The organism is Bradyrhizobium sp. WSM2793, assembly GCF_000379585.1.
Taxonomy (GTDB): domain Bacteria; phylum Pseudomonadota; class Alphaproteobacteria; order Rhizobiales; family Xanthobacteraceae; genus Bradyrhizobium.
In genome coordinates, this window is sequence record NZ_KB902813.1 from 165,484 (window position 1) to 223,154 (window position 57,671).

48 protein-coding genes, 1 tRNA gene and 1 pseudogene (2 of these 50 only partly in view) are annotated in these 57,671 nt (G+C 63.5%); 25 read left to right on the top strand and 25 right to left on the bottom strand.

Annotated features, from left to right (window positions below):
• Positions 1 to 240, bottom strand: the beginning of a protein-coding gene (locus A3AS_RS0135465; protein ID WP_018322219.1) for a TetR/AcrR family transcriptional regulator. The gene continues 423 nt to the left of window position 1, outside the view; 240 of the gene's 663 nt are visible here — the first part of the coding sequence; it begins with the start codon at positions 238 to 240; the stop codon falls past the left edge of the window.
• Positions 241 to 548: 308 nt separating this feature from the next.
• On the opposite strand from A3AS_RS0135465, the gene A3AS_RS0135470 reads away from it, so the two are divergent.
• The gene (locus A3AS_RS0135470) at positions 549 to 1,784 is read left to right on the top strand and encodes an acyl-CoA dehydrogenase family protein (RefSeq protein WP_018322220.1); all 1,236 of its coding nucleotides are present in this window, start codon (positions 549 to 551) and stop codon (positions 1,782 to 1,784) included.
• 140 nt (positions 1,785 to 1,924) lie between these two features.
• Positions 1,925 to 2,983: a phosphotransferase family protein gene (locus A3AS_RS0135475; RefSeq protein WP_018322221.1), complete on the top strand. Its 1,059-nt coding sequence runs from the start codon at positions 1,925 to 1,927 to the stop codon at positions 2,981 to 2,983.
• Positions 2,984 to 3,260: 277 nt separating this feature from the next.
• Here A3AS_RS0135475 and argE read toward each other — a convergent pair whose 3' ends face one another.
• Entirely contained in the window at positions 3,261 to 4,439 is a 1,179-nt protein-coding gene (gene argE, locus A3AS_RS0135480) for an acetylornithine deacetylase (protein WP_018322222.1), read from the bottom strand.
• Positions 4,440 to 4,571: 132 nt separating this feature from the next.
• On the opposite strand from argE, the gene A3AS_RS49530 reads away from it, so the two are divergent.
• Complete coding sequence (locus A3AS_RS49530; RefSeq protein WP_245283351.1) at positions 4,572 to 4,901, top strand: hypothetical protein; 330 nt, start codon at positions 4,572 to 4,574, stop codon at positions 4,899 to 4,901.
• Positions 4,902 to 5,465: 564 nt separating this feature from the next.
• Here A3AS_RS49530 and A3AS_RS0135485 read toward each other — a convergent pair.
• Positions 5,466 to 6,251, bottom strand: coding sequence for an SDR family NAD(P)-dependent oxidoreductase (locus tag A3AS_RS0135485; RefSeq protein ID WP_018322223.1), 786 nt, complete (start codon positions 6,249 to 6,251; stop codon positions 5,466 to 5,468).
• A 135-nt stretch (positions 6,252 to 6,386) separates the two neighbouring features.
• Between A3AS_RS0135485 and A3AS_RS0135490 the strand changes: the two genes are divergently transcribed.
• Together A3AS_RS0135490 and A3AS_RS0135495 are read left to right on the top strand one after the other, a co-directional pair.
• On the top strand, positions 6,387 to 7,085 hold the full coding sequence (locus tag A3AS_RS0135490) for a histidine phosphatase family protein (protein ID WP_018322224.1): 699 nt from the start codon (positions 6,387 to 6,389) through the stop codon (positions 7,083 to 7,085).
• Positions 7,086 to 7,166: 81 nt separating this feature from the next.
• Entirely contained in the window at positions 7,167 to 7,934 is a 768-nt protein-coding gene (locus tag A3AS_RS0135495) for an SDR family NAD(P)-dependent oxidoreductase (protein ID WP_018322225.1), read from the top strand.
• Between the two features lie 200 nt (positions 7,935 to 8,134).
• Here the strand turns inward: A3AS_RS0135495 and A3AS_RS0135500 are convergent, their stop codons facing one another.
• Entirely contained in the window at positions 8,135 to 9,370 is a 1,236-nt protein-coding gene (locus A3AS_RS0135500; protein WP_018322226.1) for a serine hydrolase, read from the bottom strand.
• Between the two features lie 151 nt (positions 9,371 to 9,521).
• Here A3AS_RS0135500 and A3AS_RS0135505 point away from each other — a divergent pair.
• A tRNA-Trp gene (locus tag A3AS_RS0135505) sits at positions 9,522 to 9,597 on the top strand.
• A gap of 136 nt (positions 9,598 to 9,733) precedes the next feature.
• On the opposite strand, the gene A3AS_RS0135510 is transcribed toward A3AS_RS0135505, so the two are convergent.
• From A3AS_RS0135510 to A3AS_RS0135520, 3 genes are all read right to left on the bottom strand, one after another.
• A complete protein-coding gene (locus tag A3AS_RS0135510; protein WP_049815083.1) occupies positions 9,734 to 10,495 on the bottom strand; it encodes a glycosyltransferase family 2 protein in 762 nt (253 codons plus the stop codon).
• Positions 10,496 to 10,638: 143 nt separating this feature from the next.
• A complete protein-coding gene (locus A3AS_RS0135515) occupies positions 10,639 to 11,145 on the bottom strand; it encodes a hypothetical protein (protein ID WP_018322228.1) in 507 nt (168 codons plus the stop codon).
• Between the two features lie 9 nt (positions 11,146 to 11,154).
• Positions 11,155 to 11,661: a hypothetical protein gene (locus A3AS_RS0135520; protein ID WP_018322229.1), complete on the bottom strand. Its 507-nt coding sequence runs from the start codon at positions 11,659 to 11,661 to the stop codon at positions 11,155 to 11,157.
• Here A3AS_RS0135520 and A3AS_RS0135525 point away from each other — a divergent pair.
• The gene (locus A3AS_RS0135525; RefSeq protein WP_245283352.1) at positions 11,661 to 13,484 is read left to right on the top strand and encodes a hypothetical protein; all 1,824 of its coding nucleotides are present in this window, start codon (positions 11,661 to 11,663) and stop codon (positions 13,482 to 13,484) included. The genes A3AS_RS0135520 and A3AS_RS0135525 overlap by 1 nt on opposite strands.
• Here A3AS_RS0135525 and A3AS_RS0135530 read toward each other — a convergent pair.
• The 18 genes from A3AS_RS0135530 to A3AS_RS0135615 all read right to left on the bottom strand — a co-directional run bounded on the left by A3AS_RS0135530 (position 13,474) and on the right by A3AS_RS0135615 (position 32,293).
• Complete coding sequence (locus tag A3AS_RS0135530) at positions 13,474 to 14,508, bottom strand: Gfo/Idh/MocA family protein (RefSeq protein WP_018322231.1); 1,035 nt, start codon at positions 14,506 to 14,508, stop codon at positions 13,474 to 13,476. The two genes, A3AS_RS0135525 and A3AS_RS0135530, sit on opposite strands and share 11 nt — an antisense overlap.
• Positions 14,509 to 14,521: 13 nt before the next feature.
• On the bottom strand, positions 14,522 to 15,715 hold the full coding sequence (locus A3AS_RS0135535; RefSeq protein ID WP_018322232.1) for a class I SAM-dependent methyltransferase: 1,194 nt from the start codon (positions 15,713 to 15,715) through the stop codon (positions 14,522 to 14,524).
• Positions 15,708 to 16,925, bottom strand: a complete 1,218-nt coding sequence (locus A3AS_RS0135540; protein WP_018322233.1) for a class I SAM-dependent methyltransferase — start codon at positions 16,923 to 16,925, stop codon at positions 15,708 to 15,710. Before A3AS_RS0135540 ends, A3AS_RS0135535 begins: the two co-directional genes overlap by 8 nt.
• A 215-nt stretch (positions 16,926 to 17,140) precedes the next feature.
• Positions 17,141 to 19,432, bottom strand: coding sequence for a hypothetical protein (locus A3AS_RS0135545; protein ID WP_157644477.1), 2,292 nt, complete (start codon positions 19,430 to 19,432; stop codon positions 17,141 to 17,143).
• Positions 19,433 to 19,455: 23 nt separating this feature from the next.
• A complete protein-coding gene (locus tag A3AS_RS0135550; protein ID WP_245283353.1) occupies positions 19,456 to 20,580 on the bottom strand; it encodes a lysylphosphatidylglycerol synthase transmembrane domain-containing protein in 1,125 nt (374 codons plus the stop codon).
• Positions 20,501 to 21,076 (bottom strand): WbuC family cupin fold metalloprotein, encoded by a 576-nt coding sequence (locus A3AS_RS0135555; RefSeq protein WP_018322236.1) that lies wholly within the window; start codon positions 21,074 to 21,076, stop codon positions 20,501 to 20,503. The genes A3AS_RS0135550 and A3AS_RS0135555 overlap by 80 nt, the downstream gene beginning before the upstream one ends.
• Complete coding sequence (locus A3AS_RS0135560) at positions 21,054 to 21,719, bottom strand: class I SAM-dependent methyltransferase (protein ID WP_018322237.1); 666 nt, start codon at positions 21,717 to 21,719, stop codon at positions 21,054 to 21,056. Before A3AS_RS0135560 ends, A3AS_RS0135555 begins: the two co-directional genes overlap by 23 nt.
• Before the next feature lie 25 nt (positions 21,720 to 21,744).
• Positions 21,745 to 22,137 (bottom strand): LIC12192 family sporadic carbohydrate cluster protein, encoded by a 393-nt coding sequence (locus tag A3AS_RS0135565; protein ID WP_018322238.1) that lies wholly within the window; start codon positions 22,135 to 22,137, stop codon positions 21,745 to 21,747.
• Positions 22,130 to 22,936: a sporadic carbohydrate cluster 2OG-Fe(II) oxygenase gene (locus A3AS_RS0135570; protein WP_018322239.1), complete on the bottom strand. Its 807-nt coding sequence runs from the start codon at positions 22,934 to 22,936 to the stop codon at positions 22,130 to 22,132. The genes A3AS_RS0135565 and A3AS_RS0135570 overlap by 8 nt, the downstream gene beginning before the upstream one ends.
• Positions 22,933 to 24,051, bottom strand: coding sequence for a DegT/DnrJ/EryC1/StrS aminotransferase family protein (locus A3AS_RS0135575; RefSeq protein WP_018322240.1), 1,119 nt, complete (start codon positions 24,049 to 24,051; stop codon positions 22,933 to 22,935). Before A3AS_RS0135575 ends, A3AS_RS0135570 begins: the two co-directional genes overlap by 4 nt.
• Positions 24,041 to 25,147: a DegT/DnrJ/EryC1/StrS aminotransferase family protein gene (locus A3AS_RS0135580; protein WP_018322241.1), complete on the bottom strand. Its 1,107-nt coding sequence runs from the start codon at positions 25,145 to 25,147 to the stop codon at positions 24,041 to 24,043. Before A3AS_RS0135580 ends, A3AS_RS0135575 begins: the two co-directional genes overlap by 11 nt.
• An 8-nt stretch (positions 25,148 to 25,155) precedes the next feature.
• A complete protein-coding gene (locus A3AS_RS0135585) occupies positions 25,156 to 26,115 on the bottom strand; it encodes a transketolase family protein (protein ID WP_018322242.1) in 960 nt (319 codons plus the stop codon).
• Between the two features lie 10 nt (positions 26,116 to 26,125).
• Positions 26,126 to 26,974 (bottom strand): transketolase, encoded by an 849-nt coding sequence (locus A3AS_RS0135590; protein ID WP_018322243.1) that lies wholly within the window; start codon positions 26,972 to 26,974, stop codon positions 26,126 to 26,128.
• Positions 26,949 to 27,986: an aminoglycoside phosphotransferase family protein gene (locus A3AS_RS0135595; protein ID WP_049815077.1), complete on the bottom strand. Its 1,038-nt coding sequence runs from the start codon at positions 27,984 to 27,986 to the stop codon at positions 26,949 to 26,951. Before A3AS_RS0135595 ends, A3AS_RS0135590 begins: the two co-directional genes overlap by 26 nt.
• Positions 27,983 to 28,594 carry a hypothetical protein gene (locus tag A3AS_RS0135600; RefSeq protein WP_245283354.1) on the bottom strand — a complete coding sequence of 204 codons (612 nt, stop codon included), beginning with the start codon at positions 28,592 to 28,594 and terminating at the stop codon, positions 27,983 to 27,985. The genes A3AS_RS0135595 and A3AS_RS0135600 overlap by 4 nt, the downstream gene beginning before the upstream one ends.
• Before the next feature lie 5 nt (positions 28,595 to 28,599).
• Positions 28,600 to 29,601: an NAD(P)-dependent oxidoreductase gene (locus A3AS_RS0135605; RefSeq protein WP_018322246.1), complete on the bottom strand. Its 1,002-nt coding sequence runs from the start codon at positions 29,599 to 29,601 to the stop codon at positions 28,600 to 28,602.
• A gap of 27 nt (positions 29,602 to 29,628) precedes the next feature.
• Entirely contained in the window at positions 29,629 to 31,194 is a 1,566-nt protein-coding gene (locus A3AS_RS0135610) for a PfkB family carbohydrate kinase (RefSeq protein ID WP_018322247.1), read from the bottom strand.
• An 82-nt stretch (positions 31,195 to 31,276) separates the two neighbouring features.
• A complete protein-coding gene (locus tag A3AS_RS0135615; RefSeq protein ID WP_026202710.1) occupies positions 31,277 to 32,293 on the bottom strand; it encodes an SDR family oxidoreductase in 1,017 nt (338 codons plus the stop codon).
• Positions 32,294 to 32,458: 165 nt separating this feature from the next.
• Here A3AS_RS0135615 and A3AS_RS0135620 point away from each other — a divergent pair, with 165 nt between their 5' ends.
• The 18 genes and pseudogenes from A3AS_RS0135620 to tuf form a co-directional block, all read left to right on the top strand.
• Positions 32,459 to 33,046 (top strand): SIS domain-containing protein, encoded by a 588-nt coding sequence (locus A3AS_RS0135620; protein ID WP_244550731.1) that lies wholly within the window; start codon positions 32,459 to 32,461, stop codon positions 33,044 to 33,046.
• Between the two features lie 12 nt (positions 33,047 to 33,058).
• Entirely contained in the window at positions 33,059 to 34,078 is a 1,020-nt protein-coding gene (locus A3AS_RS0135625) for a lysylphosphatidylglycerol synthase transmembrane domain-containing protein (RefSeq protein ID WP_018322250.1), read from the top strand.
• Between the two features lie 85 nt (positions 34,079 to 34,163).
• Positions 34,164 to 35,432 (top strand): class I SAM-dependent methyltransferase, encoded by a 1,269-nt coding sequence (locus A3AS_RS0135630; RefSeq protein ID WP_018322251.1) that lies wholly within the window; start codon positions 34,164 to 34,166, stop codon positions 35,430 to 35,432.
• Positions 35,433 to 35,797: 365 nt separating this feature from the next.
• Positions 35,798 to 35,989, top strand: coding sequence for a preprotein translocase subunit SecE (secE, locus tag A3AS_RS0135635; RefSeq protein WP_026202711.1), 192 nt, complete (start codon positions 35,798 to 35,800; stop codon positions 35,987 to 35,989).
• A complete protein-coding gene (gene nusG / locus A3AS_RS0135640) occupies positions 35,989 to 36,543 on the top strand; it encodes a transcription termination/antitermination protein NusG (protein WP_008136441.1) in 555 nt (184 codons plus the stop codon). Before secE ends, nusG begins: the two co-directional genes overlap by 1 nt.
• 133 nt (positions 36,544 to 36,676) lie before the next feature.
• Complete coding sequence (rplK, locus tag A3AS_RS0135645; protein WP_006611824.1) at positions 36,677 to 37,105, top strand: 50S ribosomal protein L11; 429 nt, start codon at positions 36,677 to 36,679, stop codon at positions 37,103 to 37,105.
• 6 nt (positions 37,106 to 37,111) lie between these two features.
• Positions 37,112 to 37,804, top strand: a complete 693-nt coding sequence (rplA, locus tag A3AS_RS0135650) for a 50S ribosomal protein L1 (protein WP_018322253.1) — start codon at positions 37,112 to 37,114, stop codon at positions 37,802 to 37,804.
• An 89-nt stretch (positions 37,805 to 37,893) separates the two neighbouring features.
• Positions 37,894 to 38,846: pseudogene (locus tag A3AS_RS0135655) on the top strand (2-hydroxyacid dehydrogenase).
• A gap of 573 nt (positions 38,847 to 39,419) precedes the next feature.
• A complete protein-coding gene (rplJ, locus tag A3AS_RS0135660; RefSeq protein WP_018322254.1) occupies positions 39,420 to 39,938 on the top strand; it encodes a 50S ribosomal protein L10 in 519 nt (172 codons plus the stop codon).
• Positions 39,939 to 39,992: 54 nt separating this feature from the next.
• On the top strand, positions 39,993 to 40,370 hold the full coding sequence (gene rplL / locus A3AS_RS0135665; RefSeq protein ID WP_018322255.1) for a 50S ribosomal protein L7/L12: 378 nt from the start codon (positions 39,993 to 39,995) through the stop codon (positions 40,368 to 40,370).
• 483 nt (positions 40,371 to 40,853) lie between these two features.
• On the top strand, positions 40,854 to 44,972 hold the full coding sequence (gene rpoB, locus A3AS_RS0135670) for a DNA-directed RNA polymerase subunit beta (protein ID WP_018322256.1): 4,119 nt from the start codon (positions 40,854 to 40,856) through the stop codon (positions 44,970 to 44,972).
• A 129-nt stretch (positions 44,973 to 45,101) separates the two neighbouring features.
• Positions 45,102 to 49,298: a DNA-directed RNA polymerase subunit beta' gene (rpoC, locus tag A3AS_RS0135675; protein ID WP_018322257.1), complete on the top strand. Its 4,197-nt coding sequence runs from the start codon at positions 45,102 to 45,104 to the stop codon at positions 49,296 to 49,298.
• Positions 49,299 to 49,489: 191 nt separating this feature from the next.
• Positions 49,490 to 51,550: an FAD-dependent oxidoreductase gene (locus A3AS_RS0135680; protein ID WP_018322258.1), complete on the top strand. Its 2,061-nt coding sequence runs from the start codon at positions 49,490 to 49,492 to the stop codon at positions 51,548 to 51,550.
• A gap of 134 nt (positions 51,551 to 51,684) precedes the next feature.
• Positions 51,685 to 53,712 (top strand): ABC transporter ATP-binding protein, encoded by a 2,028-nt coding sequence (locus A3AS_RS0135685; RefSeq protein WP_018322259.1) that lies wholly within the window; start codon positions 51,685 to 51,687, stop codon positions 53,710 to 53,712.
• Between the two features lie 878 nt (positions 53,713 to 54,590).
• Entirely contained in the window at positions 54,591 to 54,962 is a 372-nt protein-coding gene (gene rpsL, locus A3AS_RS0135695) for a 30S ribosomal protein S12 (protein ID WP_007603006.1), read from the top strand.
• A 15-nt stretch (positions 54,963 to 54,977) separates the two neighbouring features.
• Positions 54,978 to 55,448, top strand: a complete 471-nt coding sequence (gene rpsG / locus A3AS_RS0135700; protein WP_018322260.1) for a 30S ribosomal protein S7 — start codon at positions 54,978 to 54,980, stop codon at positions 55,446 to 55,448.
• A gap of 30 nt (positions 55,449 to 55,478) precedes the next feature.
• Entirely contained in the window at positions 55,479 to 57,551 is a 2,073-nt protein-coding gene (fusA, locus tag A3AS_RS0135705) for an elongation factor G (RefSeq protein ID WP_018322261.1), read from the top strand.
• A gap of 40 nt (positions 57,552 to 57,591) precedes the next feature.
• Positions 57,592 to 57,671, top strand: partial view of an elongation factor Tu gene (gene tuf, locus A3AS_RS0135710; protein ID WP_008136415.1) — the 5' portion only. The gene runs 1,111 nt beyond the window's last position; 80 of the gene's 1,191 nt are visible here — the first part of the coding sequence; its start codon is at positions 57,592 to 57,594; its stop codon lies off the right edge, out of view.

Here is a 57,671-nt window from a genome sequence, read left to right on the forward strand (position 1 = left end):
GCCGCCTTTCTCTTCCGCCGCCTTCAATTCGCGCAGGCGCTCGCGGTTGGTGGCGATCGAGCGGGTGACGAACAATTCCGCGATCAGCTCGTCCTTCGAGCCGAAATGATAGTTCACCGCGGCGAGGTTGACACCCGCCTCCGCGACGATGTCGCGCAGCGTCACGTCGCCGAAGCCGCGATCGGCATAGAGCCGTTCGGCGGCGGCGAGAATGGCAGACCTCGTATGATCGCTGGCCATGACCTTTATCCCGTCATTCCGGGGCTCGCGAAGCGAGAACCCGAAATCTCGCCCCACATTTCGAGATTCCGGGTTCAGCCCTGCGGGCCGCCCCGGAATGACGTCGTGAGCGAGGGAGTTGCAATTCAAACAGTTGTATGAAACTATCGTTTGAAGGCCGGAGATGTCAATCGCAATCGGGACTCGTTCGCAACTCGCGAAGCCGGTTCCGAAGCGCCCGCAAGCTGTGCGCTTGCGGGCCGGACGGTCCGGCGCAAAACAGGCTCGCGAAGCAAACAGCTTCGCAGAAGAGAGACGAGGAGCGTCCCATGGATTTCGATCTGTCCCCCAAGCAGAAGGAATGGCTCGACCGCGTGCGGTCCTTCATGGCCAAGCACGTGCGCCCGGCGGTGCCGATCTATGATCAGCAGGATCACGCCGGCGAGCGCTGGAAGGTGATCCCGATCCTGGAGGACCTCAAGAAGAAGGCGAAGGCCGAAGGCCTCTGGAACATGTTCATGCCGCCGAGCGAGCATGAGGACGACGAATTCCGCGGCGCGGGACTGACCAATCTGGAATACGCGCTGCTGTCGGAAGAGATGGGCCGCATCACCTGGGCCTCGGAAGTATTCAACTGTTCCGCGCCCGACACCGGCAACATGGAAGTGTTCATCCGCTACGGCTCCAAGGAGCAGAAGCGCAAATGGCTGCGTCCGCTGATGGACGGCGAGATCCGCTCCGCCTTCCTGATGACGGAACCGGCGGTGGCCTCCTCGGACGCGACCAACATCGAAACCCGCATCGAGAAGGATGGCGATCATTACGTCATCAATGGCCGCAAATGGTGGTCGTCCGGTGTCGGCGATCCCCGCTGCAAGATCGCGATCCTGATGGGCAAGACCGATTTCAAGGCGGCCAAGCATCAGCAGCAGTCGCAGATCCTGGTTCCGCTCGACACGCCCGGCATCAAGGTCGAGAAGATGCTGCCGGTGTTCGGCTTCGACGACGCGCCGCACGGCCATGCCCAGGTGTTGCTGGAGAACGTCAGGGTGCCGAAAGAGAACATCCTGCTCGGCGAAGGCCGTGGCTTCGAGATCGCGCAGGGCCGGCTCGGCCCCGGCCGCATCCATCACTGCATGCGCACCATCGGCAAGGCCGAGGAGGCGCTGGAGAAGATGGTGAAGCGCCTGTCCTCGCGCAGCGCCTTCGGCAAGAAGATCGTCGAGCACTCTGTGTGGGAGCAGCGCATCGGCGATGCCCGCACCAACATCGAGATGACGCGCCTGCTCTGCCTCAAGGCTGCCGACATGATGGACAAGGTCGGCAACAAGACCGCGCAGGCCGAGATCGCCATGATCAAGGTCGCGGCGCCCAACATGGCGCTGAAGATCATCGACGAGGCGATCCAGGCTTTCGGCGGCGCCGGTGTCTCGGACGAGGCGGGCCTTGCCAAGGACTACGCCCACATCCGCACGCTCCGTCTCGCCGACGGTCCGGACGAGGTGCACAATCGCGCCATTGCCAGACTTGAGGTTCGGAAGTATGCAAACTCTCCCGGTCACTAAGAGGGAGAGCCGGGAGGCGCTCCCGATCTGAAGAAACGGCAGGGCACGATGCGGTGACCGCTTGACGCAAGTGCGTCAGCGGTTACCGATTAGGATCATGCTCGACCTGAAATGGTCAGGACTGAAGAGGGAGCGTCATCGTGGCTGACGGCGTCAGGAAAGACGAAGAGTTCTCGGGCACCAAGCCGGTCGAGGAGCGTCATCGCTTCGACGAGATGCGGCTCGAAGCCTGGATGCGCGACAACGTCGAAGGCTATCAGGGGCCGCTGGTCGTGCTCCAGTTCAAGGGCGGCCAGTCCAATCCGACCTACCGGCTGAACACGCCGAACCGTTCCTACGTGATGCGCCGCAAGCCGTTCGGCAAATTGCTGCCGTCGGCGCATGCGGTCGATCGCGAATATCGCGTGATCGCGGCGCTCGGCAAGCAGGGCTTTCCCGTCGCGCACGCCTATGCGCTGTGCCAGGACGACAGCGTCATCGGCGCGGCCTTCTACATCATGTCGATGGAGGAGGGCCGGGTGTTCTGGGATCCGACGCTGCCGAGCCAGGATGGCGATGCGCGGCGCAAGATCTTCACCAGCAAGATCGAGACGCTGGCGAAGCTCCACATGTACGACCCCACCGCGATCGGGCTCGGCGAGTTCGGCAAGCCTGGCAATTATTTCGCGCGGCAGATCGACCGCTGGACCAAGCAATATCGCGCGTCCGAAACGCAGCACATTCCCGAGTTCGAGAAGGTCGCCGAATGGCTGCCGAAGACGGTGCCGGAGCAGGCCCGCGTCTCGATCGTCCATGGCGACTATCGCCTCGACAACATGATTTTCCACGCGACGGAACCGCGCGTGCAGGCGGTGCTGGACTGGGAGCTGTCGACGCTCGGCGATCCCATGGCCGACTTCACCTACCTGTTGATGCAGTGGATCATGCCGGGCCTGCAGGGCGCGGACCTCAAGGCGCTCAACATCCCGAGCGTGGAAGAAGCTGCGCAGATCTATTGCAACGTCACCAAGATGACGGTGCCTGATCTCAACTGGTACTTCGCCTACAATCTGTTCCGTCTCGCCGGCATCACCCAAGGCATCGCCGGCCGCGTCCGCGACGGCACCGCCGCCAACGCCAAGGCGCTGGAGTCAGCCAAGCGCACCGTGCCGCTGTCGCAGGCCTCATGGGAATACGCGCAGAAGGCCGGCGCGGTGTAGGAACGACGAAGGCGCGGCCGGTGGCCGCGCTTTTTTCTTGCGCCACTCTCGCCACACACTCCGTCATTGCGAGCGTAGCGAAGCAATCCAGACCATTTCTGCGGGGGCAGCCTGGATTGCTTCGTCGCAAGGGCTCCTCGCAATGAGGAGGCGGGATACGAGACCCCTGATTGACAGCTCTCGTAGGGTGGGCAAAAGCGCGCAGCGCTGTGCCCACGATCTCCCCGTGATCGCAGCCTGATGGTGGGCACGCTTCGCTTTGCCTACCCTACGGCACCTACGACGCCGCTTTCGCACAATGCGCGATCAGTCTCTCCACGAATCCCGCACACTTCTCCAGCTCCGCCATCTCCACGAACTCGTCCGGCGTATGCGCCTGCGCGATCGAGCCGGGGCCGATCACCACCGAGGGGATATCGGCCATGCTGGCGAACAGGCTGGCCTCGGTGCCGAAGGCGACCTTGGCGTGGTCGTTGCGCCCTGCAAGGCTCTTGGCGAGCGTGACGATGGCGGCGTCGGCGGCGGTGTCGAGGGCGGGGTAGTCGAGGATCTCCTCGAAATCGATGCCGCACTCCGGATGCCGCGCCTTCATCGCTGGCTCGAGCTCGGCCCTGGCCCAGGCGACGATCGCATCCGTCACCTCCCTGGACTCGGTGATGCCGATGCCGCGGCATTCGAAATCCACCGTGCAGGTGTCGGGCACGATGTTCAGCGCGGCGCCGCCGTGCACGATGCTGGTGAGCAGCGTCGAATGCGGAACGTCGTAGAGGCTGTCGGTCGCTCGCACGGCTGCGAGCGCCACGGCGCGGCGGCGGATCTCGACGATCAGCTCGGCGGCATATTCGATCGCGTTGACGCCGTCGGGCGCGATCGAGGAGTGGCGGGCGAGGCCGCGGAAGGTTGCGCGCACGCCGTGCTTGCCCTTGTGGCCGATGATGACCTTCATCTGGGTCGGCTCGCCGATGAAGGCGCCGAGCGGTATGATCCGTTTCTTCGCGACCTCGCCGAGCATCGGCCGCACGCCGACGCAGCCGATCTCCTCGTCATAGGAGATCGCCAGATGAATCGGCGTTACGAGCTTGGCCTCCAGCATCTCCGGAACCATGGCGAGGCACACCGCGACAAAACCCTTCATGTCGGTGGTGCCGCGGCCGTAGAGCTTGCCGTCGCGCTCGATCAGCCTGAAGGGATCGTGGCTCCAGTCCTGTCCCACCACCGGCACGACGTCGGTATGGCCCGACAGCACCAGGCCCGGGCGGTCCTCGGGGCCGATCGTGACCCACAGCGAGGCCTTCTGGCCTGTTACGTCGGTGATGCGCTCGCCCTTGACGCCGAACGCGGCGAGGTAGCTCTCGATATGGGCAATCAGGGGCAGGTTGGTGCGGTCGCTGACGGTGTCGAAGCCGACGAGGTCGGCGAGGAGTTTGCGGATACGGTCGGGTCTTGAGCTGGGCATTGTCTCGTTCTGTCAGGGAGTATGGAGGCTGCAGTGCTTGCAGGAACCATACCAACGCGGTGGCTGATTGCGCAAATCAACACAAACCCGTAGCCGGATGGAGCGAAGCGTAATCCGGGGCCTGCGTGCTTCGTGACAGGACTCCCGGATTACGCTGCGCTTCATCCGGGCTACAAGGGCCACAATCCCTTGGGTTGCCCGTCGGGCAAAACACGCCAGCGCTGGGTCAACGCGCGGCGGCAAAAATATTCCACTTTACCGAAATTCGGAAATGTCGTATGTGTCGCGGCAACTCGGCCCAAGGAAGAGGGGCGTATCGCGATCGTCACGAACGCGGGCCGGGCGGCGGTGGACGCAGGTGACATCGGCGCGAACAGCTTCGCAGGGCGGGTAACCGTGAGCGAAGACCTCGCGCACACGACCGGTGTGATTCTAGCGTACGGCAAAATCGTGTGGTCCTGACGCCCGGGGTCTGTGCGTCAAGTGTTGCGGTGATGTGGCGGCCCAACCGGGCACGCGCATCAGCCATCCGCAAGGCGACGGGGGCAATAGTGCATCGCTCCCCGGGGAGAGCACGACATAAGCCGTAAGCCCACTGCGCAGGGAAGGCCGGATGTCCTGGCTACACCTGTATGCCGCTGTGCAGCTTCTTGTTACGCAGGTTTCGCACAGTGGACCTCGGGTGCCAGCGGGCTCCCGGTCTTCCCTGCGCCCTCTTTCAATTATGAGGGTGAAGAGATGAAGCAAAGCTCGGGCGAGATGAGCCGCGAGGATGCGAGGGTGTGTCTGCGGTTTGAGCTACGTGCCACGATCTCGATCTCGTAGGGTGGGCCCACGCCCTGTGGCTCAGGGAGAGGAGATCGTGGCACGGCGCTATGCGCCTTTGCCCACCCTACGGCACGACGGCTGGATCTGCACTGGAGCATCGCAATGACGATGTGGAGAGAGCTGCCAAACTCGCCTCTCGTGCCCTGGACGCTGCGCAGCAGCGTAAGAACGCTGCAGCGCGTCCGGGACACGCGAGAGTTAAACCGGCTTGCCCGTATACGGCATCGACGCGGTGAGGCCACCGTCGACCGGGAACGCCTGGCCGTTCACATAGGAGGCTTCGTCGCTGGCCAAAAACAACCCCATCGCTGCGAGCTCGTGCGGTTGGCCGGGGCGCTTGAGCGGATTGAGCTGGCCGATCTTGTCCTGGGTGCCGCGCTCCTTGGCGCGGTCGAAGATCGGTTTTGTCATGCCTGTTTCGATCAGGCCCGGGCACACCGCGTTGATGCGCACGCCGGTGCCGGTGAGCGAATACGCCGTGGTCTGCACCAGGCTGATCACGCCGGCCTTGCTTGCGGCATAGGGATGCCCGCTGGCCCCGGCCTTGAGGCCTGCAACGGACGCGGTCAGCACGATCGCGCCGGACTGCTGCTTCACCATGTGCGGCATCGCGTGCTTCACGGCGAGGAACGGGCCGATCAGATTGACGCGCAACACCTCCTGCCAATGCTCTACGGTTTGCTCGCCGAGCGGGACGAGCCCGCCGCTGACGCCGGCATTGGCCCAGATCACGTCGAGTCGGCCGTGGGTCTTCACCGCCTTGTCGATCACGGCGATGACGTCCGTCTCGGAGCCCGCGTCGGCGATCATGGCTTCCGCAACGCCGCCGGCCTTCTTCACCTCGTCGACGGTCTCCTTCACCGCCTCGGTGCGATCGACCGCGATCAGCTTGGCGCCTTCCCGGGTGAACAGCAGCGCGGCGGCGCGACCGATGCCGCTGCCGGCGCCGGTGATGATGACGGATTTGCCTTGCAGGCGGCCCATGCGTTCTCTCCTGTGGTGCCTCACGCGACGCTTGCCGCGCGACGGAATTTCAAACAAGATTTCAAACGGTAAAAGTGTCTTGAGACACGTTCACACCTGACGTACAGCGACATCAAACGGGATGGAAGGGTTTCGATGGCAGGCGCAGACAAGCCCAATGTGGTCATGACACGGTGGTGGTGGGTCCGTCACGCGCCGGTGCGCAATGACGGCGGCAACATCTACGGACAAAGCGACATCGCCTGCGACACCAGCGATACCTATGTGTTCAATGCTGTTGCCAAGGTGCTGCCACGCACGGCGGTCTGGTATTCGAGCAATCTGATGCGTACGCACCAGACCGCGGAAGCGATCTGGGCGGCCGGTTTCCCAAGGCCCGCGTCGATGAAATGGGAAGCGGACCTCGCCGAGCAAAATCTCGGCCGCTGGCAGGGCATGAACCGCGCCCAGTTCGTCGCCAGCCGACCCGTCGGCACGAGCTGGTTTGCCGACATCAACGAGCCCGCGCCCGGCGGCGAGAGCTTCATGGATCTCTACAACCGCACGCGCCGCACCATCGAGCGGATCAACGCTGAGGCGGGGGGCCAGGACATCATCGCGGTCGCGCATGGCGGCACCATCAAGGCGGCGCTGGGGCTCGCGCTCGACGGCCAGCCGGAGCGGGGATTGTCGTTCGACATCGACAATTGCTCGGTGACGCGGCTGGATTATTTCGCAACTCCCGAGCGCAAGGTCTGGCGGCTGCCGATGGTGAACCAGCAGCCGTGGATCGCGGATGCTGCGCACGCGGCGATGCATCAGCCGGCGGGACCGGAGGTCAAGAAGCTGGCCTGAGTGAGCTGTCATTCCGGGGCGATGCGCAGCATCGGGCCCGGAATCTGGAGATGAAGACAAAGATCAATCTGGGAGAGAAACATGACCTTGTTCGACATGAAGGGGAAAGTCGCCGTCATCACCGGATCGACGCGCGGCATTGGGCTTGCGATCGCCGAGCGCATGGCCGAGCACGGCGCCAAGGTCGTGATCTCATCGCGCAAAGCCGATGTCTGCGAGCAGGTGGCCAAGGGCATCAACGACAAGTTCGGCAAGGGCACTGCGGTCGCGATCGCTGCGAACATCTCCTCGAAGGAGAACCTGCAAAACCTCGTCGATGAGAGCAACCACGCCTTCGGCAAGATCGACGTGCTGGTCTGCAACGCCGCCTCGAACCCATACTACGGTCCGCTCGCCGGCATCTCCGACGACCAGTTCCGGAAGATCCTGGACAACAACATCGTCGCCAACAACTGGCTGATCTCGATGGTGGTGCCGCAGATGATCGAGCGCAAGGACGGCTCCATCATCATCGTCTCCTCGATCGGCGGGTTGAAAGGCTCGACCATCCTCGGCGCCTACGCCATCTCCAAGGCCGCCGACATGCAGCTCGCGCGCAACCTCGCCTGCGAATACGGCAAGGACAACATCCGCGTGAACTGCATCGCGCCCGGCCTGATCAAGACCGATTTTGCCAAGGCGCTGTGGGACAATCCGGAGAACCTGAAGGCCTCGACCGCGCGCTCGCCGCTCCTGCGCATCGGCATCCCCGACGAGATCGCCGGTGCCGCGGTGTTCCTGGGGTCCAAGGCCGGCGACTTCATGACCGGCCAGACCATGGTGATCGACGGCGGCGCGACGATTAGCTGAGAAGCGTTGTAGGCCACGGTGTGGCCGCGAGTGACGGTGCGCTCCCGCTTGCGGGGGAGGGTTGGGGAGGGGGTGTCTCCACAATCGAGGACCCCCAAGAGGAGAGAGCCCCCACCCGGCACTTGGTGCCGACCTCCCCCGCAAGCGGGAGAGGTTGCACCGAGCTTGGTGCTTGATCATTCAACTCAAGCGACGCCACCTCACTCCACCGCCGCGTAAACCAGATCCCGCACCAGCGTTCGCGTGTAGTCGCGCTGACCCGGCCCCTGGCTCATGAACACCGCGAACAGATCCTCCTTCGGATCGATCCAGAAGAACGTCCCTGCGATGCCGCTCCAGAAATATTGGCCGACGCTGCCGGGGAACGGCGCGATGCCGGCCTCGCGGCGCACGGCGAAGCCGAGGCCGAAACCGTGGCCGGGCGAGAGCAGGGTTCCGTTGGTCTGAACCTGCGGCCCGAGATGATCGGACGCCATCAGCTCCAGCGTCTTGCGGCCGATGATCCTGGCGCCGTCGAGCGTGCCGCCGTTGCGCAGCATCAGGCAGAAGCGAGCATAGTCCATCGTGGTCGAGACCAGGCCGCCGCCGCCGGACTCCATCACCGGTGCTTCGTGCATGTTGAACAGCGCGACCTTGTCGCCGGTCCACGGATCGGCCGCGAATGGCTCGGCGAGCCTGCCCGCATTGGCCTCCGAGGTCGAGAAGCCGGTCTCGGCCATCTGCAGCGGGGCGAGCACGCGTTCGGTGAGGAACGTGCCGAGCGACTTGCCGCTGACGACCTCGATGATGCGGCCGAGGATGTCGGTGGAGCGGCTGTAGTTGAATTCCGCGCCTGGCTGGCAGACCAGCGGGAAGCTCGCCACCAGGGCGGCGTGCTCGGCGTTGGTGATCTTGCGGCTGCGGACGCGGGACTCCTGGTAGAGCTTGTGCACGGGGCCGTCGCCCTGGTGCTCGTAGGTCAGGCCCGAGGTGTGGCGAAGCAGGTCCTGCACGGTCATCGGCCGCGCCGGCGGCACCAGCTCCAGCTTGCCGTCCTTGACGATGCCGACCTGCTGGCTGGCAAATTCCGGGATGAACTTTGCGACGGCGTCGCTGAGCAGGAGATAGCCGTCCTCGACCAGCGCCATGATGGCGACCGAGACGATCGGCTTGGTCATCGAGAAGATCCGGAAGATCGAATCCCGCGTCATCGGCGCCGCGGCCGCCGGGCTCTGCCGGCCGAGCCCCTCGAACCAGCCAACCTGGCCGCCCCTCGCCACCAGCACGGTGACCCCGGGAACCGTTCCCTTGTCGATCTCGCGCTTGAAGGCGTCCGACATGGCCTGCAGGCGCAGCCGCGACAGCCCGAGCGTCTCCGGCCTTGCCTCAGGCAAAGGCGGGGTGGAGGCTGCGATCGTGGCCTGTGAGGCGGCTGGAGCGGTCGCTGTGGCGGTCATGGGCACTCCCAGTTTGTTTTTGATTATCGGCAACGGACTGTGGCCCAGAAACCCCGGTACAAACAAGCGAAGCGGGCGCGGTTCACCCTTGCAAACCGGCCGTCGCCTGTGCTTGAAAGCGGCCCTGATCCTGGGGCGACCCGAGGTCTGTAGGAGTGTAGCTCAATTGGTAGAGCACCGGTCTCCAAAACCGGGGGTCGCAGGTTCGAGCCCTGCCACTCCTGCCAGTCAAATCAATCACTTAAGTCAGGTGCTGGCAGGATAGGGACAAGGCGTCCCGCGGGCGAATCGCCACGCGCGAGCCCATCTCACCAGGCCTGAGCCCATCCGCTTGATGTCCGGGGTTGGCAGGCCAGGCGGCGCCTAGCGCGCCGGGGCCCGCTCCGCGTCGTCAGGAATCTGGCTGAGATCGACGTCCCGGATGGGAACGCGGCGCAGCAGCGAGACGATGGTGCCGCCGAGCTCGAAATAGGTACGCGGGCGCAGCGCACGGGACGAGCCCTTCAGCTCTGCGTTCAGGCTCACGGGCACCTGGACGTAGGTGAGGCCGAGCTGGAGCAGCGAGATCAACGCGCAGATCTGATAGCCGTAGCCGTCGGCCTTGACCGCGATCTGGCGCAGCCATTTCACGGGGTAGACGATCATGCTGTGATAGTCGGACAGCCAGAAGCCGAACAGGCAGTTCAGGATGAACCGAAGCGAATGCGACTGCAGCGAGCGGTTGACGGAGCGGTCCGACTGGTTGTCGCGATAGGTGATGACGAGGTCGGCGGCGCCCGCCGCCTTGAACATCCGGGCAACACCCTCGTTCTGAAAGGCGTGATCGCCGGGAATGAGGGTGATGGCATCGAATTTCGCGCGCGACAGGGCGTATTCGAAGCCGGCACCGACGCCTCGCGGCTGGGCGTTATGTTGCACGATGATGCGCGGCTCGCCGGCTGCGAACTCGTCCATGATCGCGCCGGTGGCGTCGGTGCTGCCGTCGTCGATCAGGAAGATCTCGAAATCGTCGAGCAGTTCGCGGGCGAGCGGCAGCACGCCGTCAATGGTGTCGGCGATCTTGTCCTGCTCGTTCAGTGCAGGGATGACGATCGTAAGCCGTTTTGCCGCCCTGGAAGGTGTCATCTCATGCCGCCCGTTGCCGGCCACTCATTACTGGTGGAACCCTGGCGCAACTCTAGGTCATCTGAACTAGGCGAACAATAAGGGGCCCGCAGATATGCCCTGCACAATCGGCACGAAACCGGCGATGTGTGTGATCTCGGCAACTATTCGGAAAAATCATAGAGGCTGGTATCGCCGATACCGAAGGCGCGGCGCAGCTGTCCGACGCGGCCTGCCATAGTCCGGCCCGCCGCCGTCGCTGCAAAATGTGAATCCACCGGTTCGACCAGGCCGCCGTCGACCAAGTTCCCAATTCGTCCCTGGAACAAATCTGGAACCTGCCGTTCGATGATCTCCGAAAGTGGAGCCCTCCGCCCGGGCCGGTCGAGGAGGCTGCGCAGAATGTCCAGGGAAACCGATTTGTACACTGCGCCAAACGCGAAGACGTAACCCATCACGCAAAAACCGAAAATCGACGCGGCGTCCCAATACTGAAATTGCGGGACGACGAGGATTCCAAGCATTACGCCGAGACCATGGGTGAGGATCGCGGCGATCGCAAGCAGGGTCACGGCGCCAAGCGACCATCCGCGAGCGCGGGCCATGAGCTGCAAGGCAGGCGCCAACAAGGCGAAGGTCACTGCGGCGAGAAATCCGACAACGAAGGACATCGTGGCCGCTCACCCAAGGCCCGTCGACAGACGAACGAGTTTGACGAGACGCGCGACCGCCACCCCCTTGGCCGTCGGAGCCAGCCTTCCGTCGGCCGTGATCACCATCCCCGCGCCGACCAGGAGCTTCAGGCGGTTGTGCGTGAAGGTGCCGAGATCTCCGCCCTGCATGTAGGCTACGGCCCATTGCTGCAGGGTGAGGGGACGCCCGGCTTTAACGAGTGCCGTGAGCAGCGTCAGCGTAAAGCCCCAGGCCAACAGGCTGAACAGGATGTAGAAAAACATCATCGCGGTCGCGAGCAGGAACAGGCCGCCAAGCACGTCGTCATAACGGCGCTGACCGGGAAGCGCGAGACAGGCGATCGCGTAAAGGGCCAAGACGGTGATGCAGCCTAGCCGGAAGCGGCGGCCGGATCCGCCGGTGGCGGCGATGCGCGCGTAGCACAGCAACAGCAGCGGCAGCGCGACACTGAGACCAATCGCAGCGGCTTGCGCCGGGCCCGGGAGCATGTTCATTGCGGAAAATCGTCCCGGACGCCTCTCAGGCCCAGCCAGAGCGAAAGTCTATAAAAGGTCGCATTTTGCCGGTCAAGGGAGCCCATCATCCCGCCTTGCGGACGTCACGTGGGCGTGCGAATCCTGCCGGCGATGCCGTTCCTCCGTCCGAGATGTCCCCATTGCTGCGTGCGATAGTCGTCCTCCTCGTCGTGCTATTGGCTGCGCATGCGCCGATGCTCCTCAACGACGGTCTCTTCATGGACGACTGGCTGGTGCTCAAGCCGCGTCCCGACTATTTCATAAACATCGATTTCCTGCTGAACGGCGCCGGTCATCCGATCTTTTACAGCTACGACTCGTTCGCGAACGGGACGGGCGCCCCCGTTGTCGTGATGGTCTCGCTGGCGATTGCTGGAATTGTCTTCGGCGCAATATCGCTCGCCCTGACCGCAACGCGTCTCGATCTGCTCGACCGCGCCGAGGCAGTCGGTTTCGCGCTGATCGTCTGGACATATCCCGGCTATCAGCTGTGGGCGGGCAAGGCGAACGCGGTCTACGTCTTCAGCTTCGGATTGCTGTTCATCGGCGCATGGCTGTTGACGCTGGCTTTCAGCGCCCGCGGCCTGCGGCGCGTGCTGCTTCGCGTGGCCTGTGCGCTCGTGTTCCTGCTGGGCTTCGCGCTCAACTCGACGATCGTGCTCTATGCCTTCGTGCTGCTTGGTCTGTTCGTTGCGATATGGCGGGGCGGGAAGCCGACGGACGGCTTGGTTCGCCGCACATGGCTCGCATCCTGGCGCTGCGCCCTGGGTTATCCGGAATTGATCCTGCTTCCTTTGATCTACTGGGGCACGCTCAATATCTGGTTCAAGCGGATCGGCGTGTACGCGCAGCACTATGATGCCCATTTCCCGACGCTCGGCGAGTTGGTGAAGGGATGGTTGGCATTCTTCATCACCGGCTACAGGGACGTCCTGGCCCACGCATTGCGCGCGGCGATCGCCGTCCCGGGGCTGTTCATTTTGGCGGCGGTGCTCGTCGGCATCGTCTTGCTGCTGCTGCGCGCCGACACGAAGCCGACTACGTCCAGACTCGCGATCGCCTTGCCGCTCGTGCTCGCCGTGGTCTTGTTCCTCGCATTGTCGTCGCCCTATCTGATCGCCGGCCTGCGGCCGTCGTCCACGCATTTCTACGAGAGCCGACATCTGCTGATGTTCGGTGTGCCTGCGGCGCTGGGGTTTCTCGCATTCAAGCGGCTGGCCGAACGTTGGACCAGTCCCAGCACCGCCTTTGCAGCCATATTTGGATCGGGCCTGATCATGTCGATCGGCATGCTGTGGAGCGACTACGTCTTCATGCAGGCGAGAACGCTGAAGCAGGAGGCCCTGACGCGCAACCTTGCCGGCCGCGCCCAGCCCGCGGCGACGGTCTATGCGCTCGATGACGGCTTTTTCGACTACCCCTCACGGCATGTGCCGTTCGGCCTCGCCGAGGTCACCGGCATGCTGCGCCTTGCCTGGGGCAATCAGCCGTTCTTCGGATTTGCACTGCGGGCCGAACGGCCCGACATCCTGCGGGGAATGGACGAGGCGCGGACGGCTCCGGGAAGCGCATTCCATCATTTCGATCCGACGGGGCCGCAGGCGACGATCTCGTTCCAGCCGGGCCCGGGGGCCGCACCGAACCAGACCTTGGTGCGGAAGTACTATGCGTGCCGGTTCCTGGCGCGCTGCGATGTTGAAGAGTTCCTGGCTCAACTTGCGCAGGTCACGATCAAGCTCGGGCCCATCGCGGGCGTCCTGCCGCTCGAGGGCGCAAGCAAGGATGCCGCGCCTAACCGCTAGCCCGCTGTTTCCAAACCGTCTCCGCAAGCGCGATGTCGGTCACTGAGTCCGCGCCGGAGGCCAAGGGGACGCCTCGCGCGGCGACGTCGGAAACGAAGGCGTCCGCCTGGCGCCGAAATGCCCAGCTCTTGTCGCCCGTCAGCCGCGTGCTCTGACCATCGTGATCGACGATGACCTCCGCCTCTTGCTCGGCGAAAGGTGGCGGCAATTCCAGGGTCACTGCGCCGCGCTCGAAATCGATCGTCAGCCCCTCGCGCCAGCTGCCCTCGGAGCCGTTCACGAGATCCAGCGTGCAGGCGATGCCGTCGAAGTCGAGCGTGATGCGCGCGGCTCCCGAAATCTCGATCGCGCTTTCGGCGACCGTCGGCGACGATCCGAGCAGGTAGCGCGCAAGATTGATGATATGGCTGAAGACGTTCAGAAAATTATCGTAGCCGGGACGCATCGCGCGCGGCATCCAGTCGGGACCATCCTGCCAGAGTTCGATCCCGTCCGGTCGCGCTTCGCCGGTCATCACGAAATTGTCGTGCGACCGGCCCGTGTCGCCGCCGAAGCACCAGCCTTTTGCCCGGACGATGCGTCCGAGCGAGCGGTCTTCGCGCAAGCGCGTCAGCACCCGCAGCGCCCGTGCCACACCGGCATCGTGACGTTTCATGTAGCCGACGCTGTAGACGAGGTTTTGCTGCCGCGCGGCTTCGACCAGCGAAATGGCCTGGGCCGTCGTGTAGGCCATCGGCTTTTCCGACAGCACGTGCCGCCCGCTGTTCAACGCGTCCAGGACGATCGGGCCGGTGGCACGACGCTTCGTCACGACGACGACGGCGGACACCGCGCTGTCCGCGAGTAGCTCGCGGTGCGTGCCGTAAACCTTGGGAATGCCGAACTTCTGCGCCGCGGCGGCAGCAAGGTCCGGCCGGAGATCGGCGATCGCGACGACGCGGCAGGCGGGATTGGCAGCGAAATTGGCGAGGTGGCACATCTGGCCAACCATGCCCGTTCCGATGATGCCAATGCCTGGCTTCACTGGCTAAGATCCTTTAGCGCTTCCGGATCACGAGGAAATGCGCCGGCTGTCCCCACGTGTTGATGAAGGCCGGATCCGCCTGGGTGAGGGCGGTGACTGCGGACACGTCCCGTCGCCCGATCGCGCCAAAGATGCGATGGAAGCTGTCGAGCGTCGCGATGATGGCTTCGATGTCGGCGGCATCGTCGGCGAGAACGTCTGTGGTCCGGATTGTCTCGCGCAGCGACGCAAGGCCCGCGATCACGCGCGGCAGGCTCGCGCCGAAGGGATCGTCGATCATGCCATCGACGTCGAGAACCAGCGTCTCGATCGATGCCGAGATCGCCTGCACGGCATCGGCCTTGCCGACCAGATAGAGCTTTCGTCCGCCGAGGAAGCTCAGGCGGCTGCGGTCGAGATGGCGCGTCGCGCGGTGCAGCTTCTCATCGCCGGACAGGACTTTCTTGTGCCAGTAGATGTCGAGGCTGTCGCGGTAGGCCGGCCATGCCGAATGGACGTCGAACCCCTGTTGATGCGCCGCCGCGCACAAGGTGGCCGCGTCGAGAAAGTAGCGATGCCGGACGAACGGATTTTCCAGCACGTCCATCAGCCAGGATTCGAAGCTGCGGGTGTGCGGAATGCTGTCCCACTTCGCCTCGAACAGCAGCTTCGCGGTTTCGAGCGGGGCGCGACCGGTCAATGCCTTGCCGGCCGCATGGATCGCCTTGAGCGCGAGCTCGAAGAAGCCGCCATAGCGCTCGTAATAGGATACGACGGCATAACCGTCCGGATTGAGCAGCCGATGGAAGATGCCGAGCCATTTTTCGCTCGGCTGCACCGTGTAGATGAAGCCCTCGGCATCGATCATGTCGAAGCGGCGATCGCTGCTGAAGCCCTCGACGTCGGCCAGTGCGAGCTCGCGGAGACGCTGGGTCAGGCCGAAATGTGCGAAGTAGGCGTGGATTTTCGGGTGTGCATGCCGGTTCGGCTCGGCGAGCGTCATGTTCGCGCCCCAACCGGCAAACACCAGCGCGTTCTCGCCGGAATCGGGACCAAATTCGAGCACATCGGCATCGCGGAACAGCCGCGGCGGCAGCACCAGCTTGTCCGAAAACAGCTCGCGCCGCTGGCTGGCGTAGGCCTCGAGCTCGGTGGACGACTTGAAATTCCCGAACGTCGGCAGAACATCCTGACGTTCGTAATAGTTGAAGAGCTTGTCCTCAGTCATGCCGCGACCCTGCGGCCGCCTCGAGACGGTCGAGCTCGCTCCAGATGTCGTTCGGCGCGAAGATCGAAACGATCTGCAGCGGACGCTTCACGCTCTCGCGCAGCCGGCTGCTGACCTTGGCCTCGTTCTCCTCGTTCACAGCCAGGAGACAGACGAGCGGACCCGGCTTGCCGGCGAGATCCTCGGGCGAGCGGATCGGAATGCCGGTGCCGGGCAGGAACAGCCCCTGACGCTCCTTCTGGTCGTCGACCGAGAGATCGACGAGATCCGCCAGCTCGTGGGCGTTGGTGAAGGTGCAGGCGCGGCAGCCAGCGCCGTAGATGGCAATCTCGGCGCCGTTGGCGCGGGCCTTCGCGAGAATCGGGCGGAGACGCGCGCCATACTCGCGTGCGCGCTGACCGAATTTCTCGCCGACGCCGGACGGCGCGGGCGGCGGCGTCACGGTGCCCTTGGCACGGCGGGCCGCGATCGCGAGGCTGCCGCCGCTGAAATTGTATTTCTTGACGGACACCGCCTCGAAGCCGTGACGCGCCAGCAGCGCGAGCAGGGTCGGTTCGGTGAAATAGCTGACATGCTCCTCCCAGAGAACGGAGAGGTCGCCCACTGCCGAGCCGGGTGCGAAATCCGGCACGTCGATGAACAGCAGGCCGTCGTCGCTGAGCGCGATCTTGACGCAGTCGAAGAAGTTCTCGAAATCGACAATGTGCTCCAGCACCTGGCGCGATATGACGAGGTCGAACTTGCCGGACTGAGCGACAGCATCGTGGGCCATCTCCGGGCTGAGCATGTCGGCATAGACCTTGATGCCGCGCTCGCGGGCGATCTTGCCCGACACCGGATTGGGCTCGACGCCGACCATGACCTTGGTGCCGCGCTCGCGCAGCTTGTCCATGAACAGGCCGTCGTTGCATCCGATCTCGAACACGGACTGGTGCTTGGAGAATTTCGCGATGGTGTCGAGCTCGTCCGCCTGATGCGGCTCCGGCTTCCAGCTGCTGAAATTGTAGTTGAACTGGCGGTACAGAATGTCGGGATCGATCGGCTTGACGATCTGGGGCAGGCCGCAATCGCCGCAAGCCAGCACCTCGAACGGATATCGTTCATCTTGCTCGTTTCGGCTATGCCGAAGCCGATGCGCAATCGGCATCAGTCCGAGGTCGATGACCGGACGCAGGTTGGTCGAATGGCAAAGGCGGCAATGGTCGGTCACGGCTTTAACTCTTTGCGGGAAAACACGGGAACATCGGCGCCCCAGGCGATACGCGGCAGTTGAAGCCTATATAGCGCCGCAGGCCGTGCCACAATTCTTAAGTTGCGCCGGGCGGGCTATTCACAAGCCTGGCGACACCTTCAAGCTGGTACTCCGTGGCCTTCGTTTACGGGCCTTCCTCTGCCGAGATGGACGGAACCGGTGCGAAGCACAACCTAGTGGCAGGTCATGAGCTGACCGAGGACCGTGACGTCCGCTCGTTGGCCGTTGGGAGACAGACGGTGCTTCACCACCTCGAACGGCTCGATCCCGTAGGCCTGCCGGTAGATGTCTTTCGATCTCGTCCGGAGCGCAGAAATGCCGGCCTCGGCGTCGGGACTCAAGGTTTGACCGCCATCCCTCCACGTCAACATCCAGTAGTTCGGGGTCTCGCTATGAAGGGCGAACCGCTTCTCCAGCTCGGCGCTCTGAAAGAGGTCGGAGAAACCGTTGAGCCAGAAATCGCAATTCTGCTTCTGAACATAGAACAGCTTGACCCCGAGTGATCGAAGAGTGGCTTCGGCTGTATCGGCGGTCCCAAGTGCGATCTTGCTGAAGTTGCGCGCGACATCGCTCTGATAGGTGTGGATGACCTTGCCTCGCGTGAGCAGCGGCGAGAAATAGCAGGGCACCATTGCGCGGTAGCCGTTCAGCGCGAGAATCCGATCGGAGCCCGTCGATTGCTGCAGTTCGTCACAGCGCTGCCAGTTCAGGCTGACACGCGGCATCTCGATGAGAGAGCGCCCGCGGGCCGCAAAGGCGATGGCTCCGTCGTCCCTGAAGCTCTGCCAGGGATACGAGGTCGTCATCCAGGCGCAAGCGGCGAGCAGCGCCAAAATGGCGACATTGGGTGCAAAGCGCCCGACGAACACGGTCGGGGCCAGCCACCGCACGATGACGAGCCCCCAGAAGGCGATCGCGGCGGCTGCGAGCGGGAAGAGCGCGTTGACGTGAATGGACAGCCTGATCAGGCTCGGAATGTTCAGCGTCATGTCCAGCAGCCGCACGCTGGCGACGTAGGCGATCACGATGAAAAGTCCCGCAACACTGGGCAGTGTCCGCTTTTTCATGAAGTCGGATCGATCCGGAAACAACTTCGAATCGAGGAAAGAGATCGCACAAGTCGTCGCCGCGATGAGAGCTGCAACCAGGAGAACGGACTTGGCTTGCCTGATGAAGGCGACCACTCCCGCCTTGCTGAGGAAGTCGCTGACCTCCAGCGACTGCGCCAGCACGAAGAAATCAAGAATTTCCAGGCTGCCGAACTGCGAGAAACGCTCGACTGATGCGATTTTTCGAAAGAGCGCGTACGGATTGGTTGCCGGGATTCCGAGATAAAAGTAATTGATGGAGAAGGCCAGGATGCACCCGCCAACCGCTCCCAATCCGAGCAACAGGCTGGTGACGAGGCCAGATCGGTCTCGCTGAAGGACCTTGGTGAATACCCCCAGCGACGAAATCAAGAACACGAACGCTGCATAGAGCGGATAGGAGGCGGCGACGGCAAGGCCGCAAATGCCGGCGGCAAGCCGGTCGCGAGCTTGGGACGATCGAATGACGACCAGCAGGAAATAGACGAAGAATGCCGCCGTCTGAAGATGGTACTTGCCGAACTCCATGATGTAGAGGCCAGCCTTGACGCTCGGCATCGTGCGGGGCCACGCAAGCCCGAGGATCGCCAAACCGAGGGCTATTGGGATCGCGGCGTCTTCCCAGCGGCGTCCGAGAGCTTGCAACGGCAGAATGAGGCGGGCGAGCTCGAAAATGACCGCGCCGATCCCGACGAAGTAGAGAAACGAAACGATCTGGGCGACATGGGGCGGCAGGAACGTCGCCAACAACAGATGCAGCCCGTTTCCGTGGCCGATCTCGAAGTCGGAGAAGATGGGATTGTCGGCGGCAAGCCAGATGCTGTGATTTCTCGCAACCTCCGCAAGATACGGGGCGTAGAGCTGCTGAACGTCGGTCGAAATCACGTCCGGTATGACGGCGCGATCGAGGAACACCGTCGCCAGGAGCCAAAGGCCCATCAACGACGTTGCGGCCAGCGGCAGGGTCACCGCGAGTTTCCGCGGCTTTCCGAAGCTGCGGCTGTCCCACAGCAGCAGCACGGCCGCAAATCCGACAACGATCTGCGGGTACAGGATCGAAAGAGCGCCGAGGCCAACTCCCGCCAAGATGAGCGCAGCCGCGCCGACGAAGAACTCATCGACGCGCTGAGTGGGCTCGTGCTTGATCAGCGAGAATGCCAGGCGTCCGGTCGCCATGATGAGCCAGCCGAGATACGCCGTCAGGACGATCCAGGCGAGGACGTAAAATCGAGTCGTCCAGCCGCCGTCGAACAGCAAGGTACGGTAGGTGCCGGTTCGGTTCACGAACCAGATGGAAAGTGCCGCCGGCACGAAGATGAGGATGCGGGGCCACCACGTTTCGATGATGGCGCGCAAACGCACCTCGCCAACCGTCATCGTTTGATCTTGTACAGGCTTGCTCATGCTACCGGCGCTGCATCAGTTCGTTCGGCGATGGCCCGCGCCTGGTCGGGGCTGAAGCTGGTGCGCTCGGGCGCGAACAGCCATACCAGCCCGCCGAACAGGCCGACGATCAGGCCGCCAAGCCCCAGCAAAACCGATATTGCGAGCGCCTTGTCGGATGCGATTCCAGCAAGACCAAGCGCAGCGACCATCGCGCCTTCGCGCACACCCCAGCCTCCGATCGAGATGGGGACCGCGGAAGACAGGATGACGAGCGGGACCAGCACGAAGGCGTCAAGTGCGGAGAGGGGCGCCTCCAGTCCGATCGCGAGGACATAGCAGGTCGCAACGGTGATCAGGTGGACGACAATGGCTGATACGATCAACATTGTCCGCCCTCCGGCCGCGAGCAACGGAGCCCTGACCAGCATCGCGAATTGCACGATCCTGGCCGGCACGGCCGCAATCAAGCGTGGCGGCCACCGGTCCAGCGTCGCCATGGCGATTGCGCCGAGGCATGCAGCCGCCAAAACGGTCACGATCGCGAAAAGGAGTGAGTTGTCGTGGACACGAGGCAGCAGGAATGGGATTCCCGCCAGGACGATGAGACCGAGCGCCAGCAGCGCCAGGAAACGATCGGCCACGATGCTGCCGATCGTCTGCGACCATTGCACGCCATTCCGCCGCAGCATCCAGATCCGGACCGCGTCGCCGCCTGCGGGCAGCACCTGATTGAAGAAGGTGCTGATGATGAGAATGCGCCAGCCGGCCAGCCATCCCAGGGGGACGCTCATGGCGCGGAGGATCAGGATCCAGCGGTGGCAGAGAACGAAGGTCTGGGCGAACAGCAGCAACACCGCAAGCGCGAGCATGTTCAAGTTGACCGCGAGAAGATCGGCTTTCAGGGACGACAAGTCCTGGCTGCGCAAGAGCAATACCAGGATCCCGATCGACACCGCGAACTTGACCAGGGTAACCAGTGCTTTTGCAGGCGGCTTCATCGTCTGGTTTCGTCCTCGATCATTCACGGCGGGATCGTCGAGCAGCGAGTGTGGTCGAAATCTATTGTCTCGCCAGATGCTCCGCGGCGAGTGCGCCAATCCGTGTGACGTAGCGTTGGACCTCGGCAGCGTCGCCGCCATCGGGGGCCCAGTCAGGAAATGCCGTGCGTGAGGGATCAAACGGGCCGGCGGTGGTTTCGTGGAACACCAGCCATTCCGAGGTGATCAGGATCGAGTGGAAGACCTTTTCGGGCATCCGATAATAGCAGCGCTTGCCCTGGCCGTAGGGCGCCATCTCGAGTACGTCGCGAATGCGGCCGTCATCCTCGAAGATCACGACCTGCGCAGTGCCCTCGATCACGTGAAACGATTCAGGTTTGCCAAAATGCTTATGCGGCCGGACATAGGCCTCGCGATGATGCACGATCAGCATCTCGTGCAGGCTGGACGCGGGATCGGGGTGCGTGCACAGCCGGCTGCGCAGACGCGGGTTGCCGGCGGCGATGCGTTTCAGCTCCGTGATCGTGGCGTCATCCGCCGTGACGATGGCGTCGTCCGAGTAATACACTTCCGGATTCTGCGCGCGTAGCGACGTCGGCCGGCGCAGGCCGGCTTCATTCGAAGAAGATGAACCCATGGTCGCCCCGATAGCCGCATTTGTCGTAGATCCACGCCCAGGTTTCCGGGCCGTGGAAGCTCAGGCAGGTGAGCTGCCAGTAGAGGAGGTTCGCCTTCTCGCGCTCGTTGCGGAATGATTCCACCATCAGATATTTCGAGGCGCCGCGCCCGACCCGCTCGATCTCACGCACTGAACGGAACACGTCTTCGAGCGGAAGGTTGTGCAGCACGCCGAGCGACACCACGAGATCGAAGCTGTGATCGGGGTAGGGGAGCTCGACGGCGCTGCCGACCTTCAGCAGCGGCCGCACCTCCTCCTTGGCATTGGCGATGCCGTAGTCGGAGATGTCGATGCCGGCGATCGTGAGGTCGGGGACGAGCTGGGTGAACTCGTAGAGCAAATAGCCCTTGCCGCAGCCGACGTCGAGCACGCTCATGCCGGGCTTGATGCCGTAGCGATCGATCAGGGTCTGGGCGAGCGGGCGCCAGCGTCCGTCATAACGATAGCCGCCATAGCCGTAGCGCCGGTCGCCGTCCCAGTAGTCGCGTCCCCATTGCCGCGCGACGGTGGCGGATTCCGCCTTGTCATGCTCAACCACGCGCTGAACGTAGTTCCGCCTGGTCGATGCGTGCATCGGTTGGAGCAGGTTGATCTCACTCATGGGGCCCAACCGGTCCGCGGCATCGTCACAGGATCGTGGCGTATTTATTGACCAGCAGAATGTCCTCGACGGCCTGGATGTCTTTCTGCGACGACAGCGTGATCTCCTCGACGGCGGCGTGGAGATCGCAGCCCTCGCGCAGCACGCGGTCGTAGATCTCCCGTCGCCGTGCCTCGTCGGGCGGCAGCATGAAGATGCTGTAGAGGATCAGGCCATTCAGGCGGGGCAACTCGTCCAGGATGTCCTCGAGCACCATGTAACTGCCGGGCATGATGTGCTCGACGGCGCTCAGCAGAAATTGCAGGTTCTTCCGCCGCGCGTAGTCGCGGATCACGATGTTCTGGACGTGCTGCGGGGTGCGGCTGCCGTTCAGCGGCCGCGCGCCGATGTAGCCGCGATGGCCGGCTCGCTCAGCCATGGAAGCCTCCCGGCAGCTTGTATTGCATGCCGACCCGCGTCGCCGGGCGCAGCAGGATCGGCTCGAAGAACTCGCCGAAGCGCTTGTCGGCGTAGGGCGACATGATGCTCTTGAACCGGCAGTTCATGCTCCAGCGCGTGCCGGGCTCTTCGTTGACGCGATTGCCGTGCATCAGGGTCTGGTTGAACAGCATCACGTGACCGTAGGGAATCTCGATGAAGGTCGCGTGCGGCTTGATCGTCTTGTACAGCTCCTCGGCGCTGCGCAGGCTTGCCATCCGGTCCTGCATGTCGCCGTTGAGCGACGGCGGCAGCAGATACATCGCCTTGGTGTGGTGGACGTCCACCAGCGGCACCCACACCACGACCTCGAACGGCGAGTCGCCCGACCAGACGTCGGAATGGGTGGCGAGCAGCGAGGAATCGTCACCGGGCATCTGGATGCTGAGATTGACGCGGCGCTGCATGCACAGCTCGTTGCCGACGATGGTCTCGATCGTCGAGCGCGCCAGGCGGAAATAGGTCGGCCGGAACCACGGCTCGGCGTTGAGGCCGTTGAAGACGTGCAGCCGCAGGCCGTTGAGATCGTCCACGCTCACCCGTGTGTGGATGCTGTCCAGCATCGCATAGGGATCATTGCTGTGCGGCAGCTTCAGATAGTCCGCCGCCAGCTCGGCGGCGCGCCGCTGGATGCGGTCGAGGCCGGCGCGATCATCGGCCGGCGTTGTGACGAAGCCGTTGTCGATGAAGCGCTGCGCCAGCGCCTGCTCATCGGCCTGCAGGAAGTCGGTATCCGTCATGCAAAATACTCCCGGGCGGTCGCGCAGATATAGCTGATATCGGCGGCCGACAGGAACTGGTTGATGGGAAGCGTGAGGATCTGGTCCGCCTGCCGCTCGGTCACCGGGAACGCGCCGCGGCCTTGCCCCAGATGCGCCGCGGCCGGCTGCAAATGGATCGGGACCGGATAGTGGATCGCGGTCTCGATGCCCTTGTCGGCCAGATATTTCTGGAAGTCGTTGCGGCGGTCGGTCTGCACCACGAAGGTGTGGAAGGTGTTGAACTCGATGTTGCGGCAGGGCGGAATGAACAGAGGAAGCCCGGCGAGCTCGGCGCGGTATTGCGCGGCGTTGCGCCGCCGGCGCTCGATCACCGAGGGCAGGTGACGCAGGCGAATGCGCAGCACTTCGGCCTGGAGCGTGTCGAGCCGTGACACGATGCCCCATTCCTGGACGTCGCTGCGGTTGATCAGCCCGTGATTGCGAAGGCGGCGGATGCGTGCGGCCATCTCGGCGTCGGCCGTGACGAGGAAACCGGCATCGCCTGCGGCATTGAGATTCTTGAGCGGATGGGCGGAGAAGCAGCCGAACGTGCCGATGGTGCCGCTCATCCGGCCGTCATAGGTCGAGCCGACCGCCTGGGCGCTGTCCTCGATCACGGCGAGCGCGTACTTGTCCGCGATTGCCATCAGCGGGGTCATGTCGGCCATGCGCCCGGTCAGGTGCACCGGCATGATCGCCTTGGTGCGCGACGTGACGGCGGCTTCGACCGCGGCGGGATCGATGTTCTGGTCCGGCAGCACGTCCGCAAACACAGGCGTGGCGCCGACCGCGATGATCGCGGCGGTGGATGCCACGAACGAATTCGGAGGCGTGATCACCTCGTCGCCGGGACCGATGTCGAGCGCCCGCAAGGCGAGGATCAGCGCGTCGGTGCCGGAATTCAAAGTCACGACATGGGGCGAGCCGAGATAGGCGGATAATTCCTCCTCGAGCTTTCCGACCGCTGCGCCCCCGATGAAGTCGCCGCGGGAAAACACGCCCTCGACCGCCTGCATGATCTCGGCGCGCTCTTCCTCGAACTGGGCGGGAAGATTGACGTAACCGATGCGCCGGCGGCCGGTGTCAGCGTCCATGACAGAACTTCCTGACGGTCTCGATGACACGGTCCTGTTGTGCGCGCGTCAGATGCTGGTCGACGGGGAAGCTGATGACTTCCTTGGCGTGGCGGTCGGTGACCGGGAAGGTGCCGGGCGCGTAGCCGAGATGCTTGAGTCCTTCCTGCTGATACAGCGGGATCGGATAGTGGATCTTGGCCTCGATGCCGTTGTCCAGGCAGTATTGGTAGAGCTCGTCGCGGCGTTCGGCGAACACCATGTAGAGATGGTAGACGTGCTTCACGTTGGGCCGGCGCGGCGGAATGCGCAGACCGGGCAGGCCGGCAAGGCCCGCGTCGTAATAGGCCGCGTTCTCGATGCGGCGCCGCGTGATCTCGCTGGTCTGGCCGATCAGCCAGTTGCCGACGACGGCCTGCAAGGAATCGAGCCGCGAATTGCAGCCGAGGATCGCGATCTCGTCGCGGTTCTTCATGCCGTGGTTGCGGATCAGGCGGAGCTTCTCGTTCATGCCGTCGTCATTGGTGACGACGACGCCCGCATCGCCCCAGACGTTGAGGTTCTTGAGCGGATGCAGCGAGAAGCCGGCCGCGATGCCGTGGGTGCCGGAGCGCTTGCCCGCAAACTCCGACAGGATGCCCTGGCAGGCGTCCTCGACGACGGGGAGGTTATGGCGCTGGGCGATCGGCATCAGCTTGCCCATGTCGGTGACCTCGCCGGTCAGCTGAACCGGCATGATCGCCTTGGTCTTCCTGGTAATGGCGGCTTCGACCTGGTCGACGTTCATGCAGAAGGAATCGTCGCAGTCGACCAGCACCGGCGTGGCGCCGGTTTCCGCGATCGCACCGACGGTGGCGATGAAGGTGTTGGCGGCGGTGATGACCTCGTCGCCGTGACCAATGCCGAGCGCCTTGAGCGGCAGCTTGAGCGCGTCGGTGCCGGATCCGACGCCGATGGCGTGGCGCACGCCGATCAGCTCGGCAAAGCGCTTCTCGAATTCGGCGACGGGCTTGCCAAGGGTGAAGTCACCGGTCGCAACCAGCCGGCCGATCTCGGCCAGGATCGGAGCGGGGTCGGAGAATTGCTCGAGCAGATAGGAATATCGAACGTCGTACATGTGACCCGTCAGGTGGAATGAAGTTGAGGAGCGGAGGTGCGCGACGCCGCGAGCGCGTGCTCGATCGAGGTCGCGATGGCGTTGGGCGCGAGGCCGTGCTTCTTCAGAAGCGAGTCCTGCGAGCCGTAATTGTGCATGAAGCGGTCCGGCAGCGACAGCCGCAGTATCGCGGGCAGGCCGGAGCCGAGCTTGTCGATCAGCGTCTCCGCAACCGCGCTGCCGAGGCCGCCGGAGGGCACGTGCTCCTCCAGCGTTGCCACGAGCTTGATGCCGCGGATCGCCTGCAGCAGCGCTTCGGTGTCGAGCGGCTTCACCGTATGCATGTGCAGGATGCCGGCGCGAATGCCTTGCGCGGCCAAGAGGTCGGCTGCGGCGATGGCGCGCTGGAGCATGATGCCGGTGGTCACCATGAGGACGTCGCCCGGCGGGCGCATCAGGATGGCCTTGCCGATCTCGAAGCCGTGCTCGGCCTTCGAGACGACGGCGTCGCCGCCCTTGCCGAGCCGGATGTAGATCGGTCCGGTCCAGTCGAGCGTCTTGTCCATCATCCGCGCGGCCTCGTCGGCGTCGCACGGGCAGACCACCGTCATGTTCGGCAGCGCCCGCATGATGGCGATGTCCTCGATCGCCTGGTGGGTGGGACCGAGCGGCGCGTAGACCAGCCCGCCGCCATTGGCGATCAGTCGCACCGGCAGATTGTGCAGACAGAGATCGACGGCGACCTGCTCGTAGCAGCGGCGGGTGAGGAATGTCGCGATGGTATTGACGTAAGGCACGAAGCCTTCCATCGCGAGACCGGCCGACATGCCGATGATGTGCGCTTCCGAAATGCCCTCGATCAGATGGCGCTTGGGAAACTCCTTGCTCATCGCACGCAGCGTGCCGGCGCCGGGATCGGAGCCCATGTAAAGCACACGCTCGTCGCGCGCGGCGAGCTTGTGGACCATGTTCATCGCGGTGTTGCGCATGGGGAGCCGATCAAAAATCGCCGACGGCGACGCGGATGGCGTCGAGCTCGCTGTCGGACAGCTTGTTCTTGTGATGCCAATCGGCGTTGGATTCCGCGGCCGGCAGACCCTTGCCCTTGACGGTATGGCAGATGATCGCGGTGGGCTTGCCCGGCACGGCGGGGACCTGCTTCAGGACGGTGCGCAGGGCGCCGACATCGTGGCCGTTGAGCTCCTGCACGGCAAAGCCGAAGCTGCGCCATTTGTCCGCGAGTGGCTCCAGCGGCAGGACGTAGTCGGTGGGCCCGTAGCTCTGGAGCTTGTTGTAGTCGATCATCGCGACCAGATTATCGAGCCCGTGCTTGGCCGCTCCCATCGCGGCCTCCCACACCGATCCCTCGTTGATCTCGCCGTCGCCGAGCAGGACAAAGGTCCGGTAATTGCGCTCGCGCATGCGGGCGGCCAGCGCAAGGCCGACGCCGATCGACAGGCCGTGTCCGAGCGCGCCGGTCGACGCCTCGACCCCCGGCACCATGCCGTATTCGGGATGTCCGCCCAAGATACTGTCGGAGCCGCAAAAGCCGTCGAGCTCCGACAGCGGGAAGAAGCCGCGATCGGCGAGGAGTGCATAGAGCGCCAGACAACCGTGTCCCTTGCTGAGGATGGCGCGGTCGCGTTCGGGATCGCGCGGGTTGTTCGGATCGATCCGCAGGATGTCGTCGTAGAGCACGCGGACCATTTCGATCAGCGACAGGGCCGGACCGACATGGCCGCGTCCGGCCGAACGGACAGAACCAAGGACCAGGCGGCGCAAATAGAGACTGCGCTCGTCCAGCGTGCAGGTGAGGGCGGCTTCAGCGTGGGGTGAGATCTGGATCACGTTGGCAAATCGTTTGATGAAGCCGGCGTGCTTTGTCGAGCTGACCGGCAAGGCGGACCGTCAGATCGCCACCTTGCGCAGCCAAGGCGCGCCGGGAGCGGCTTTCGGGCAAATAAGCATTCAGGACAATCAGGCACCAAATCGCCCCGAACACAGGATACAGTACGTCACGGCGGATCGCAAACGCGTCATCCCTAGCCGCGAAGGCTTGCGTGAGCCGTTCGATGAGGCGATTCGCGCCTGTTGCGGGCAGATCGCTGCCGGGGTGGATCGCGGTATCGGACAGCAGTTTGACCGGATCGTCCCAGCCGAAATATTCGAAGTCGATGAAGCGCAGGCGGCCGTCTTCGCCGCGCAGGGCGTTGTGCAGTCCGAAGTCGGACGGGCTCAATGCGCGATGCGCGGGCAAGAGGTCCGCTGCGGGATCCCACCCTAGTTCCGCATAACGCTGGCGGAGCCTTCGGATGGCGACGGCCGTGCTGGGAACCAGGCTGCCGTCGATGAACGTACGCAGCTCGGGGTGATCCTGCGACTCACGCGTCAACCCGTCGAGGCGCTGCTCGTACTGGGCGATGGCTTCCTCGGGCGAAAAGATGCTGGCTGACGCGTTCCGCAAGGTCTGCGCACCTTCGGCGTCGCGCAGCCTCTGCAATTCGATCAGGAAATCGGCCAGCTGGTCGGCGTCGTCGCCCTGGGGATGCAGCACCGCCGCGTCACCGTCGAACCATTGATACAGCGCGCAAAACGCATCGGCGTCCTTTGCAATCGGCCGTGGCGTCGACGCGATGCCGTGGCGCGACAGGAATGTGAGCGCGTCATATTCCTGACCCAGCCGATCGCGCCCGTCCGACGGATAGTGCTTGAGGGCGAGGGGCGGTCCTTCCGCCATCTCCAGCCGAAACACCCTGTTGTTGCCGCCGGACCGCGCCGGCTGGGCTGCCGCGACCGTTGTTCCGGCAAGGCGGCTGCCGATCGAGATCGCATCCGCTGCGCTGATGTCCGGCTCGCTCATGCCGCAAACACCTCGTCGCGGATGCCGGCCCATGTCGCGATCGGCTTGCAATGTTCGGGGTGCGGGGACTGCGAACGCGTGAACAGGATTGATCGCGTACCCTTCGGGAAATGCGGCTGCTCGAAGACCTCGACGAGATCGTCGATGAAGATGTCCAGCTCCAGGCTCGCGAGCCTGTCGACCTTGGCGGCCATCGTGTCCTCGAAATAAACATCGCCGCTGGCCACCGCCGCCGCAGCAGCGTCGATGAGACCGGCGCCACGCAGCCAGCCGCGTGCGGCTTCGCGCAGGTCGGTATGGTCGGGGTCCTGATGACCGTATCTGGTCTTGTGGCTGACGATGCACACCTTGGCGCCGGCCTGTCTGCACGCCGCGAGGAATTCCCGCACGCCCGGATAGATCTCGGCGCCGCCAATGCCCTTGCCGTAGACGAAGCCTTGCAGGCCTTGCCAGGCGAGCTCGCCACCCGTGCGGGATCGCAAGAGATCCCGCACATCGTTCTTCAGCCCAACCCAGCCCTCCGGCACCAGGTCGCGCTGACGCGCCGCAGCGGCAAAGACCTTGTCGTAGCAGATGATCGTGTTGTCGAAATCGATGCCGATCCGCACGCCGCTCACTTCAGGCTGATGTTCTGCATCATCTTGATATTGAAATACCGGGGATCGTTGAGCGAGTTCGGCAGGCGGCCGGACCTGAAGGCGTCCACGAGGCCGGACACGGCCTGCTGGATCGTGTGCGTCGGTGCAAATCCGAGCTCGCGGCGGATCTTCTCCGAGGAGACGTGGTAGGAGCGCAGATCGTCGGTCGGCTCGACAGCCACGTCGACGTTGTTTCCGACCACCGATTTGACGATGTCGGCGATCTTCATCAGCGAGTGGTTCTCGTAGCCGATATTGTAGGTCTTGCCGTCGATCTTCGCATCATCCTGCTGCAGCAGGAACAGATAGGCCGCCGACATGTCCTCGATGTGCAGGTTGGGCCGCTTCTGCGTTCCGCCGAACACGCGGATGCGGCCGGTGTTGACCGCGAGGTTGGTCAGGATGTTGACGACGACGTCGAGGCGCTGCCGCGGTGCGTAGCCGCAGACGGTGGCAGGACGGACCGTGCAGGTGACGAAGCCGGACGCAGCCTCTTCGGCAAGGTCGGTCTCACACATCGCCTTGAACTTGGAGTAGTCCGTGAGCGGCTCGCAGGACAGTTCCTCGGTCACCTCGGCCTCGTCCTTGATGCCGTAGACGCTCGACGAGGAGGCGTAGATGAAGCGCTTGACGCCGGCCTTCTTCGCGGCGCGCACCATTGGACGGAAGCAGTCGTAGTTGATGGACTTGCCGAGCCCCGGATCGAGCTCGAACGAGGGGTCGTTGGAGATGCAGGCGAGGTGGATCACCGCATTGTTGCCGCGCAGGGCCTCGTTGATCGCGGCCTCATCGCGGATGTCGCCCTTGATCAGGCGAAGGTTCGGATTGTTGCGAACCGCGTCGAAAACGGATTCGCCGTACATGAACAGGTCGAGCACCGTGACCTTGTGGCCCGCTGCCAGCAACTGGGGAACCAGCACGCTGCCGACATAGCCAGCGCCACCGGTGACCATCACGTTCCATTTCTGATCAATCACTGCCGTTCTCCAGATTTCCAGCTCGCGTTACTTCAATAGCGCGGTGACGAATTTGACCAAGGGCGCCTTTTCGACCGAGTTGCGGTGACCGACGATGCCGACCTTGATCGCGCCCGCCGCGTTGCCGATGAAGGCGACGTCCTCGATATTGCCGCCGGCCGCCACCAGCGGCGCCGTGATCGTCAGGAAGGCATCGCCGGCGCCGACCGTGTCGACGACGGTCTTGGTGAAAGCGGGCACGCGCGCGACGCCGGTCTTGGACGAGAAGGGGTAGCAGCCGAAGGAGCCGTGCGTGATGATCATGTTGTCGCAATCGATCTTGCCGTGCAGGCGGTTCTCGATCACCGACGCGATGTCGCTGAACTTGTCGGTCGCGGCCAGACGCGCTTCCGGCGCGTCGATGCAGACGTAGTCGGCGCGCGGATATTTCGTGATGAGATTATAGCCGTGGTTGCCGCTGTTGCTCTGGGCGTTGACCGCCAGAAACTTGGAGTTCGCGATGAGCGTGTCGATGGTGCTCGACGCGATCATGCCGTGACCGAAATCTGTGACGATCACCACGTCCCCGCCACGAACGCGCTCGGCGGTGATTCGGTCGATCTCCTTGCGCTCGGCCTCGTCGAGCGGCGTGTCGTCCATGGTGTAGACTTCGAAGAGCTTGTGCAGATAGCCCATCTCGACGTACCGCAATTTGCGGGTCGTCGGTCGGCCCTGAATGCGGATCGGCGTCAGCGTGACATTCGGGCGGACATGCGCGCGAATGAACTCCTCGGGGTAGTCGTTGCCACCCAGCGTCGTGACGATCTCCACCGACTTGCAGAAGCTCGCCACGTGATTGGCCGCGGCAATGACGCCGCCGGCAAATTGCTCGCCATTCTTGAGCAGGGTGGCGACGATGTTCTCCTTCGAAGCCTTCCCGAGCGCCGTGACGTACTGGTATTCGTCGATGATGGTATCGCCGACCAGCACGACGTGCATGTCCTGGATCTTGTCGATCAGCTTCAGCAGGCGTTCGGCGCCGCCGCCTTCGCGCACCTTCTGGAGGTAGTCGCGCAGGGGAGGATCGTAGATGTCGAAATAACGGTTCAGCAGCGATGACGAGCTGAACGTCACGTCGCGCGTGAAGACGATTCGTCCGCCATGACGTTCGACGGCCTCGCGCTCGGTGGCGATCTTGCCGGTGACGTCATCCTCGGGATTCTCGTAGTCCGAGCCCTTCACGTAGGTGTCGGGGCGCACGGCATCGAGGACCGGCTCGGCGCTGGAAGTGCGGTTGATGCCAACCCAGTCGACCGTGCCGAGCGCGGCCAGCATCTCGGCGCGCATGTTCTCCGGAAAGATCGGCCGTCCCGGGCCCTTGTTGACGAAACGGTCGGCGGTGATGGTCACGATGACCACGTCGGCCTCGTTGCGCGCCGCCAGGATGTGCCGGACGTGGCCGAGATGCACCAGATCGAACACGCCGTGGCAGAGCGCGACGGTCTGGCCCTTGGCCTGCGCGGCGCGCGCAATCTCGCCCAGCTCCTCGATCGTCTTGATCTTGTCGTGCGGTGCCGGATGGCCGGTCAGCTTGTCTGTCGCAGCATTACCCATGTGGATTACCCAAAGCGCCGGCAGGTCTCAGATGGCCGGCCTGAAATGATCGACTCGCAGCAACGATATCCGGCGAGCCTGTTCAAGAGCTTGCCTTCTGCGGCGAGCCGTCGTCGTCACCGAGATATTTGAACCAGTCCTTGGTGGCGTCGGCGATCTTGTCGACCGTCCACAGAGGCGCGTCCTTGTACTGATCCATCGACTTCAGCATCGTCGCGACGCCGTCCTCGAATCTCACCTTCGGCGTCCAGTTCAGGACCCGCTTGATCTCAGTGATGTCGGCGTAGGTGCAATCGGGCTCGCCCGGTCGCTTGGGAATGTGGACCTTGTCGCCGCCGAGAAGCTCGACCAGCCGGTTGACGCTGTAGGTGTTGTCCGAGCCGACGTTGAATATCTCGTGCGAGATATCGGAGCGCGCAGCGGTCACGAAGGCGTCCGCGACGTCGCTGACGAAGGTGAAGTCGCGCGTCTGCTCGCCGTCGCCGACCACGGTGAAGGGCTCGCCGGCGAGCTTCTGCGCCATGAACACACCGAACACGGCGCCGTAGGTGCCGGTGGTGCGATGGCGCGGCCCATACACGTTGAACAGGCGTAGCGCGACCGCAGGCAGCTTGTAGACCTGGCACCAGTGCATGACGCACTGCTCGCCGAGATTCTTGGTAAGCGCGTAGGGATACATCGGCCGGATCTCGGCGCTCTCCGGCGTCGGATAGACGTCGGGAATGCCGTAGCAGGACGACGAGGCGGCGTAGACGAAGCGCTTGACGCCGGCGTGCCGCGCCGCTTCGAGAACGTTGACCGTGCCGTCGACATTGGCGCGATGATAGGGGATCGGCGACTCGATCGAGGGAACGATGTCAGCCAGCGCCGCGAGATGGAAGACCCAGTCGATACCGTGAAAATACGGCTTGATCGACTCGAGGTCGGTGACGTCGGCCCGCACGACCTTCAACTGGCTCGAACCGGCGTGTGCGGCCAGATTTTCGGGGCGTCCGATGACGAAATTATCGAGCGCGATGACCTCATGGCCGTCGTCGAGGAGACGATCGACGAGGTGACTTCCAATGAAACCGGCGCCGCCAGTAACGATGCATTTCATGAGGAACATCCGTGACGCGAATGCCCAGCGAAACAGGCCCGCCAATGTTGAGTGAAACCCGAAAGCCGACTACCAGCCGCTCGCTGACTTTGCAAGTATTATACCTTTGCAATCCTTGGTAATAGCCGGTATCACCCGGTCATGTTGCAATCGAGCCGCCAGCCCATGCCTGCCGAGTCCGTCGATCCCGATCACAAGGCTTTCCTCGACGATTACGTGGGACGCCTCCATCGCGCGACGGCAGTCGACGTCGGCGTTTTCGCCGCAATCTCCGCGACCCGTGCCACTTGGTTGCGCGCGCGCGAGCAGGGCGGTCGCGTCATCTTCATCGGTAATGGCGGCTCGGCCGGCATCGCCTCGCACCTGGCGATCGATCTGGCGAAGAACGCGTCGGTGCCTGCGCTCTGCTTCAGCGACGCGAGCATGATGTCGTGCCTCGCCAACGATTACGGCTTCGAGGACTGGATCGCGCACGCCGTGCGGCTGAGCGCACGCGCCGGCGACTGCCTCGTTGCGATCAGCTCGTCGGGGCGCTCGAAGAACATCCTCAACGCGGTTGCGCAGGCGCGGACGATGAAGCTCGACGTGGTCACGCTGTCGGGCATGAATGCGGACAATCCGCTGCGCAATCTCGGCGACGTCAATTTCTTCGTCGACAGCCGCAGCTACAACATCGTCGAGACCACGCACCAGTTCTGGATGATGGCCGCGATCGACCTCGTGATCGGTCGCGCGGAATATCCGGCATCCTGAGGCGAGCATCCGATGCAGTCGCGGTTCAAACAGGCGGCCCTGTTTTCGGTAAAGCTGCTGCTGTCGATTGCCGTGCTGGTCTACATCGCGCGCGGTCTCGATCTGCAGCGGTTGCGCAGCCATCTCGTCTCGGTCGATCCTTTGCTGTTCGTCCTGGCGCTGACGTTGATTTTCTTCCAGACCTTCGTGCTCAACGGCCGGTGGGAGCTGATCATGCGCGCGCTCGGCGTGTCGCTGGACTGGCTCGCGGGCTGGCGGATCCTCATGATCAGCCTCTGGTTCAATCAGGTGTTGCCGTCCTCGGTCGGTGGCGATGCGGTGCGGATGTGGCTGCTGCGCCAGCGCGGCGTGCAGTGGCCGGAGGCGGTCAAGGGCGTTGCGGCCGACCGTTTCACGGCGTTGATCGGGCTGATCGCGCTGATGGTGGCCGGATTGCCGTTCCTGTTGTCTCGCGTGTCCGATCAGGCCGCGATCCTGGCCGTCGGCGGGCTGACGCTGGCCGGCGTCGCCGGCACCGTGGTTCTGTTGACGCTCGACCGTCTGCCCAAGCGCCTCATCGCCCATCCGGCGATCGCAAGCTTTGTCCGGTTCGGAGTGCTGGTCAGGTTTCTCCTCCTGCAGTCCGAACGCCGTGCTTTGCTGTTCGGATCGGCGTTGCTCATCCATCTCGTGACCGCGGCGGCCTGCTTCGCCCTGGCGCGCGGTGTCGGAGCAAAGCTCTCGGTGGTGGACGCCGGTATCCTGATTCCGCCCGTGGTGCTGTTGACGGCGGTCCCGATCTCGATCAGCGGCTGGGGTGTTCGCGAGGGGGCGATGGTCGCCTGCCTCGGTCTGGCGGGTGTCCCTTCCGAGGAAGCACTGTCGGTTTCGCTGCTGCTGGGCGCCATCAGCGTGATCATCGGGCTCGTCGGAGGCGCGATCTGGTTGGCAAGTCCGGAGCGCGGGTCGTATTCAGCGGACAAGGCCGCCAAGGCGGCGGAGGAAGCCCCCAGCTACGACGGGCTGGGCAAGGAAGTCTCGAGCCACCCATGACTCGCTTGAGCCCGTTGCTGGCGGTCTGGTCTTCACGGGGTGGGATTGCCTCACCCGATCGCGTATCTCATTTTTCGGTTCCACGATGAAAAACCTGTTCTACGTCCGCCATACCTGCCGCCTCTGCCATTCGGACAAGCAGGAGCTTGTCGTCCCGATGGCAGGCATGCCGATCGGCACGCCCAACTTCCAGGTCCCGGACGCCAGCGTCGACGATCCCGTGTTCCGCGCTGCGGTGCCGATGGCGCTGCATCTGTGCAGGGATTGCGGCCATCTCCAGATTCTCCATGTCGGTAATCCCGAGATCCAGTACCGCAACTACGTCTACACCACCTCGCTCTCGCTCGGCCTGCGCGAGCACTTCGCGGGCTATGCCAACGACGTCGTCAGCCGCTTCGGTGTCGCGCCGGGCTCGCTGGTCGTCGAGCTCGGCAGCAACGATGGATCGCTGCTCGGCTTCTTCAAAGAGCGCGGCATGCGGGTGCTGGGTGTCGATCCCGCTGTGGACATCGCGAAGCGCGCGACCGAGGCGGGGATCGAGACCATCGGCGATTTCTTCACCGATGCCATCGGTCACCGCATCCTGCAGAGCCACGGCGCGGCGAGCGTCGTGATCGCCAACAACATGATCGCCAATGTCGACAATCTCGATCCGCTGGTGATCGGGGTTCGCGACGTGCTCGCGCCGGACGGATTGTTCGTGTTCGAAACGCAATATGGCGTCGACGTCACCGAGAAGAACCTGCTCGACACCGTCTATCACGAGCATCTATCGTATTTTAACATCAAGCCGCTGATCCGTTTCTTTGCCCGGCTCGGCATGGAACTGATCGACGTCCAGCACATCTGGACCAAGGGTGGCTCGATCCGCGTGACCGTGCAGCGTGCCGGTGGCGCCAAGAAGCCGTCGGCTGAGGTCGCGCGCTTCGTCGCCGAGGAAGAACGGCTGGGCGTTGATCAGCCGGCCTATTATGCGCCCTATGTGAAGCGGATCGCCGCGATCCGCGACGAGCTGGTCGCGATGGCTGATGCCGCTCATGCGCGCGGGCAGCTCGTCGCCGGCTACGGCGTCTCGGTCGGCACCACGACGCTGCTGCCGCAGTTCGGCCTGGAGAACAAGATCGACTTCCTGGTCGACGACGATCCCAAGAAGGGGAACGTGATGGCCGGCCCGGGTTACGATATCCCGATCCTGCCGCCTGCCGCCCTTTATGAGCGCAAGCCGGCGTTCGTCGTCGTCTTCGCCTGGCGCTACCTCGACCCGATCCGGGCCAAGCACGCCCGCTACTTCGCCGAAGGCGGAAAGTTCGTGGTGCCGCTGCCGGGCATTTCCATGGTCGACCGGGCCGACTGACCGCGCAATAGGGCCGAGGCGGATGCTCCGGGGGAGCGTCTGGAAGGAACCGGACGGGCGCTGCGATTGCGCCCTGAAGGGTGGGTGGATAAGCCTTTGATCCGGCTGGGCTCTGCTCTAGCGCCCGGGAAGGTCGGCCGGTCCAGTCGGGCCCTCTATATCTTGACCTTTGGTCCTATCCGCAGTAGATACCCCGCACTCGCAGCCGGCCCGTTAGACGCGGATCTCCGGCGCGGCTTTGAAATCCCCGAACAATCGAGCCCGGTTTCCGGCTCATCCTTCGAGACAGAGGGCTGGGCCAACGGCGGCTGTTCGGATCCCTGAAATTCATTCGCGTCTGTCGACGGACGTTGGACATCAAAACGATGGCAGTCAGCCCGTTCAAGTTCTTGCAGGAAGTGCGCTCGGAGACAGCCAAGGTCACCTGGCCGACCCGCCGCGAAACCACGATCACCACCATCATGGTGTTCGTCATGGTCGCCGTGGCCTCGATCTTCTTCTTCGCCGCCGACCAGATCATCCGTGTCCTCATCACTTACCTTCTGGGCATTCACTGATGGCAACCGCAACCGCTCAACTGTCCGACAAGCGCTGGTACATCGTCCACGCCTACTCGAACTTCGAGAAGAAGGTCGCCGAATCGATCCGCGAGCAGGCCAAGCAGCGCGGGCTCGAGGAGCTGTTCGAGCTGGTGCTGGTTCCGACCGAGAAGGTCACGGAAGTGCGCCGCGGCCGCAAGATCGACGCCGAGCGCAAGTTCTTCCCCGGCTACGTGCTGGTGAAGATGAAGCTGACCGACGAAGCGTTTCACCTGATCAAGAACACGCCGAAGGTCACAGGCTTCCTCGGCGCTGAAAACAAGCCGATGCCGATCTCGGAATCCGAGGCCATGCGCATCCTGCACCAGGTGCAGGAGGGCGTGGAACGGCCGAAGGCGTCGGTGTCGTTCGAGATCGGCGAGAACGTGCGCGTGGCCGACGGCCCGTTCGCCTCGTTCTCGGGTGTCGTCGAGGAAATCGACGAGGCGCGCTCGCGCGTGAAGGTCGCCGTGTCGATCTTCGGCCGTGCCACGCCGGTCGAATTGGAATTCGGTCAAGTCGAGAAGGTCTGACCGGGTAGCGCGTGAAGTCGAAAAGCTTCGCGCAAAGAGAGGCCGTGGGAGGGAGAGGGCGGTTGCCAGCCGCATCCGACCCAGACCACGAACCTGAAACCGCCGGCGACAGCCGGCACAACAGGAGTGATACATGGCAAAGAAAGTGACCGGATACCTGAAGCTTCAGGTCCCGGCCGGTGCGGCGAATCCTTCGCCCCCGATCGGTCCCGCGCTCGGTCAGCGCGGTCTCAACATCATGGAGTTCTGCAAGGCGTTCAACGCGCAGACCCAGAAGGAAGAGAAGAACACCCCGATTCCCGTCGTGATCACGATCTACGCCGATCGTTCGTTCACGTTCGAGATGAAGACCCCTCCGATGTCCTTCTTCCTCAAGCAGGCCGCCAAGATCCAGTCCGGCTCGAAGGCGCCGGGCCGTGACAAGGCCGGCAAGGTGACCAAGGCGCAGGTGCGCGAGATCGCCGAGAAGAAGATGAAGGATCTCAATTGCGATTCCATCGAGTCGGCCATGAAGATGGTCGAGGGCTCTGCCCGTTCGATGGGCCTGGAAGTGGCGGGGTAAGCGGTCATGGCAATCGGAAAGCGTTTGAACAAAGCCCGCGAAGGTGTTGACCGCGAAAAGCTTTACCCGCTCGCGGACGCCATCAAGATGGTCAAGGAACGCGCGAAAGCGAAGTTCGACGAGACCATCGAGGTCGCGATCAATCTCGGCGTCGATCCGCGTCACGCCGACCAGATGGTCCGCGGCGTCGTGACCCTGCCGAACGGCACTGGCCGTACGCTCCGCGTCGGCGTGTTCGCCCGCGGCGCCAAGGCCGATGAGGCCAAGGCTGCGGGTGCCGACGTCGTCGGCGCCGAGGACCTGGTCGAGAAGGTGCAGAACGGCTCGATCGATTTCGACCGCTGCATCGCCACCCCCGACATGATGCCGCTGGTCGGCCGTCTCGGTAAGGTGCTCGGCCCGCGCGGCCTGATGCCGAACCCGAAGATCGGCACCGTGACCATGGACGTCACCGGTGCGGTGAAGGGTGCCAAGGGTGGCTCGGTCGAGTTCCGTGTCGAGAAGGCCGGCATCCTGCAGGCCGGCGTCGGCAAGGCCTCGTTCACCGAGGAGAAGCTGGTCGAGAACATCAAGGCCCTGGCTGACGCTGTCACCAAGGCGAAGCCAGCCGGTTCCAAGGGCACCTACATCCAGCGCGTTGCGGTGTCCTCGACGATGGGCCCGGGCGTGAAGGTCGAGCCGGGCACCATTCTCGGCTAAGTCTGGAAATTGCATGAGGCGAGGGGCGGAATTGGGCAACCGATTCCGCCCCTCGTCGTTTGTGGCACGGCTCACCGGAAACAAGAACAATGGCTGACAAGGTCCTGATCTATTCGCGCTTTCCCAAGTCGATGATGGCGCGTTTCGCCGAGCGCTTCGAATTGCTCGACACTGGCGGCAAGCCCGCGGGGGAGGTGCTGTCGGCCGACGAACTCGGCAGCGTCCGCGCGATGCTGACGGCGGGCGGCTCGCCGCTCGGTGCGGAGGCGATGGATCTGTTTCCAAAACTCGGCGCCATCGTCTGCTACGGCACCGGCTATGACGGCGTCGACCTGAAGGCGGCAGCCAGCCGCAATATCGCGGTCGCCCACAGTCCCGGCGCCAATGCGGCCTCGGTTGCCGATATCGCGATGACCCTGATGCTGGCGACGACGCGGCGGATCCTGGTGGCCGACCAATATGTCCGCAGCGGCGATTGGGCGGGCTCAAAGCAGTCACCGATGATGCGCCCGCAGGCCGGCATGCCCGGCCGCCGCATCGGCGTCTATGGCATGGGCGAGATCGGCCGCAAGATCGCGGCGCGCTGCGCCGCTTTCGAGAGCGAAATCGGCTATTTCAGCCGCACCAGATACGATCTGCCCTATCAATATTTCCCCTCGCTCGAGGCGCTGGCCAATTGGTGCAGCGTGCTGATGATCGCGGTGCGGGCAGGGGCCGAGACCCAGCACGTTGTCGATGCCGGCATTCTCAAGCGCCTCGGCGCCGACGGCTACGTCGTCAACATCTCCCGCGGCTCGGTGATCGACGAGAAGGCGCTCGTGGCGGCCCTGACCGACAAGACCATCGCGGGGGCCGGCCTCGACGTCTTCGAGAAGGAACCGCACGTCCCCGACGCGCTGACCGCGCTGCCGAACGTGGTGTTCGCCCCGCATATCGGCGGTCACACCCTCGATTCGCACGTCGCATGCAGAACTGCGTGCTGGCGAACCTGACGGCGTTCTTCGAGGGCAAGCCGCTGCCTTATGCGGTCAAATCGGCCTGAATCGGTCCTTATCGGCCCGGGTCAAGCACCCGCGGCAACAGATTGGAACTGGTGTGAATTTTGCTCTTGGCAAGCAGGCTCTGAGCGGTTAAAGAACCGCTTCCGGACGTGCCGGCTTCGGCTGGCGCGTTCGTGCACGCATTCCGAAAACCGAAGACTGGAGATCATTCCTTTCAGGACTCCGCAAGGATTTGCCCGAAAAGGAAGAAAACCCGTCGGCTGGTGGGGTGCGGGCAGAGGTCGGGCGGTTCGCCGGCTGACCTTGTCCTGTCCAAGACTGCAGGCGCCCGCGGGAAGTTTCGACTTCTCAAAGGCTTAATCGCATGGCCTGCATAGACGGGTGAAGACCGGATTTCACTTCGCATCCAGCTTTAAGGGCTGGTTTGCGGAACGGGTCTGGTTCGGACCTCGACACGCCGTGGGCCCAAGGGCTCCCGGAGGGCAGGCTTTGAATCGTCGTCGTGCCCGGCGTGTCCGAAGGGTTTTGCCCCGAGGTTCAGGTTTGGGTGGGACGATGGGTGCAACCCGGCGGTCCCGCTTTTCGCGATGACCGCCAACCGGAGAGAGCTTGCTGTGGAACGAGCGGCAAAAAAAGAGGCGGTCGAACAGCTCAATGAGGTCTTCAAGACCACGAGCGTCGCGGTCGTTGCTCAATATTCCGGCCTCACCGTCGCCCAGATGCAGAAGCTGCGCCAGCAGATGAAGCAGGCGGGCGCTGCGGTGAAGGTCTCGAAGAACCGTCTCGCCAAAATTGCTCTTGAAGGCACTGACGTCGTTGCCATCGGCCCCATGCTGAAGGGACCGACCGTGATCGCCACTTCGAACGATCCGGTAGCGGCGCCAAAGGTCGCCATCGAATTCGCCAAGGCGAACGAAAAGTTCGTCATCGTCGGCGGCTCGATGGGGAAGACCGTCCTGAATGTCGACGGCGTGAAGGCGCTTGCCTCGCTGCCGTCGCTTGATGAACTGCGCGGCAAGATCGTCGGCCTGCTTGTGGCCCCGGCGACCAAGCTCGCTCAGCTCGCCAATGCGCCCGCGGGCAAACTCGCGCGCGTCATCCAGGCTCATGCCTCAAAGGGCGAAGCGGCCTGACGCCCTTCGCAAAACTCAAACCCGAACCAGACTTACACGTAAGGAAACTGAACAATGGCTGACTTGCAGAAGATCGTTGACGACCTCTCGAGCCTCACCGTGCTCGAAGCTGCTGAACTGGCGAAGCTCCTCGAAGAAAAGTGGGGCGTTTCGGCTGCCGCGGCTGTCGCCGTGGCCGGCCCGGCTGGTGGTGGCGCTGCCGCCGCTCCGGCGGAAGAGAAGACCGAGTTCACGGTCGTTCTCGCTAGCGCCGGCGACAAGAAGATCGAGGTCATCAAGGAAGTCCGCGCCATCACCGGCCTGGGCCTGAAGGAAGCAAAGGACCTCGTCGAGGGCGCGCCGAAGCCTGTCAAGGAAGGCGTGAACAAGGACGAAGCCGACAAGATCAAGGTCCAGCTCGAGAAGGCTGGCGCGAAGGTCGAGCTCAAGTAAGCACCGCTTACTGACGAGGTCTCGGGCGAGCGTAAGCAGGCCCGGGATCCTGGCTTGTCCCTCAAAAAGGGGTGGGCCTGATGCAAAAGGCGTGCGACGGAACGTCCCGACGCAGGCCGAACACGAAAAAGTGTGGGGATTTGAGGGTTCGCCCCTCGAATCTCCACTATTGTCGCCCCATATCGGTTCGGCAGCACGAAAGCGCGGTGGGCAGGGATGCCGGATTCCCTGTAAGCCGTTGGGAGAGCAGGCTATTTCGGGCTTTTGCAGTCCGTGAAGACGATCGTTGTGACGGGCGGGCGCGCACCAGCGCCCCGCGCGTCGTTTTGCGTTTTGAAGGTCTGAAGAACAGATTCAGGACATTCTCGCCTGAAGCTGAGTCTCCGGCCCCCAAAACGGGTTCGAAAAATTCAACCCGGGGAGCGGTGGCAGCCGCGTCCCGGACGGTTCGCCCAGAGCGGGCGACGAAAATGAGAGGCCACGATGGCGCAGCAGACATTCACCGGTCGCAAACGCGTTCGCAAGTTCTTCGGACACATCAAGGAAGTCGCCGAGATGCCGAACCTCATCGAGGTTCAGAAGGCGTCCTATGACCAGTTCCTGATGGTCGATGAACCCCAGGGTGGCCGTCTCGACGAGGGTCTGCAGGCGGTGTTCCGCTCGGTGTTTCCGATCTCCGATTTCTCGGGCACCTCGATGCTGGAATTCGTCCGCTACGAGTTCGAGCAGCCGAAATACGACGTCGACGAGTGCCGCCAGCGCGGCATGACCTTCGCGGCCCCCCTCAAGGTGACGCTGCGCCTCATCGTGTTCGATATCGACGAGGAAACCGGCGCGAAGTCGGTGAAGGACATCAAGGAGCAGGACGTCTACATGGGCGACATTCCGCTCATGACGATGAACGGCACCTTCATCGTCAACGGCACCGAGCGCGTCATCGTCTCGCAGATGCACCGCTCGCCCGGCGTGTTCTTCGATCACGACAAGGGCAAGACCCATTCCTCGGGGAAGCTGCTGTTCGCTGCTCGCGTGATCCCGTATCGCGGCTCCTGGCTCGACATCGAGTTCGACGCCAAGGACATCGTCTATGCGCGTATCGACCGTCGCCGCAAGATTCCGGTGACGTCGCTGATGTTCGCCCTCGGCCTCGACGGCGAGGCGATCCTGTCGACGTTCTACAAGAAGATCCTCTACAAGCGGACCAAGGAAGGCTGGCGCGTTCCGTTCGACGCCAACCGTTTCCGCGGCTACTCGACCATCAACGACCTGATCGATGCCGACACCGGCAAGGTCGTGCTCGAGGCCGGCAAGAAGCTCACCGTCCGCGCCGCCCGCCAGCTCCAGGAGAAGGGGCTGAAGGCGCTGCGCATGGCCGATGAGGAGCTGGTCGGCAACTACATCGCCGAGGACCTCGTCAACCCGAAGACCGGTGAGATCCACGCCGAAGCCGGTGAGGAAATCACCGACAAGTCGATGAAGGTGCTCAACGAGCACGGCTACAAGGAATTGCCGCTGCTCGACATCGACCACGTCAATGTCGGCGCCTACATCCGCAACACGCTCTCGGCCGACAAGAACATGACGCGTGAAGACGCGCTGTTCGACATCTACCGCGTGATGCGTCCGGGCGAGCCGCCGACGCTGGATTCGGCGCAGGCCATGTTCCAGTCGCTGTTCTTCGATGCCGAGCGCTACGACCTCTCCGCGGTCGGCCGTGTCAAGATGAACATGCGCCTCGACCTCGATGCGCCCGACACCCAGCGCACGCTGCGCAAGGAAGACATCCTCTCCGTCATCAAGACGCTGGTGGACCTGCGCGACGGCAAGGGCGAGATCGACGACATCGACCATCTCGGCAACCGCCGCGTGCGCTCGGTCGGCGAGCTCATGGAGAACCAGTACCGCATCGGCCTCCTGCGCATGGAGCGCGCGATCAAGGAGCGCATGTCCTCGGTCGACATCGACACGGTCATGCCGCAGGACCTGATCAACGCGAAGCCGGCGGCTGCCGCCGTGCGCGAGTTCTTCGGCTCCTCGCAGCTCTCGCAGTTCATGGACCAGACCAACCCGCTGTCGGAGATCACCCACAAGCGTCGCCTGTCGGCGCTTGGACCGGGCGGTCTGACCCGCGAGCGTGCCGGCTTCGAGGTGCGCGACGTGCATCCGACGCATTACGGCCGCATCTGCCCGATCGAGACGCCGGAAGGTCCGAACATCGGCCTGATCAACTCGCTCGCGACCTTCGCGCGCGTGAACAAGTACGGCTTCGTCGAGACGCCGTATCGCAAGGTCAAGGACGGCCGCGTCACCGACGAGGTCGTGTACCTCTCGGCGATGGAAGAGGGCCGCTACACGGTCGCGCAGGCCAACGTGCCGCTCGACCCGAAGGGCCGCTTCACCGAAGACCTCGTGGTCTGCCGTCACGCCGGCGAAGTCTTGCCGGTGACGCCCGACAAGGTCGACTACATGGACGTGTCGCCGAAGCAGCTGGTTTCGGTCGCCGCGGCGCTGATCCCATTCCTCGAGAACGACGACGCCAACCGCGCGCTGATGGGCTCGAACATGCAGCGTCAGGCTGTGCCGCTGGTTCGCGCCGAGGCCCCGTTCGTCGGCACCGGCATGGAAGGCGTGGTTGCGCGTGACTCGGGTGCCGCGATCGCGGCGCGCCGTTCGGGCGTGATCGACCAGATCGACGCCACCCGCGTCGTCATCCGCGCCACGGAAGATCTCGATCCGACCAAGTCGGGCGTCGATATCTACCGCCTGATGAAGTACCAGCGCTCGAACCAGTCGACCTGCATCAACCAGCGTCCGCTGGTGAAGGTCGGCGACATCGTCAAGAAGGGCGACATCATCGCCGACGGTCCGTCGACCGATCTCGGTGAGCTCGCGCTCGGCCGGAACGTGCTCGTCGCGTTCATGCCGTGGAACGGCTACAACTTCGAAGACTCGATCCTGCTCTCCGAGCGGATCGTGAAGGAAGACGTGTTCACCTCGATTCATATCGAAGAGTTCGAGGTGATGGCTCGCGACACCAAGCTCGGACCCGAGGAAATCACCCGCGACATTCCGAACGTCTCGGAAGAAGCGCTGAAGAACCTCGACGAAGCCGGTATCGTCTACATCGGTGCGGAAGTCCGCGCCGGCGATATCCTGGTCGGCAAGATCACGCCGAAGGGCGAGAGCCCGATGACGCCGGAAGAGAAGTTGCTGCGCGCGATCTTCGGCGAGAAGGCTTCCGACGTTCGCGATACCTCGCTGCGCGTTCCCCCGGGCGTGCAGGGCACGATCGTGGAAGTGCGCGTGTTCAACCGTCACGGCGTCGACAAGGACGAGCGTGCGCTGGCGATCGAGCGGGAAGAGATCGAGCGTCTGGCCAAGGACCGCGACGACGAGCAGGCGATCCTGGACCGCAACGTCTACAACCGTCTTGCCGAGCTCCTCGAGGGGCGGCAGGGCATTGCCGGCCCGAAGGGCTTCAAGAAGGACACCAAGATCACCCGTGCGGTGCTCGAGGAGTACCCGAAGTCGCAGTGGTGGCTGTTCGCCTCGCCGAACGACAAGCTGATGGCCGAGATCGAGGCCATGCGGAAGCAGTACGACGAGTCGAAGAAGGGGCTTGAACAGCGCTTCCTCGACAAGGTCGAGAAGCTTCAGCGCGGTGACGAATTGCCGCCCGGCGTGATGAAGATGGTCAAGGTCTTCGTCGCGGTGAAGCGCAAGATCCAGCCCGGCGACAAGATGGCCGGCCGCCACGGCAACAAGGGCGTGGTGTCGAAGATCGTGCCGATCGAGGACATGCCGTTCCTCGAAGACGGTACGCACGCCGACATCGTGCTCAACCCGCTCGGCGTGCCTTCGCGCATGAACGTCGGACAGATCCTCGAGACCCATCTCGGCTGGGCCTGCGCCGGCCTCGGCAAGCGTATCGGCCAGACGGTCGATGCTTACCTGTCGAAGCAGGACATCAAGCCGCTGAAGGAAACCTTGAAGAAGGTCTACGGCGAGGACGAGACGATCAAGTCGCTCAACGACAACGAACTGATCGAGCTCGGCCACAATCTCAGCCGCGGCGTGCCGATCGCGACGCCGGTGTTCGACGGCGCCAAGGAAGCCGACATCGAGGAGATGCTGAAGCTTGCCGGCCTGGACGCGTCGGGTCAGTCGACCGTCTATGACGGCCGCACCGGCGATGCCTTCGATCGCAAGGTGACGGTGGGCTACATCTACATGCTCAAGCTGCACCATCTGGTCGACGACAAGATCCATGCGCGTTCGATCGGTCCGTACTCGCTCGTCACCCAGCAGCCGCTGGGCGGCAAGGCGCAGTTCGGCGGCCAGCGCTTCGGCGAAATGGAGGTGTGGGCGCTCGAGGCTTACGGCGCGGCGTACACGCTCCAGGAGATGCTGACGGTGAAGTCGGACGACGTCGCCGGCCGTACCAAGGTGTACGAGGCGATCGTGCGCGGCGACGACACGTTCGAGGCCGGTATTCCGGAATCGTTCAACGTGCTGGTCAAGGAAATGCGCTCGCTCGGCCTCAACGTCGACCTGCACAACTCCAAGATGGGACCGGCACCGACGTCGGAAGCGGCCGAGTAATTCGACCTGTCATGCCCGGCCTTCGCGGCCGGGCACCGGCGCCCCGTCCGAGGCCTTGAGGGCAGGGCGCCCTGCTTGAGTGATTTTCGAATTTGCGGCCGGAGGCGACCGGCACGCGAGGAGAAGACGATGAACCAAGAAATTATGAATCTCTTCAACCCGACGACGCCGGCTCAGGTCTTCGACCAGATCCGGATCTCGATCGCGTCTCCAGAGAAGATTCTGTCCTGGTCCTACGGCGAGATCAAGAAGCCGGAGACCATCAACTACCGCACCTTCAAGCCCGAGCGCGACGGCCTGTTCTGCGCCCGCATCTTCGGGCCGATCAAGGATTACGAGTGCTTGTGCGGCAAGTACAAGCGCATGAAGTACAAGGGCATCATCTGCGAGAAGTGCTCGGTCGAGGTCACGCTGTCGCGCGTCCGGCGCGAGCGCATGGGCCATATCGAGCTCGCAGCGCCCGTCGCCCACATCTGGTTCCTGAAGTCGCTGCCCTCGCGCATCGGCCTCCTGCTGGACATGACGCTGAAGGATCTCGAGCGGATCCTCTACTTCGAATACTACGTCGTGCTCGAGCCAGGCCTCACCGCGCTGAAGGACCGCCAGCTGCTGTCGGAAGACGAGTATCTGAAGGCGCAGGACGAGTACGGCCAGGACAGCTTCACCGCCATGATCGGCGCTGAAGCGATCCGCGAGCTGCTCAAGGGCATGGACCTCGAGAAGCTCGAGGCGACCTTGCGCCTCGAGATGCAGGAGACCGACTCCGACATCAAGCACAAGAAGCTCGCCAAGCGCCTGAAGATCGTGGAAGCGTTCCGCCACTCCGGCAACAAGCCGGAATGGATGATCATGACCGTGGTCCCGGTGATCCCGCCGGACTTGCGTCCGCTGGTGCCGCTCGACGGCGGCCGCTTCGCGACCTCGGACCTCAACGACCTCTACCGCCGCGTCATCAACCGCAACAACCGCTTGAAGCGGCTGATGGAGCTGCGCGCGCCCGACATCATCATCCGCAACGAGAAGCGCATGCTTCAGGAAGCGGTCGATGCGCTGTTCGACAACGGCCGCCGCGGCCGCGTCATCACGGGCGCCAACAAGCGCCCGCTGAAGTCGCTCGCCGACATGCTCAAGGGCAAGCAGGGCCGCTTCCGCCAGAACCTGCTCGGCAAGCGCGTCGACTATTCGGGCCGTTCGGTGATCGTGGTCGGTCCCGAGCTGCGCCTGCATCAGTGCGGCCTGCCGAAGAAGATGGCGCTCGAGCTGTTCAAGCCGTTCATCTATTCGCGGCTCGACGCCAAGGGCCTGTCCACCACGGTGAAGCAGGCCAAGAAGCTGGTCGAGAAGGAGCGGCCCGAGGTCTGGGACATCCTGGATGAGGTCATTCGCGAGCATCCGGTGCTGCTCAACCGCGCACCGACGCTGCATCGTCTCGGCATCCAGGCGTTCGAGCCCGTGCTGATCGAGGGCAAGGCGATCCAGCTTCACCCGCTGGTCTGCTCCGCGTTCAACGCCGACTTCGACGGCGACCAGATGGCCGTGCACGTCCCGCTGTCGCTCGAAGCGCAGCTGGAAGCTCGCGTCCTGATGATGTCGACCAACAACATCCTGCATCCGGCGAACGGACAGCCGATCATCGTGCCGTCGCAGGACATCGTGCTCGGCCTCTACTACGTCTCGATCATGCGCGAAGGCCTGCCCGGCGAGGGCAAGGTGTTCGGCGAGATGGCCGAGCTCGAGCACGCGTTGCATGCGAAGGTCATCCACCTCCACACCAAGATCAAGTACCGGTGGGAAGGCGTCGACGAGACCGGCAAGATCTCGAAGCGCTGGATCGAGACCACCGCCGGCCGCGTCATGCTCGGCAATTTGCTGCCGAAGAACCCGCGCGTCCCCTACGAGATCATCAACAAGCTGATGACCAAGCGCGAGATCTCGGGCGTCATCGACCAGGTCTACCGCCACTGCGGCCAGAAGGAGACGGTGATCTTCTGCGACCGCATCATGGCGCTCGGCTTCTATAACGCGTTCAAGGCCGGCATCTCGTTCGGCAAGGACGACATGGTCGTGCCGAACTCCAAGTGGAAGATCGTCGACACCACCCGTACGCTGGCGAAGGATTTCGAGCAGCAGTACAACGACGGTCTGATCACCCACGGCGAGAAGTACAACAAGGTCGTCGACGCCTGGTCGAAGGCCACGGAAGAAATCGCCAAGGCGATGATGAAGGAGATCTCCGCCACCAAGAAGACGGCGGCCGGAGCCGATGCCGACATCAACTCGATCTACATGATGGCTCACTCCGGTGCCCGCGGTTCGCCGGCCCAGATGCGCCAGCTCGCCGGCATGCGCGGCCTGATGGCCAAGCCGTCGGGCGAGATCATCGAGACGCCGATCATCTCGAACTTCAAGGAAGGCCTCTCGGTGCTCGAGTACTTCAACTCGACCCACGGCGCCCGCAAGGGTCTCGCGGACACCGCGTTGAAGACCGCGAACTCGGGCTACCTGACCCGTCGTCTCGTCGACGTCGCGCAAGACTGCATCATCACGCAGAGCGACTGCGGCACCAAGCTCGGCATCAAGATGCGCGCCATCGTCGATGCCGGCACCGTGGTTGCTTCGCTCGGTTCGCGCATCCTCGGACGCACGGCCTGCGAAGACATCCGTGACAGCTCGGGCAAGGTGATCATCAAGCGCGATACGCTGATGGAAGAAAGCCATCTGGACGCCATCCAGCAGGGTGGTGTGCAGGAGGTGAAGATCCGCTCGGCGCTGACCTGCGAACTCGTCAACGGCATCTGCGGCAAGTGCTACGGCCGCGACCTCGCCCGCGGCACGCCGGTCAACCACGGCGAAGCGGTCGGCGTCATCGCGGCGCAGTCGATCGGCGAGCCGGGCACCCAGCTCACGATGCGTACGTTCCACATCGGTGGTGCGGCGCAGCTCAACGAGCAGTCGTTCGTCGAAGCCAATTTCGACGGCAAGATCGTGATCCGGAACAAGGCCATCGCCCGCAACAGCGAAGGTCACCTGGTCGCGATGGTGCGCAACATGGTGGTGGCGATCGTCGATGCCGACGGCACCGAGCGTGCGACGCACCGTGTCCAGTACGGCTCGCGCCTGCATGTCGACGAAGGTGACATGGTCAAGCGCGGCCAGCGCGTCGTCGAGTGGGATCCCTACACCCGTCCGCTCCTCACCGAGGTCGAAGGTACCATCGGCTTCGAGGATCTGGTCGAGGGGCAGTCGATCTCGGAAACGCTCGACGAAGCCACCGGTATCGCCAAGCGCGTGGTCATCGACTGGCGCTCGACCCGCGGCGGTGCGGACCTGCGTCCGGCCATCGTGGTCAAGGGCAAGGACGGCAAGGTGCTCAAGCTCGCCCGTGGCGGCGATGCCCGCTACATGCTGTCGGTCGACGCCATTCTCTCGGTCGACGTCGGCGCCAAGGTCAATCCGGGCGACATCCTCGCCCGTGTCTCGACCGAAAGCGCCAAGACGCGTGACATCACCGGCGGTCTGCCGCGGGTGGCGGAACTGTTCGAGGCACGGCGTCCGAAGGATGCGGCGATCATCGCCGAAATCGCGGGCACCATCCGGTTCGGGCGCGACTACAAGAACAAGCGTCGCATCTCGATCGAGCCGATGGACAAGACCGACGAGCCGCGCGAGTACCTGATCCCGAAGGGCAAGCACATCCACCTTCAGGACGGCGACGTCGTCGAAAAGGGCGACTTCATCGTGGAAGGCAACCCGGCGCCGCACGACATCCTGGCGGTCAAGGGCATCGAGGAACTCGCGGCCTATCTGGTCAACGAGATCCAGGAGGTCTACCGGCTCCAGGGCGTGCTCATCAACGACAAGCACATCGAGGTGATTGTCCGTCAGATGCTCCAGAAGGTGGAAGTCACCGACCAGGGCGATACGGACATGATCTCGGGCGAGCAGGTCGACAAGATCGAGTTCGACGCGCTGAACGAGAAGGCCAAGGAAGAGGGCAAGAAGCCCGCCACGGGGACGCCGGTTCTGCTCGGCATCACCAAGGCGAGCCTCCAGACCCGTTCGTTCTTCTCGGCGGCCTCGTTCCAGGAGACCACCCGCGTCCTCACGGAAGCGGCGGTCAACGGCAAGGTCGATCCGCTCGAAGGCCTCAAGGAGAACGTCATCGTCGGCCGGCTGATTCCGGCAGGCACCGGCGCCTCCATGGCCAAGATTCGCGAAGTCGCCATGAAGCGCGACAAGCTGATCCTGGACGAGCGCGAGAAGCAGGCGGCGGTCGTGTCGCCCGCGCCGGAAGCGGAGCTTCCTGCGCTGCCGCCCGCGGAATGATCGTTCATCCGTAGGACTACCGAGGACAATGAAAAGGCCGGCGAAAGCCGGCCTTTTTGTTGCTTTGCTTGTCTGTTGCGATGCGGGATCAACCTTTGTTCATCTTTCCTTCAGCCGCAAAAGCGCTTCTGCTAGGAGAGTTTAGACCGGTGGTCCCGTGAAGGGGGCGGGCCGGAGACCACGGAACTCACATGCTTGATCTCGCAATCGTAGGCGGCGGCCCCGGCGGGCTGATGAGCGCTTGGTATCTGAAGCGCAAGCTTGGCGATCTCTGTCGCGTCACCATCTACGAGGCCTCCGATCGGCTCGGCGGCAAGATCGTCACCCGCAAGTTCGATTCCGCACCTGCGATGTACGAGGCCGGCGTTGCCGAGATCTACGACTACTCGATGACCGGGCCGGATCCGCTACGCGAGCTGATCCAGCATTTCGGGCTGCAGACGATCCCGATGGATGCCGAGCAGGTGCAGTTCGGCGGCGAGCTTCTCGACGACGTGCCGGGTATGCGCCGCAAGTATGGCGCCAAGACCGCCGCGGCGATCGAGGCGTTCCGCAAGCGCTGTGCTGAGGCGATGTCGCCGATCGAATATTACGAGGGCGTCGGCGCGCACGACAACGAGAACCCCTGGGCCTACAAGACCGCCGAGCAGGTGCTCGACGAGGAGGTCGAGGACGAAACCGCAAAGCGCTTCTTCAAGGTGATGGCGCGCTCCGACATCGCCACCGAGAGCCACAACACCAACGGCCTCAACGCGCTCAAGAACTATCTGATGGATGTCGACGGCTATATCGGCCTTTATTCCATCCAGAACGGCAACGAGCAGCTGATCGAGTGCCTGCAGTCGGAGGTGAACGCCGACATCCAGCTCAATCACCGCGTGCTCACAGTCGGCAAGGCGCCGACCGGGCGCTACCAGCTCAAGATGATGAACGGCAAGGGACCGGAGACGCGCGACTTCGATCTCGTGCTGGTCTGCCTGCCGCATTCCTGGCTCGCCACCATGGGGTGGGAAGGCGAACAGCTCCGCAAGTCGATGGTCAAGCACGTCTCTTACTTCGACCGTCCCGCGCACTATTTGCGCGTCTCAATCCTGTTCGACACGCCGTTCTGGGGCGAGAAGATTCCGGGCGCCTGGTTCATGTCGGAAGCGTTCGGCGGCTGCTGCGTCTACAACGAGGGTGCGCGCCACGACGTCGGCAAGCACGGCGTGCTGAACTGGCTGATTCCCGGCTCCGACGCGCTGGCCTTCGCCAATCTGTCCGACCAGGAGCTGCTCGATGCCGCGCTGAAATCGCTGCCGGCCTCGCTCGGCGATGCGCGCCAGCATTTCATGGAAGGCAAGATCCACCGCTGGTTGTCGTCGGTGAACGCGATTCCCGGCGGCCTGCCGGTGCGCGACGTCATGACCAATCACCGGCCCGAGCCGAAGGAGCATCCCGGCATCGTGGTGGTCGGCGACTATCTGTTCGACTCGACCCTGAACGGCCTGCTCGACTCCTCGGATGCGGCGACCGACATCATCCTGACCGAGATGATGCGCCTGCGCCGCGAGCGCGCGCAGGACGACAAGCCGCTCTCCGACAAGATCGACCGCGACTATTTCGAGAACTATCGCGGCCTCGGCCCGTATCACGAGGCGTGGCGCCACTTCACCGATCCCGATTACCTCACACGGCTGCTCGGCATCGTCTGGGGCAAGACCAAGGGCGCCAAGCTGCTCGTCGCGGGCTCGGCCAGCGGCGAATTGGTCGGCGCGCTACGCGAGCGCGGCATCGATGCCTTCGGCATCGAGAGCAACCGCGCCATCCACGCCAGGACGCCGAAGGCGCTGAAGAAGTACAACAAGCTCGGCTCGATCACCGACATGCCGTTCAAGGACGGCGCGTTCGACTTCGTGTTCGAGACCAGCCTCTGCCACGTTTCCCCGAAGCAGGTGGTCCGCGCGATCAAGGAACTGAACCGCGTGGTCAAGACCGGCCTCGTGTTCGGCTCGATTACCTCGGACATGGCGCCGGCGCTGATCGACCGCTACGACCTCCTGCGCGGGGTCAAGAAACTCGGCACCTGGTGGGAATGGTCCGAGCTGTTCTTCGGCAATGGTTTCGACCTCTCGATGCACCGCAAGGACTGCACCGATGCGCTCTGGGAGGCCACGCTCGCCGCCAACAAGGGGCCGGGGCAGTGGTACGCCGACGCCGACAGTCTGCGCTATTCCTTCTTCGACAAGGTCGAGGACGAGGACGAGGACTAGCCGCGGGGCGCGCGTCGAATTCGCCAATTGTTTTGCCGAATTCATCCTGATCGCATAGAATCGGTGCAATAGCGGTTTTCCGCTTTGTCCTGCTTTCTCTGCGGTCATGCCGGCCGTCAGCATCGGTTGGTTTCATGGCATCCAAGCCTCTTTCGCCCGACAAACAGAAGCTCGCCGCCGAAGAGGCGGCCGAGCTCGACGACAAGCTCGCCTCGACTGCCAAGCCGGACCTCGAAGACGACGAGGACGCCGAAGACGAGGCGGACGACGAGCTGGAGCTCGACGACGACGATGAGGACGAGGACCTCGTCGTCTTCACCGCGCGCGAGGCCGCCGGCGCGCTCGCGACCATCGTCGGGTTCGTCAAGCCGTTCCTGGCGAACTACAAGCGGATGCTGTCCTTCGTGGCGTTCGGCGTCTGCGTCGAGACGCTGTTCAACGTCATCATGCCGCTCAGCCTCAAGTTCCTGATCGACGACGCGCTCGGCGAGGAGGATTTCCAGGCGCTGTACAAGATCCTCGGCGTGCTCGCCGTCGCCGGCATCTTCACCTCGATCGTCGCGGTCTGGTACGAGCGCTGGGACGCGCGGCTGGCGGCCTGCATCATCTCCGATGTCCGCAAGCGCCTGTTCGAGCACGTTCAGGATCTGCCGGCGGCCTATTTCGGCCGCACCAAGCGCGGCGAGATCCTGTCGCGCTTCTCCGTCGACCTCTCGGCCTTCGAAGGCTCGGTCAAGACGTTTGCCAACAGTGCCGCGCTGCCCTTTCTGGAATTGGTTGCCGGCATCATCCTAATGGTGTTCCTGAACTGGCAGCTCGCGGCGGTCGCGCTGCTCGTGTTCCCGATCACACTGATCGGTCCGCGGATCCTGACGCCGAAGGCGGTGCAGGCCAATTACGAGCAGAAGCTCAACGAAAGCGCGCTGCTCGGCATGGTGCAGGAGAACGTGGCGGCGCAGGCCGTGATCAAGGCGTTCAGCCTGCAGCGCAAGATGTTCGGCTTCTTCACCTTCCGCAACGACGAGACGCGCAACAAGATCGCCTCGGCCGCGTTCCTGTCGACCATGGTGGAGCGGACGGTCACCATCTCGGTGCTGATGCTGCACCTCGTGGTGCTCGCGATCGGCGCCTATCTCGCCACCAAGGGCCAGATCACCATCGGCACCTTCGTCACCTTCGAGAGCGCGTTCTGGGAGGTCTCCTACAACATCGCTCATGTCATGCATTTCATCCCGGTGTCGATCTCCTCGGCCGCTGCGATCCGGCACATGCACGAGCTGCTGGACGAGCCGACTCGCGCTGCCGACCGCCCCGGCGCACCCGACCTGCCGCGCATCACCAACGACATCACCTTCGATCACGTCACCTTCCAGTACGAGGGCAGCCAGACGCCGGTGCTGGACAATCTCAGCCTCAAGCTCAATGCGGGCAAGCGCATCGCGATCGTCGGCCCGAGCGGCTCCGGCAAGAGCACGTTGCTCAATTTGATCCTGCGGCTTTACGTGCCCGACGAGGGCCGCGTCACCATCGACGGTGTCGACGTCCGCAAGGTGACGCTGGATTCGCTGCGCCGGAGCATGGCGGTGGTGTTCCAGGAGAACATGCTGTTCAACATGTCGATCCGCGAGAACATCCGGCTCGGCAAGGAGGGAGCGACCGATGAGGAGGTGGAGGAGGCGGCCAAGAAGGCCGAGATCCACCGCTATATCATGAGCCTGCCGCAGCGATACGACACGCCGGTCGGTGAGCGCGGCGACACCCTGTCGGGCGGCCAGCGCCAGCGCATCGCGATCGCGCGCGCGGTTATCCGCAATCCCTCGGTGCTGCTGCTGGACGAAGCCACCTCGGCGCTGGACCAGACCACGGAAGCCGCGATCAACCGCACGCTGCTCAAGGTCGCCAAGGGACGCACCATGATCTGGTCGACCCACCGCCTGACCTCGGTGGTGGAGATGGACGAGATCATCGTGATCTCGGGGGGCAGGGCGATCGAGCGCGGCTCGCATGCCCAGCTGCTCGCCAAGAACGGGACCTATCGCAAGCTCTGGAACGACCAGATCCACCAGCCGCACGGCGCGGCGGCTCACGCCGACGACGGCAGCGACGATGAGGACGAAGACGACCTCGAGGATGTCGAGGACGAGGACGACGAGGAGGAATGACCAAGTTCGCACCGATTCTATGCGGCCATCGGTGTGCGCTTGATTCCCGACGTGACGATGCGCTCTTCGGTCAGAAAAAGCCCGGTCGGATAGCTCACATGCGGATAGGTCAGGACCGTCGGAAGCCTCGCGGCCGATATCCCGGGCGTTGGTCGCGCCGGGCAACCTCCGCCGATTTTGGTGACATCCCCGCCGCCGATTGCTGCTGAAGCGGGTAGATTTGCGGCTCCCGCGTAAAAAAGCCAATGCTTCGCGACACAAAAGTACTTTTTGCCCGGATATAAATAGCCGCGCGGCTGGCGAAATGAAGGCTGCGGTCCCATATCGGAGTGGTGCGGCGAGGGCGGCAAACAGCGATTTTGACAGGCTCCTGAAGCGGTTCGTGGCTGTCGTTTCGCCTTGACTTGATCGATTCTCACTTATAGAAAGCGCCTCACTTAACGACAGGCGGTGAGCATCGCCAGCGTCGGAACGGGCCACCCGTTAGATCCCCAAGGACTAGAGCCACAAGGGATCGCTCAAGGCGGGCACCAACCTCGACGAATGCCGCTCAAACGCTGTCGCTCATAGCTAGGCAATGCCAGTGCGATTCTAGTTCTCTTGAGCTTATTCTCTTGAGATCGAATTCGGATGCATGACCTCAGTGCGCGGGCCGCGGCTTCATGCTGACCGGCCTCAATACTGCGGTCCTCTGTGGCGTCGAAGCGCTTTCCGCCCGTTGATGGGGCGGTTGGCGCGATTTCGCTTTGTGCGGATTGTTCCGCGGAAGGCGACCTCGTCGGGCAGGTAGCTCGAAAGAATTTGCAGTCCCGGCGACGGGCTGCGGCAAGACAGCGGATCCGAAAAGGATCTGCGACAGAACAAAGGGTAAGGCCAGGATGCCGACGATCAACCAGCTGATCGCTCAACCGCGTGAAGTGCAGAAGTCGCGCAAGAAGGTGCCGGCGCTGCAGCAGTCGCCGCAGAAGCGTGGTGTTTGCACCCGCGTCTACACCACGACCCCGAAGAAGCCGAACTCGGCGCTTCGTAAGGTCGCCAAGGTGCGCCTGACCAACGGCTTCGAGGTGATCGGCTACATCCCCGGTGAGGGCCATAACCTTCAGGAGCACTCGGTGGTCATGATCCGCGGCGGTCGCGTCAAGGACTTGCCCGGCGTGCGCTACCACATCCTCCGCGGCGTTCTGGATACCCAGGGCGTCAAGAACCGTAAGCAGCGTCGTTCGAAGTACGGCGCGAAGCGTCCGAAGTAAGCGGGAACCAGGTCCATGTCTCGTCGCCACTCAGCGGAAAAGCGCGAAGTCCTTCCCGATCCGAAGTTCGGGAACATCATCGTCACGAAGTTCATGAACTCTGTGATGTACGCCGGCAAGAAGTCGGTCGCCGAAGGCATCGTCTACGGTGCGTTCGGTATCATCGAAACCAAGACCAAGCAGAACCCGCTCGGCGTGTTCGAGCAGGCGCTCGAGAACGTCATGCCGACGATCGAAGTGCGCTCCCGCCGCGTCGGCGGCGCGACCTACCAGGTTCCGGTCGAAGTTCGTTCGACCCGCCGTCAGGCGCTGGGCATCCGCTGGCTGATCTCCGCTGCGCGTGATCGCAACGAGAAGACCATGACCGAGCGGCTCTCGGCCGAGCTTCTGGACGCCTCGAACAACCGCGGGAATGCCGTCAAGAAGCGCGAAGACGTGCACCGGATGGCGGAAGCCAACCGCGCCTTCTCGCACTATCGCTGGTAACGGCGACACACGGAATCTAAGGAACACCCTATGCCCCGCGTTCATGCCATAGAGAATTACCGCAACTTCGGTATCATGGCGCATATCGATGCCGGCAAGACCACGACCACCGAGCGCATCCTCTATTACACCGGCAAGAGCCACAAGATCGGCGAAGTGCACGAAGGTGCCGCGACGATGGACTGGATGGAGCAGGAGCAGGAGCGTGGCATCACGATCACCTCGGCTGCGACCACTGCATTCTGGGCCGGCAAGCGCCTGAACATCATCGACACCCCCGGCCACGTCGACTTCACCATCGAAGTCGAACGCTCGCTGCGCGTGCTCGACGGCGCCGTCTGCGTGCTCGACTCGAACCAGGGCGTTGAGCCCCAGACCGAGACCGTCTGGCGCCAGGGCGACAAGTACAAGGTTCCGCGCATCGTCTTCGCCAACAAGATGGACAAGACCGGCGCCGACTTCTTCAAGTGCCTGGCCGACATCGTCGACCGCCTCGGCGCCAAGCCGATCGCGATCCAGCTTCCGATCGGCGCCGAGAACAACTTCAAGGGTCTCGTCGACCTCGTGAAGATGCAGGGCATCATCTGGAACGATGAATCGCTCGGCGCGAAGTTCGATTATGTCGACATTCCGGAAGATCTGGTCGAGCAGGCCAAGGAATACCGCGAGAAGATGGTGGAAGCCGCCGTCGAGCTCGACGACGACGCCATGGCCGCCTATCTCGACGGTAAGGAGCCGGACGAAGAGACGCTGAAGCGGCTGATCCGCAAGGCGGTTCTGACCGGTGCGTTCTATCCCGTGCTGTGCGGCTCGGCCTTCAAGAACAAGGGCGTGCAGCCGCTGCTCGACGCCGTCGTCGACTATCTGCCGTCGCCGATCGACGTGCCCGCGATCAAGGGCACCGACGATCGCGGCAACGAAGTCGTGCGCAAGGCGGACGACAAGGAGCCGCTCGCGCTGCTCGCGTTCAAGATCATGGACGACCCGTTCGTCGGCACCATCACCTTCTGCCGCATCTACTCCGGCGTTCTGCAGAGCGGCACCGGCGTCGTGAACTCGACCCGCGAGAAGAAGGAGCGCATCGGGCGCATGCTCTTGATGCATGCGAACAACCGCGAAGACATCAAGGAAGCCTATGCCGGCGACATCGTCGCGCTGGCCGGCCTGAAGGAAGCGCGCACCGGTGACACGCTGTGCGATCCCGACAAGCAGGTGATCCTCGAGAAGATGGAATTCCCCGAGCCGGTCATCGAGATCGCGATCGAGCCGAAGTCCAAGGCCGACCAGGAAAAGCTGGGCGTGGCGCTGGCCAAGCTCGCTGCGGAGGATCCGTCCTTCCGCGTGTCGACCGACCAGGAGTCCGGCCAGACCATCCTCAAGGGCATGGGCGAACTCCATCTCGACATCAAGGTCGACATCCTCAAGCGCACCTACAAGGTCGACGCCAACATCGGCGCGCCCCAGGTTGCGTTCCGTGAGCGCGTCACCAAGAAGGCCGAGGTCAAGTACACCCACAAGAAGCAGACCGGCGGTACCGGTCAGTTCGCGGAAGTGTCGATCGTGGTCGAACCGAACGAGCCCGGCAAGGGCTACGAGTTCGAGTCCAAGATCGTCGGTGGTGCGGTTCCGAAGGAATACATCCCCGGCGTCGAAAAGGGCCTCAACAGCGTGATGAGCTCTGGTGTCGTCGCGGGCTTCCCCGTGGTCGACGTCAAGGTTCAGCTCGTCGACGGCAAGTATCACGACGTCGACTCGTCGGCACTCGCCTTCGAAATCGCATCGCGCGCGGCGTTCCGCGAAGCCTTGCAGAAGGGCAAGTCCGTCCTGCTCGAGCCGATCATGAAGGTCGAAGTGGTGACCCCGGAAGACTACACCGGCTCGGTCATCGGCGACCTGAATTCGCGGCGCGGTCAGATCCAGGGTCAGGACATGCGCGGCAACGCCAACGTCATCAATGCGATGGTGCCGCTCATGAACATGTTCGGTTACGTGAATAACCTGCGCTCGATGAGCCAGGGTCGCGCAACCTTCACCATGCAGTTCGACCACTACGCAGAAGCGCCGGCCAACGTGTCGGCAGAAGTCCAGAAGAAGTTTGCCTGATTGTCGTCGGTCACGAACTGACGATTGAACGGAGAGTCAAATGGCCAAAGCAAAGTTTGAACGTAACAAGCCGCACTGCAACATCGGCACCATCGGTCACGTCGACCATGGCAAGACGTC

Coding starts and splice junctions, on each gene's coding strand:
- A3AS_RS0135470 (WP_018322220.1), top strand. CDS start 549: ATGGATTTCGATCTGTCCCCCAAGCAGAAGGAATGGCTCGACCGCGTG.
- argE (WP_018322222.1), bottom strand. CDS start 4,439: ATGCCCAGCTCAAGACCCGACCGTATCCGCAAACTCCTCGCCGACCTC.
- A3AS_RS0135485 (WP_018322223.1), bottom strand. CDS start 6,251: ATGGGCCGCCTGCAAGGCAAATCCGTCATCATCACCGGCGCCGGCAGC.
- A3AS_RS0135490 (WP_018322224.1), top strand. CDS start 6,387: ATGGCAGGCGCAGACAAGCCCAATGTGGTCATGACACGGTGGTGGTGG.
- A3AS_RS0135495 (WP_018322225.1), top strand. CDS start 7,167: ATGACCTTGTTCGACATGAAGGGGAAAGTCGCCGTCATCACCGGATCG.
- A3AS_RS0135500 (WP_018322226.1), bottom strand. CDS start 9,370: ATGACCGCCACAGCGACCGCTCCAGCCGCCTCACAGGCCACGATCGCA.
- A3AS_RS0135510 (WP_049815083.1), bottom strand. CDS start 10,495: ATGACACCTTCCAGGGCGGCAAAACGGCTTACGATCGTCATCCCTGCA.
- A3AS_RS0135515 (WP_018322228.1), bottom strand. CDS start 11,145: ATGTCCTTCGTTGTCGGATTTCTCGCCGCAGTGACCTTCGCCTTGTTG.
- A3AS_RS0135520 (WP_018322229.1), bottom strand. CDS start 11,661: ATGAACATGCTCCCGGGCCCGGCGCAAGCCGCTGCGATTGGTCTCAGT.
- A3AS_RS0135535 (WP_018322232.1), bottom strand. CDS start 15,715: ATGACTGAGGACAAGCTCTTCAACTATTACGAACGTCAGGATGTTCTG.
- A3AS_RS0135545 (WP_157644477.1), bottom strand. CDS start 19,432: ATGACGGTTGGCGAGGTGCGTTTGCGCGCCATCATCGAAACGTGGTGG.
- A3AS_RS0135550 (WP_245283353.1), bottom strand. CDS start 20,580: ATGGCGGCGACGCTGCCGAGGTCCAACGCTACGTCACACGGATTGGCG.
- A3AS_RS0135555 (WP_018322236.1), bottom strand. CDS start 21,076: ATGGGTTCATCTTCTTCGAATGAAGCCGGCCTGCGCCGGCCGACGTCG.
- A3AS_RS0135560 (WP_018322237.1), bottom strand. CDS start 21,719: ATGAGTGAGATCAACCTGCTCCAACCGATGCACGCATCGACCAGGCGG.
- A3AS_RS0135565 (WP_018322238.1), bottom strand. CDS start 22,137: ATGGCTGAGCGAGCCGGCCATCGCGGCTACATCGGCGCGCGGCCGCTG.
- A3AS_RS0135570 (WP_018322239.1), bottom strand. CDS start 22,936: ATGACGGATACCGACTTCCTGCAGGCCGATGAGCAGGCGCTGGCGCAG.
- A3AS_RS0135575 (WP_018322240.1), bottom strand. CDS start 24,051: ATGGACGCTGACACCGGCCGCCGGCGCATCGGTTACGTCAATCTTCCC.
- A3AS_RS0135580 (WP_018322241.1), bottom strand. CDS start 25,147: ATGTACGACGTTCGATATTCCTATCTGCTCGAGCAATTCTCCGACCCC.
- A3AS_RS0135585 (WP_018322242.1), bottom strand. CDS start 26,115: ATGCGCAACACCGCGATGAACATGGTCCACAAGCTCGCCGCGCGCGAC.
- A3AS_RS0135595 (WP_049815077.1), bottom strand. CDS start 27,986: ATGAGCGAGCCGGACATCAGCGCAGCGGATGCGATCTCGATCGGCAGC.
- A3AS_RS0135610 (WP_018322247.1), bottom strand. CDS start 31,194: ATGGGTAATGCTGCGACAGACAAGCTGACCGGCCATCCGGCACCGCAC.
- A3AS_RS0135615 (WP_026202710.1), bottom strand. CDS start 32,293: ATGAAATGCATCGTTACTGGCGGCGCCGGTTTCATTGGAAGTCACCTC.
- A3AS_RS0135620 (WP_244550731.1), top strand. CDS start 32,459: ATGCCTGCCGAGTCCGTCGATCCCGATCACAAGGCTTTCCTCGACGAT.
- A3AS_RS0135625 (WP_018322250.1), top strand. CDS start 33,059: ATGCAGTCGCGGTTCAAACAGGCGGCCCTGTTTTCGGTAAAGCTGCTG.
- A3AS_RS0135630 (WP_018322251.1), top strand. CDS start 34,164: ATGAAAAACCTGTTCTACGTCCGCCATACCTGCCGCCTCTGCCATTCG.
- secE (WP_026202711.1), top strand. CDS start 35,798: ATGGCAGTCAGCCCGTTCAAGTTCTTGCAGGAAGTGCGCTCGGAGACA.
- nusG (WP_008136441.1), top strand. CDS start 35,989: ATGGCAACCGCAACCGCTCAACTGTCCGACAAGCGCTGGTACATCGTC.
- rplK (WP_006611824.1), top strand. CDS start 36,677: ATGGCAAAGAAAGTGACCGGATACCTGAAGCTTCAGGTCCCGGCCGGT.
- rplA (WP_018322253.1), top strand. CDS start 37,112: ATGGCAATCGGAAAGCGTTTGAACAAAGCCCGCGAAGGTGTTGACCGC.
- rplL (WP_018322255.1), top strand. CDS start 39,993: ATGGCTGACTTGCAGAAGATCGTTGACGACCTCTCGAGCCTCACCGTG.
- rpoB (WP_018322256.1), top strand. CDS start 40,854: ATGGCGCAGCAGACATTCACCGGTCGCAAACGCGTTCGCAAGTTCTTC.
- rpoC (WP_018322257.1), top strand. CDS start 45,102: ATGAACCAAGAAATTATGAATCTCTTCAACCCGACGACGCCGGCTCAG.
- A3AS_RS0135680 (WP_018322258.1), top strand. CDS start 49,490: ATGCTTGATCTCGCAATCGTAGGCGGCGGCCCCGGCGGGCTGATGAGC.
- A3AS_RS0135685 (WP_018322259.1), top strand. CDS start 51,685: ATGGCATCCAAGCCTCTTTCGCCCGACAAACAGAAGCTCGCCGCCGAA.
- rpsL (WP_007603006.1), top strand. CDS start 54,591: ATGCCGACGATCAACCAGCTGATCGCTCAACCGCGTGAAGTGCAGAAG.
- rpsG (WP_018322260.1), top strand. CDS start 54,978: ATGTCTCGTCGCCACTCAGCGGAAAAGCGCGAAGTCCTTCCCGATCCG.
- fusA (WP_018322261.1), top strand. CDS start 55,479: ATGCCCCGCGTTCATGCCATAGAGAATTACCGCAACTTCGGTATCATG.